Annotated in this window: 58 protein-coding genes (2 of these 58 only partly in view); 35 read left to right on the plus strand and 23 right to left on the minus strand. The window is 67.0% G+C overall.

All coding sequences use genetic code 11. From position 1 onward, the window contains the following. The 11 genes in view from ACV095_RS00285 to ACV095_RS00335 are tightly spaced (at most 56 nt apart) and all read left to right on the plus strand, a layout consistent with a single transcriptional unit that may run on beyond the window. Positions 1-690 carry the 3' portion of a shikimate dehydrogenase gene (locus ACV095_RS00285; RefSeq protein ID WP_478222657.1) on the plus strand. Its footprint begins 192 nt before the window's first position, so the window shows 690 of its 882 coding nt (coding positions 193-882); its start codon lies beyond the left edge, outside the window; its stop codon occupies positions 688-690. Further along, a complete protein-coding gene (locus ACV095_RS00290; protein ID WP_478222658.1) occupies positions 690-2561 on the plus strand; it encodes a bifunctional sugar phosphate isomerase/epimerase/4-hydroxyphenylpyruvate dioxygenase family protein in 1872 nt (623 codons plus the stop codon). Before ACV095_RS00285 ends, ACV095_RS00290 begins: the two co-directional genes overlap by 1 nt. A gap of 56 nt (positions 2562-2617) precedes the next feature. Further along, the gene (pcaH, locus tag ACV095_RS00295; protein WP_018769802.1) at positions 2618-3490 is read left to right on the plus strand and encodes a protocatechuate 3,4-dioxygenase subunit beta; all 873 of its coding nucleotides are present in this window, start codon (positions 2618-2620) and stop codon (positions 3488-3490) included. 4 nt (positions 3491-3494) lie between these two features. Beyond that, entirely contained in the window at positions 3495-4052 is a 558-nt protein-coding gene (pcaG, locus tag ACV095_RS00300; RefSeq protein WP_018769801.1) for a protocatechuate 3,4-dioxygenase subunit alpha, read from the plus strand. Next, on the plus strand, positions 4049-5524 hold the full coding sequence (locus ACV095_RS00305; RefSeq protein WP_478222659.1) for a lyase family protein: 1476 nt from the start codon (positions 4049-4051) through the stop codon (positions 5522-5524). The genes pcaG and ACV095_RS00305 overlap by 4 nt, the downstream gene beginning before the upstream one ends. Continuing rightward, entirely contained in the window at positions 5517-6335 is an 819-nt protein-coding gene (locus tag ACV095_RS00310) for an alpha/beta fold hydrolase (RefSeq protein ID WP_478222660.1), read from the plus strand. The genes ACV095_RS00305 and ACV095_RS00310 overlap by 8 nt, the downstream gene beginning before the upstream one ends. After that, positions 6332-6772 (plus strand): 4-carboxymuconolactone decarboxylase, encoded by a 441-nt coding sequence (gene pcaC / locus ACV095_RS00315; RefSeq protein WP_018769798.1) that lies wholly within the window; start codon positions 6332-6334, stop codon positions 6770-6772. Before ACV095_RS00310 ends, pcaC begins: the two co-directional genes overlap by 4 nt. Beyond that, the gene (locus tag ACV095_RS00320) at positions 6769-7968 is read left to right on the plus strand and encodes a thiolase family protein (protein WP_056392422.1); all 1200 of its coding nucleotides are present in this window, start codon (positions 6769-6771) and stop codon (positions 7966-7968) included. The genes pcaC and ACV095_RS00320 overlap by 4 nt, the downstream gene beginning before the upstream one ends. After that, entirely contained in the window at positions 7968-8669 is a 702-nt protein-coding gene (locus ACV095_RS00325; RefSeq protein ID WP_018769796.1) for a 3-oxoacid CoA-transferase subunit A, read from the plus strand. The genes ACV095_RS00320 and ACV095_RS00325 overlap by 1 nt, the downstream gene beginning before the upstream one ends. A 2-nt stretch (positions 8670-8671) precedes the next feature. After that, positions 8672-9346, plus strand: coding sequence for a 3-oxoacid CoA-transferase subunit B (locus tag ACV095_RS00330; protein ID WP_056392424.1), 675 nt, complete (start codon positions 8672-8674; stop codon positions 9344-9346). Positions 9347-9369: 23 nt separating this feature from the next. Beyond that, the gene (locus tag ACV095_RS00335) at positions 9370-10182 is read left to right on the plus strand and encodes an IclR family transcriptional regulator domain-containing protein (protein WP_056392426.1); all 813 of its coding nucleotides are present in this window, start codon (positions 9370-9372) and stop codon (positions 10180-10182) included. 162 nt (positions 10183-10344) lie between these two features. Here ACV095_RS00335 and ACV095_RS00340 read toward each other — a convergent pair whose 3' ends face one another. Continuing rightward, positions 10345-11682: an MFS transporter gene (locus tag ACV095_RS00340; protein WP_056392427.1), complete on the minus strand. Its 1338-nt coding sequence runs from the start codon at positions 11680-11682 to the stop codon at positions 10345-10347. 138 nt (positions 11683-11820) lie between these two features. Here ACV095_RS00340 and ACV095_RS00345 point away from each other — a divergent pair, with 138 nt between their 5' ends. The 6 genes from ACV095_RS00345 to ACV095_RS00370 all read left to right on the plus strand — a co-directional run bounded on the left by ACV095_RS00345 (position 11821) and on the right by ACV095_RS00370 (position 17604). Further along, positions 11821-12645: a shikimate dehydrogenase family protein gene (locus tag ACV095_RS00345; protein WP_478222661.1), complete on the plus strand. Its 825-nt coding sequence runs from the start codon at positions 11821-11823 to the stop codon at positions 12643-12645. Between the two features lie 117 nt (positions 12646-12762). Beyond that, the gene (locus ACV095_RS00350; protein WP_018769790.1) at positions 12763-13545 is read left to right on the plus strand and encodes an IclR family transcriptional regulator domain-containing protein; all 783 of its coding nucleotides are present in this window, start codon (positions 12763-12765) and stop codon (positions 13543-13545) included. 161 nt (positions 13546-13706) lie between these two features. Further along, positions 13707-14918: a Re/Si-specific NAD(P)(+) transhydrogenase subunit alpha gene (locus tag ACV095_RS00355; RefSeq protein WP_478222662.1), complete on the plus strand. Its 1212-nt coding sequence runs from the start codon at positions 13707-13709 to the stop codon at positions 14916-14918. Next, positions 14918-15241 (plus strand): NAD(P) transhydrogenase subunit alpha part 2, encoded by a 324-nt coding sequence (locus ACV095_RS00360; RefSeq protein ID WP_223993130.1) that lies wholly within the window; start codon positions 14918-14920, stop codon positions 15239-15241. Before ACV095_RS00355 ends, ACV095_RS00360 begins: the two co-directional genes overlap by 1 nt. After that, positions 15238-16611, plus strand: coding sequence for an NAD(P)(+) transhydrogenase (Re/Si-specific) subunit beta (locus tag ACV095_RS00365; protein WP_018769787.1), 1374 nt, complete (start codon positions 15238-15240; stop codon positions 16609-16611). The genes ACV095_RS00360 and ACV095_RS00365 overlap by 4 nt, the downstream gene beginning before the upstream one ends. A 72-nt stretch (positions 16612-16683) precedes the next feature. Next, positions 16684-17604: a diacylglycerol/lipid kinase family protein gene (locus tag ACV095_RS00370; protein ID WP_056392433.1), complete on the plus strand. Its 921-nt coding sequence runs from the start codon at positions 16684-16686 to the stop codon at positions 17602-17604. Positions 17605-17610: 6 nt separating this feature from the next. Here ACV095_RS00370 and ACV095_RS00375 read toward each other — a convergent pair whose 3' ends face one another. The 6 genes from ACV095_RS00375 to ACV095_RS00400 all read right to left on the minus strand — a co-directional run bounded on the left by ACV095_RS00375 (position 17611) and on the right by ACV095_RS00400 (position 23837). After that, positions 17611-18336 carry a maleate cis-trans isomerase family protein gene (locus ACV095_RS00375; protein WP_134164878.1) on the minus strand — a complete coding sequence of 242 codons (726 nt, stop codon included), beginning with the start codon at positions 18334-18336 and terminating at the stop codon, positions 17611-17613. Between the two features lie 8 nt (positions 18337-18344). Further along, positions 18345-19772 carry an amidohydrolase family protein gene (locus tag ACV095_RS00380; protein ID WP_478222663.1) on the minus strand — a complete coding sequence of 476 codons (1428 nt, stop codon included), beginning with the start codon at positions 19770-19772 and terminating at the stop codon, positions 18345-18347. A gap of 30 nt (positions 19773-19802) precedes the next feature. Then, a complete protein-coding gene (locus tag ACV095_RS00385; RefSeq protein ID WP_056392439.1) occupies positions 19803-20591 on the minus strand; it encodes an aspartate/glutamate racemase family protein in 789 nt (262 codons plus the stop codon). Continuing rightward, on the minus strand, positions 20588-21271 hold the full coding sequence (locus tag ACV095_RS00390) for a GntR family transcriptional regulator (RefSeq protein ID WP_018769782.1): 684 nt from the start codon (positions 21269-21271) through the stop codon (positions 20588-20590). The genes ACV095_RS00385 and ACV095_RS00390 overlap by 4 nt, the downstream gene beginning before the upstream one ends. A gap of 78 nt (positions 21272-21349) precedes the next feature. Continuing rightward, entirely contained in the window at positions 21350-22708 is a 1359-nt protein-coding gene (locus ACV095_RS00395; protein ID WP_018769781.1) for an MFS transporter, read from the minus strand. A gap of 286 nt (positions 22709-22994) precedes the next feature. Next, on the minus strand, positions 22995-23837 hold the full coding sequence (locus tag ACV095_RS00400) for an ACT domain-containing protein (RefSeq protein ID WP_478222664.1): 843 nt from the start codon (positions 23835-23837) through the stop codon (positions 22995-22997). A 153-nt stretch (positions 23838-23990) separates the two neighbouring features. Between ACV095_RS00400 and ACV095_RS00405 the strand changes: the two genes are divergently transcribed. Beyond that, positions 23991-25055 (plus strand): FUSC family protein, encoded by a 1065-nt coding sequence (locus tag ACV095_RS00405; protein ID WP_478222665.1) that lies wholly within the window; start codon positions 23991-23993, stop codon positions 25053-25055. 52 nt (positions 25056-25107) lie between these two features. Here ACV095_RS00405 and ACV095_RS00410 read toward each other — a convergent pair whose 3' ends face one another. After that, positions 25108-26292, minus strand: coding sequence for an MFS transporter (locus ACV095_RS00410; RefSeq protein WP_478222666.1), 1185 nt, complete (start codon positions 26290-26292; stop codon positions 25108-25110). A 215-nt stretch (positions 26293-26507) separates the two neighbouring features. On the opposite strand from ACV095_RS00410, the gene ACV095_RS00415 reads away from it, so the two are divergent. Continuing rightward, entirely contained in the window at positions 26508-27251 is a 744-nt protein-coding gene (locus ACV095_RS00415; RefSeq protein WP_026265847.1) for an IclR family transcriptional regulator, read from the plus strand. A gap of 113 nt (positions 27252-27364) precedes the next feature. Beyond that, complete coding sequence (locus ACV095_RS00420) at positions 27365-28552, plus strand: 4-hydroxybenzoate 3-monooxygenase (RefSeq protein WP_478222667.1); 1188 nt, start codon at positions 27365-27367, stop codon at positions 28550-28552. A gap of 40 nt (positions 28553-28592) precedes the next feature. Here ACV095_RS00420 and ACV095_RS00425 read toward each other — a convergent pair whose 3' ends face one another. Then, positions 28593-29132, minus strand: coding sequence for a TetR/AcrR family transcriptional regulator (locus tag ACV095_RS00425; RefSeq protein WP_478222668.1), 540 nt, complete (start codon positions 29130-29132; stop codon positions 28593-28595). 57 nt (positions 29133-29189) lie between these two features. On the opposite strand from ACV095_RS00425, the gene ACV095_RS00430 reads away from it, so the two are divergent. Next, positions 29190-30245 carry an FAD-dependent monooxygenase gene (locus tag ACV095_RS00430; RefSeq protein ID WP_018769774.1) on the plus strand — a complete coding sequence of 352 codons (1056 nt, stop codon included), beginning with the start codon at positions 29190-29192 and terminating at the stop codon, positions 30243-30245. 1 nt (position 30246) lies between these two features. Here the strand turns inward: ACV095_RS00430 and ACV095_RS00435 are convergent, their stop codons facing one another. The 5 genes from ACV095_RS00435 to ACV095_RS00455 all read right to left on the minus strand — a co-directional run bounded on the left by ACV095_RS00435 (position 30247) and on the right by ACV095_RS00455 (position 35434). Continuing rightward, the gene (locus ACV095_RS00435) at positions 30247-32067 is read right to left on the minus strand and encodes an ABC transporter permease (RefSeq protein WP_478222669.1); all 1821 of its coding nucleotides are present in this window, start codon (positions 32065-32067) and stop codon (positions 30247-30249) included. Then, complete coding sequence (locus ACV095_RS00440; RefSeq protein WP_144601156.1) at positions 32064-33128, minus strand: ABC transporter ATP-binding protein; 1065 nt, start codon at positions 33126-33128, stop codon at positions 32064-32066. Before ACV095_RS00440 ends, ACV095_RS00435 begins: the two co-directional genes overlap by 4 nt. Before the next feature lie 45 nt (positions 33129-33173). Further along, positions 33174-34250: an extracellular solute-binding protein gene (locus ACV095_RS00445; protein ID WP_478222670.1), complete on the minus strand. Its 1077-nt coding sequence runs from the start codon at positions 34248-34250 to the stop codon at positions 33174-33176. A gap of 168 nt (positions 34251-34418) precedes the next feature. Then, positions 34419-34853, minus strand: a complete 435-nt coding sequence (locus ACV095_RS00450; protein ID WP_018769770.1) for an acyl-CoA thioesterase — start codon at positions 34851-34853, stop codon at positions 34419-34421. Between the two features lie 77 nt (positions 34854-34930). Continuing rightward, the gene (locus ACV095_RS00455; RefSeq protein WP_018769769.1) at positions 34931-35434 is read right to left on the minus strand and encodes a GNAT family N-acetyltransferase; all 504 of its coding nucleotides are present in this window, start codon (positions 35432-35434) and stop codon (positions 34931-34933) included. A 156-nt stretch (positions 35435-35590) separates the two neighbouring features. Between ACV095_RS00455 and ACV095_RS00460 the strand changes: the two genes are divergently transcribed. From ACV095_RS00460 to ACV095_RS00470, 3 genes are all read left to right on the plus strand, one after another. Further along, positions 35591-36106 carry a MarR family winged helix-turn-helix transcriptional regulator gene (locus ACV095_RS00460; RefSeq protein ID WP_043425008.1) on the plus strand — a complete coding sequence of 172 codons (516 nt, stop codon included), beginning with the start codon at positions 35591-35593 and terminating at the stop codon, positions 36104-36106. 76 nt (positions 36107-36182) lie between these two features. Then, complete coding sequence (locus ACV095_RS00465; protein ID WP_223993112.1) at positions 36183-36497, plus strand: hypothetical protein; 315 nt, start codon at positions 36183-36185, stop codon at positions 36495-36497. Further along, the gene (locus tag ACV095_RS00470) at positions 36494-37486 is read left to right on the plus strand and encodes a serine/threonine-protein kinase (RefSeq protein ID WP_478222671.1); all 993 of its coding nucleotides are present in this window, start codon (positions 36494-36496) and stop codon (positions 37484-37486) included. The genes ACV095_RS00465 and ACV095_RS00470 overlap by 4 nt, the downstream gene beginning before the upstream one ends. On the opposite strand, the gene ACV095_RS00475 is transcribed toward ACV095_RS00470, so the two are convergent. After that, positions 37483-38160 carry a histidine phosphatase family protein gene (locus tag ACV095_RS00475; protein WP_018769766.1) on the minus strand — a complete coding sequence of 226 codons (678 nt, stop codon included), beginning with the start codon at positions 38158-38160 and terminating at the stop codon, positions 37483-37485. The two genes, ACV095_RS00470 and ACV095_RS00475, sit on opposite strands and share 4 nt — an antisense overlap. Before the next feature lie 133 nt (positions 38161-38293). After that, the gene (gene purB, locus ACV095_RS00480) at positions 38294-39736 is read right to left on the minus strand and encodes an adenylosuccinate lyase (RefSeq protein WP_223993110.1); all 1443 of its coding nucleotides are present in this window, start codon (positions 39734-39736) and stop codon (positions 38294-38296) included. Positions 39737-39903: 167 nt separating this feature from the next. Here purB and ACV095_RS00485 point away from each other — a divergent pair, with 167 nt between their 5' ends. Together ACV095_RS00485 and ACV095_RS00490 are read left to right on the plus strand one after the other, a co-directional pair. Continuing rightward, entirely contained in the window at positions 39904-40206 is a 303-nt protein-coding gene (locus ACV095_RS00485) for a hypothetical protein (RefSeq protein WP_018769764.1), read from the plus strand. Beyond that, entirely contained in the window at positions 40206-41552 is a 1347-nt protein-coding gene (locus ACV095_RS00490; RefSeq protein ID WP_223993108.1) for an alpha/beta hydrolase, read from the plus strand. The genes ACV095_RS00485 and ACV095_RS00490 overlap by 1 nt, the downstream gene beginning before the upstream one ends. A gap of 31 nt (positions 41553-41583) precedes the next feature. Here the strand turns inward: ACV095_RS00490 and ACV095_RS00495 are convergent, their stop codons facing one another. Together ACV095_RS00495 and ACV095_RS00500 are read right to left on the minus strand one after the other, a co-directional pair. Continuing rightward, positions 41584-42393, minus strand: a complete 810-nt coding sequence (locus ACV095_RS00495) for a hypothetical protein (RefSeq protein ID WP_478222672.1) — start codon at positions 42391-42393, stop codon at positions 41584-41586. 294 nt (positions 42394-42687) lie between these two features. Next, entirely contained in the window at positions 42688-43113 is a 426-nt protein-coding gene (locus tag ACV095_RS00500; RefSeq protein ID WP_018769761.1) for a phage holin family protein, read from the minus strand. Between the two features lie 105 nt (positions 43114-43218). Between ACV095_RS00500 and ACV095_RS00505 the strand changes: the two genes are divergently transcribed. From ACV095_RS00505 to ACV095_RS00525, 5 genes are all read left to right on the plus strand, one after another. Next, positions 43219-44337 carry a histidinol-phosphate transaminase gene (locus tag ACV095_RS00505; protein ID WP_478222673.1) on the plus strand — a complete coding sequence of 373 codons (1119 nt, stop codon included), beginning with the start codon at positions 43219-43221 and terminating at the stop codon, positions 44335-44337. Positions 44338-44487: 150 nt separating this feature from the next. Next, the gene (gene pdhA / locus ACV095_RS00510) at positions 44488-45720 is read left to right on the plus strand and encodes a pyruvate dehydrogenase (acetyl-transferring) E1 component subunit alpha (RefSeq protein ID WP_478222674.1); all 1233 of its coding nucleotides are present in this window, start codon (positions 44488-44490) and stop codon (positions 45718-45720) included. Next, on the plus strand, positions 45720-46700 hold the full coding sequence (locus ACV095_RS00515) for an alpha-ketoacid dehydrogenase subunit beta (protein ID WP_018769758.1): 981 nt from the start codon (positions 45720-45722) through the stop codon (positions 46698-46700). Before pdhA ends, ACV095_RS00515 begins: the two co-directional genes overlap by 1 nt. A 7-nt stretch (positions 46701-46707) precedes the next feature. Next, on the plus strand, positions 46708-48177 hold the full coding sequence (locus tag ACV095_RS00520) for a dihydrolipoamide acetyltransferase family protein (protein WP_056392469.1): 1470 nt from the start codon (positions 46708-46710) through the stop codon (positions 48175-48177). A gap of 15 nt (positions 48178-48192) precedes the next feature. After that, positions 48193-48810 (plus strand): phosphatase PAP2 family protein, encoded by a 618-nt coding sequence (locus ACV095_RS00525; RefSeq protein ID WP_026265843.1) that lies wholly within the window; start codon positions 48193-48195, stop codon positions 48808-48810. A gap of 4 nt (positions 48811-48814) precedes the next feature. Here ACV095_RS00525 and ACV095_RS00530 read toward each other — a convergent pair whose 3' ends face one another. The 5 genes from ACV095_RS00530 to ACV095_RS00550 all read right to left on the minus strand — a co-directional run bounded on the left by ACV095_RS00530 (position 48815) and on the right by ACV095_RS00550 (position 52605). Then, on the minus strand, positions 48815-49150 hold the full coding sequence (locus ACV095_RS00530; protein ID WP_018769754.1) for a hypothetical protein: 336 nt from the start codon (positions 49148-49150) through the stop codon (positions 48815-48817). A 179-nt stretch (positions 49151-49329) separates the two neighbouring features. Then, entirely contained in the window at positions 49330-49758 is a 429-nt protein-coding gene (locus tag ACV095_RS00535) for a universal stress protein (protein WP_018769753.1), read from the minus strand. 43 nt (positions 49759-49801) lie between these two features. Further along, the gene (locus tag ACV095_RS00540; protein WP_478222675.1) at positions 49802-51094 is read right to left on the minus strand and encodes an aminotransferase-like domain-containing protein; all 1293 of its coding nucleotides are present in this window, start codon (positions 51092-51094) and stop codon (positions 49802-49804) included. Positions 51095-51163: 69 nt separating this feature from the next. Beyond that, positions 51164-51730 (minus strand): GerMN domain-containing protein, encoded by a 567-nt coding sequence (locus ACV095_RS00545; protein ID WP_478222676.1) that lies wholly within the window; start codon positions 51728-51730, stop codon positions 51164-51166. Between the two features lie 317 nt (positions 51731-52047). Next, positions 52048-52605, minus strand: coding sequence for an NAD(P)H-dependent oxidoreductase (locus ACV095_RS00550; RefSeq protein WP_018769750.1), 558 nt, complete (start codon positions 52603-52605; stop codon positions 52048-52050). Between the two features lie 119 nt (positions 52606-52724). Between ACV095_RS00550 and ACV095_RS00555 the strand changes: the two genes are divergently transcribed. The 4 genes from ACV095_RS00555 to ACV095_RS00570 all read left to right on the plus strand — a co-directional run. Further along, a complete protein-coding gene (locus tag ACV095_RS00555) occupies positions 52725-53336 on the plus strand; it encodes a TetR/AcrR family transcriptional regulator (protein WP_395858357.1) in 612 nt (203 codons plus the stop codon). Between the two features lie 136 nt (positions 53337-53472). Then, positions 53473-53601, plus strand: a complete 129-nt coding sequence (locus ACV095_RS00560) for a hypothetical protein (protein WP_018769748.1) — start codon at positions 53473-53475, stop codon at positions 53599-53601. 90 nt (positions 53602-53691) lie between these two features. Then, the gene (locus ACV095_RS00565; protein WP_056392475.1) at positions 53692-54675 is read left to right on the plus strand and encodes an ABC transporter permease; all 984 of its coding nucleotides are present in this window, start codon (positions 53692-53694) and stop codon (positions 54673-54675) included. A gap of 2 nt (positions 54676-54677) precedes the next feature. Then, positions 54678-55102, plus strand: the 5' portion of a protein-coding gene (locus ACV095_RS00570; protein ID WP_018769746.1) for an ABC transporter permease. Its footprint extends 565 nt past the window's final position; 425 of the gene's 990 nt are visible here — the first part of the coding sequence; it begins with the start codon at positions 54678-54680; its stop codon lies beyond the right edge, outside the window.

Raw genomic sequence — 55102 nt, forward strand, 5'->3', positions numbered from 1 at the left:
GGCTTCAATGGGTTGAACATCACCCATCCCTGCAAGCAGCTGGTCCTGGAGCACCTTGACGAAATCTCCCCGGACGCCCGCCGCCTGGGCGCCGTCAACACCGTGGTGATCCGGGACGGCCGCTTCATCGGCTACAACACCGACTTCTCCGGCTTCGCCGCGGCACTGGCTTCCGGCCTCCCCGGGGCGTCGCTGGACCGCGTGGTCCAGCTCGGTGCCGGCGGTGCCGGATCTGCCGTCGCCTACGCCCTGCTGACCGCCGGCGTCAGGACCCTGCACCTGGTGGACGTGGACCCGGGACGCTCGGCAGCCCGGGCCGCCGAGCTCCAGGGCTTCTTCCCGGACAGCACCGTCACGGCAGGTACGACGGCGGAGCTGCCGCAGCTGATGCGCGTGGCCGACGGCCTGGTGCACTGCACCCCCGTGGGGATGGCCGCCCACCCCGGCGTGCCGCTGGACCTGGACCTGCTGGAGTCCCGGCACTGGGTGGCGGATATCGTCTACCGCCCCATCGACACGGAACTGGTCCGCGGCGCCCGGGCCAAGGGCTGCGACGTCCTGGACGGCGGCCGGATGGCCGTGGGCCAGGCCGCGGACGCGTTCCGGATCTTCACCGGCCTGGACGCGGACCCGGACCGCATGCGCGCCCACTTCCTGGAGCTCGTGGCAGCGGAAGAGGTGGCTGCCTGATGCGCACCGGAATCGCCACTGTCTGCCTGTCCGGAACCCTCAAAGAGAAGATGCAGGCCTGCGCCATCGCAGGCTTCGACGGCATCGAGATCTTCGAGCAGGACCTGGTGACGTCCCCGCTGAGTCCCGAGGACGTCCGCAAGCTGGCCGCCGACCTGGGCCTTGGCCTGGATCTTTACCAGCCCTTCCGGGATTTCGACGGCGTCAGCCCGGACCTGCTGAAGGCCAACCTCCGCCGGGCCGAGGCCAAGTTCCGGCTCATGGCCCGCCTGGGCATGGACACCATCCTGGTCTGCTCCAACGTTGCCACCGCCACCATCGACGACGACGGCCTCCGCGCCGAGCAGCTGGCACAGCTTGCCAACCTGGCCGGCGACCACGGCGTCAAGGTGGCCTATGAAGCGCTTGCGTGGGGCAAGTACGTCAACGACTACGAGCATGCCTACCGGCTGGTGGAGATGGTTGACCATCCCAATCTGGGCACCTGCCTGGACTCCTTCCACATCCTGTCGCGGGACTGGGAAACCGCCCACATTGAGGCATTCAACCCGGAGAAGATCTTCTTCGTCCAGGTTGCGGACGCCCCCAAGCTCTCCATGGATGTGCTGTCCTGGAGCCGGCACTACCGGGTGTTCCCGGGCGAGGGCCAGTTTGAGCTGGCCAAGTTCATGGGCCACGTGGTCCGGGCCGGGTACACCGGACCCGTCTCGCTGGAAGTCTTCAATGACGTTTTCCGCCAGTCGGACGTGGAGCGGACGGCCGTGGATGCCATGCGGTCGCTCATCTGGCTTGAAGAACAGAGCGCCAAATGGCTGGCCGGTACCGAAGCCGCACCAGGCAACGGAGCAGCGCTCCGCCGTCGTTACCCCATGGAACTTGCCACCCTGCCCAAGGTGAACGAACCCGCGGGCTTCAACTTTGCCGAGGTCAAGGCGGACGACACCGCGCAGCTGGAGAAACTCCTGGGCCAGCTGGGCTTCGCCTTCGAGGGCAGGCACCGCACCAAGGACGTCCAGCTGTGGACCATGGGCCAGGCCCGGGTGATCATCAACGAACAGGCGGCCCGGCATGCCGAGCCGGCCATTGCCGCACTGGGGTTCGACGTCGATTCCCCCGTGATTGCCTCGGCGCGCGCCCAGCAGCTCAAGGCCCCCGTGGTGGCCCGCAAGGTGCAGGCCGACGAGGAAGTCTTCCAGGGCATCTCCGCGCCCGATTCCACCGAGATCTTTCTCTGCCAGGGCAGCCCGGACGGCACGGCGGCGTGGACCCACGAGTTCGGGGAGGGGCTGGAGCACCCGTCCACCGGAGCCAGTGCCGTGATCGACCACGTCAACCTTGCCCAGCCGTGGCAGCACTTCGACGAAGCTGTCCTCTTCTACACCAGCGCCCTGGCCCTGGAGCCGCAGCCGTTCGCGGAGGTGCCAAGCCCCAGCGGGCTGGTGCGCTCGCAGGTCATGCAGACCTCCGACGGCGCGGTGCGGCTGGTGCTCAACCTCGCCCCCATCCAGCAGGCACGGAGCGAGGTCCGCAAGACCTACCAGGAGCACATCGCCTTTGCCGTGGACGACCTCGTGGCCACAGCCCGGGCAGCCCGGGAACGGGGCCTGGAATTCCTGCAGATCCCGGCCAACTACTACGAGGACCTGGACGCCCGGTTCGACCTGGAGCCTGGGTTCCTGGCCACCCTGCAGGAGCTGAACCTGCTGTTCGACCGCGACGCCGACGGCGAATTCCTGCACTTCTACACCGCCACCGTGGGCAGCGTGTTCTTCGAAATGGTGGAACGCCGCGGCGGTTACGACGGCTACGGCGCCCCCAATGCTCCGGTGCGCCACGCCGTCCAGTACGACTCGCTGCACCGCACGCCTTAGACCGCACCACACAACCCCGGACGCAAGAAACCGAACAGATCAGAAAGGAGCCAGCCATGCCGGAAGACATCACCGCCGAGCTGGAGTCGGAGGAACTCGTGCCCCCGGCCGAACCGAAGGCTGCCCACCAGCCCCTGGACAAGGCCATCGAGTCACAGGCGGACCTCAGCGCAGAGATCAACGCCATCGGCGAGGCCTACCAGCGGGCATTGAAGGACGGCGCCCAGCCGGAAACCCAGCCGCGGCTGGACTACCCGCCGTACCGCAGCAGCATCCTGCGCCACCCCACCAAGAGCCTGCACCACGCGGATCCGGAGACCATCGAGCTGTACTCGCCGGCGTTCGGGCACCAGGACGTGCACGCCCTGGAGTCCGACCTGACCATCCAGCACAACGGCGAACCGCTGGGCGAGCGGATTATCGTCGCCGGCAAGGTCCTGGACGGCGACGGCCGCCCGGTGGCCGGCCAGCTGGTGGAAATCTGGCAGGCGAACTCGTCCGGCCGCTACATCCACAAGCGCGACCAGCACCCCGCCCCGATCGACCCCAACTTCACCGGCATCGGCCGCTGCATCACCGGCCCGGACGGCTCCTACCGGTTCATCACCATCAAGCCCGGCGCCTACCCCTGGAAGAACCACCTGAACGCGTGGCGACCCGCCCACATCCACTTTTCGCTGTTCGGCACGGAGTTCACCCAGCGCATCATCACCCAGATGTACTTCCCGGGCGACCAGCTCTTCCCGCTGGACCCCATCTACCAGACCATCGTGGACCAGGACGCCCGCGACCGCCTGGTGGCCACCTACGACCACAGCCTCACCGAGCCCGAGTGGGCCCTGGGCTACAACTGGGACATCGTCCTGACCGGGCCCAAGCGGACCTGGACCGAAAACGAGGCGCTCGGCGCAGAAGGTGACGAGGAGTAGGAAAATGAGCACCAAACTTGTTCCCACCCCGGGCCAGACCGTTGGCCCCTTCTATGGCTATGCGCTTCCGTTCGAGAAGGACAACGAGCTGCTGCCTCCCGGCTTCCCGGGCTCCATCCGCCTGCAGGGCACCGTCTACGACGGCGCCGGCCACACGATCCCGGACGCCATCCTGGAAATCTGGCAGCCGGACGCCGACGGCAGGGTTGTCCAGCGCACCGGCTCCCTGGTCCGCGACGGCTACACCTTCACCGGGTGGGGCCGCGGCGCCGTGGGCAACTCCGGCGTTTTCACGTTCACCACGGTCAACCCCGGCCCCACCAAACCGGGCGCGGCGCCGTTCATCTCCGTGGCGCTCTTTGCCCGCGGCCTGACCAACCGGCTGTTCACCCGCATCTACCTGCCTGAGGACGCCGAGGCGCTGGCCAACGACCCCCTGCTCAGCTCGCTGGATCCGGAGCGCCGCAAGACGCTCATCGCCCGCCGCGACCCTGACGGCGGCCTCACCTGGGACATCCGCCTCCAGGGTGAGGGCGAGACGGTCTTCCTGGACTTCCAGTGACCAACGCCGCCCCGGGAGATCTGCGCGCCTTCGCGGAAGAGGCCGACGCCGGCCTGCTCAGTCCCGTATCAGCGTCACCGTTGGTGGCGGCGCTGACGGGGGACCGGGCAGTGCTGGCGGCGATCCTCGCCGTCGAATCGGGCTGGGCAGCCGTGCTGCAACGGGCCGGCCTGGCACCTGCCGGTTCTGCCGCCGTCGTGGCTTCCGCTGCCGAGGCAGGGCGATACGACCTCGCCGACATCGCGCTGCGTGCCCAGGGCGGCGGCAACCCGGTCATTCCGCTGCTGGCGGACCTCCGGAAGAAGGTGGCCGCGCTGGACAGCGCCGGGATCGGTGCCGGGAAGGCCGTGCATACCTCCCTGACCAGCCAGGACGTGCTGGACACCGCCCTCATGCTGGTGGCCCGCAACACCGTCCACGCCGTGCTGGCCGACCTCAAAGGCACCGCCGCGGCGCTGGCCGCCCTGGCGGGGCAACATGCGCAGACACTGTGCGTGGGCCGGAGCCTGACGCAGCATTCGCTTCCCTATACCTTCGGGCTCCGGGCCGCGCAGTGGTTCCAGGGCGTGGCCGCCGCGGGCCGGCAGCTGCAAGGCCTGGAGTTCCCGGTCCAGTTCGGCGGGGCTGCGGGAACGCTCGCCGCCGGAACCGTGCTGACCGACGGATCCACTGCCACCCCGTTTACCCTGGCCGATGCCCTGGCCGCCCAGCTGGGCCTGGCCCCCGCGGCGGCTCCCTGGCACACCAACCGGCTGGCCATCACGTCCCTTGGGCATGGGCTGGCTGCGGTTTTGGATGCGTTCGGAAAGATCGCCGCGGACGTCCTGTTCCTGAGCAGGCCCGAGGTGGCCGAGCTTGCCGAGCCACGCGCTCCCGGGCGCGGGGTTTCCTCTGCCATGCCGCAAAAGCAGAACCCGGTCCTGTCCGTCCTGGTCCGCAGCGCCGCACTGCAGGCGCCCGGCCTGGCTGCCCAGCTGCACCTGGCCGCCGCCACCTTCAACGACGAACGCCCGGACGGCGCCTGGCACATCGAATGGCCGGCACTCCGCCAGCTCCTGGCGCTCACGCTCGGCGCTGCCGGACATATCCGTGAGCTCGCCGAAGGACTCCAGGTGTTCCCCGATGCCATGCGCCGCAACCTGGACCTGTCCGGGCCGCTGCTGCTGGCAGAAGGCGTCAGCGCGGCCGTGGCGCCCCTCCTGGACGGGAAGGACGGCCGCACCGGCAAGCAGCAGCTGCAGGACGTGGTGGACCAGACCCTTCAAGCACCGCCTTCCGACCAGGCCGCCACCTACCGGAAGCTGCTCCGCGAGGCCGTCCCTGCCGCCGTCGTTCCCGACCAGCGGCTGGAGGAGCTCCTGGACCCCGGCAGCTACCTGGGCCAGGCGGCCCAGATCTCCCGCCGCATCCTGGCGGCGTTCCCCGACTTTGATTCCCAGACCACCGACGCGAACGGAGCTTCCCGTGGCTAAGCCAACCCTGAAGGCAGCGCTGCTGTCCCCCCAGCGACCCCTTGGCGACCACCCCCTGCTGGTGGCGGGCCCATCCCTGGGCACCTCCTCCATCCTGTGGAACAGGGTGGCCACCCTGCTCGGCAATGACTACGACGTGGTCGCCTGGGACCTGCCCGGCCACGGCGTCTCTCCGGCAGCCACCGAAACCTTCGACGTCGCAGCCCTCGCGGACGCCGTGGTGGACCTGGTGGATTCCATCGCCCCCGGTGAAACATTCCACTACGCCGGCGTTTCACTGGGCGGCGCCGTGGGCCTGCAGCTGGGCATCAAGCACGGCGAGCGGCTCAAGAGCCTCTCCATCCAGAACAGCGGGGCGAAGATCGGCACCCCGGAGGGCTGGCTGGAACGGGCCGAAACGGTCCGCACCCAGGGCACACCCGTGATGATCCAGGGCTCGGCGCAGCGCTGGTTCGCGCCGGGCTACATGGACCGGGAACCCGAGTTCAGCAGCCGGCTCCTGCACGCCCTGCGCGACGCCGACCGTTTCAGCTACGCCTTCTGCTGCGAGGCCCTGGCCTCCTTCGACGTCCGCAGCCAGCTGGGCAGCATCCGCGTCCCCACCCAGGTCATCGCCGGCGCGGTGGACGGCGTGGCCACGCCGGCCATGGCTGACGAGGTGGCAGCCGGCATCACCGCCGGGGGCGGCACCGCCACTGCCGTCACGCTGGAAGGCGTGGCGCACCTGGCACCGGCCGAGGCTCCCGCGCATGTTGCCGATCTCATGCGCAGCCTGATCAGCTGGACCGAATCCCAAGGAGCAGCCAAGTGAGCGGAAATGAGCGGCACGGCGTGGTCCAGCCCGGCGCCACCAGCCAGGAGATTTACGACGGCGGCATGGTGGTCCGGCGCGAAGTCCTGGGGGACGCGCACGTGGACCGGGCCAACGCCAACAAGGATGAGTTCACCGAGGACTTCCAGGACATGATCACCCGGATCGCCTGGGGTGGTATCTGGACCCGCCCGGGGCTCCCGCGCCAGATGCGCTCCGCCGTCACCATCACTGCCATGGTGGCGCACGGGCACTGGGAAGAGCTGGCCATGCATATCCGCGCCGCCCTCCGGAACGGCCTGAGCAGGGACGAGATCAAGGAGATCCTGCTCCAGACCGCCATCTACTGCGGCGTCCCCTCCGCCAACACCGCCTTCAAGACAGCACAGCAGGTGTTCCACGACATGGACAACACCGGAACGGATAAAACCCCATGAACCAGGCATTTGTGTACGACGCCGTGCGCACCCCCTTTGGCAAGTTCGGTTCCGGCCTCGCCGGCGTCCGGCCGGATGACCTTGCCGCGCACGTTATCAGCGAGTCCGTGAAGCGGGCACCCGGGCTTGATCCCGAGCGGATCGATGAGGTGGTGTTCGGCAACGCCAACGGCGCGGGCGAGGAAAACCGCAACATCGCGCGGATGGGAACCCTTCTGGCCGGGCTGCCGGTGTCCATCCCGGGCACCACGGTCAACCGGCTCTGCGGCTCGTCCCTGGACGCGGCGATCATCGCGTCGCGGCAGGTCAACGCCGGCGACGCCGACCTGGTGCTGGTGGGCGGGGCCGAGTCGATGTCCCGTGCCCCGTGGGTGCTGCCCAAGACGGAGAAGCCCTACCCGGCCGGGGACATGACCCTGGCCTCCACCACCCTGGGCTGGCGGCTGGTGAACAAGGCCATGCCCAAGGATTGGACCATCTCCCTGGGCGAGGCCACCGAGCGGCTGCGCGAGAAGTACAACGTGACCCGCGAGGCGCAGGACGAGTTCGCCGCGGCCTCCCACAACCTCTCCGCCGCCGCCTGGGATGAAGGGTTCTACGACAACCTGGTCGCCCCGGTGCCCGGGACGGACCTGGTCCGCGACGAAGGCATCCGTGCCGGATCGTCGGCGGAGAAGCTGGCCGGGCTGAAGACCGTGTTCCGGACCGAGAACGGCACGGTGACCGCCGGGAACGCATCCCCGCTGTCCGACGGCGCCTCCGCGGCGTGGATCGGATCCGAGGCGGCCGCCGGGCTGCTGGGGCTGGATCCGCTGGCCCGGATCGCCGGCCGCGGCGCGCACGCGAATGATCCGCAGTACTTCGGGTACGCACCGGTGGAGGCGGCGAACAAGGCCCTCGCGAAGGCGGGCATCGGCTGGGACCAGGTGGGCGCCGTCGAACTTAACGAAGCGTTCGCCGCGCAGTCCCTGGCCTGCATCAACGCCTGGGGCATCGATCCCTCGATCGTGAACCGGCATGGCGGGGCCATCGCGATGGGCCATCCGCTGGGTGCCTCCGGCACCCGGATCCTGGGCACCCTGGCCCGGTCCCTGCAGGCCTCCGGCGAACGCTGGGGCGTCGCGGCCATCTGCATCGGCGTGGGCCAGGGCCTGGCCGTGGTACTCGAGAACGTCACCGCTGGAAAGGACCAGTAATGCTGACTTTTGTTGACACCGTCCAGGAGGCCGTGGCCGGCATCAAGGACGGCTCCACCGTGATGATCGGCGGATTCGGCAACGCCGGCCAGCCGTTCGAACTGATCGACGCGCTGCTGGACTGCGGCGCCACGGACCTGACCGTGGTGAACAACAACGCCGGGCAGGGCGACCAGGGCCTGGCCCTGCTCATCAAGGAAGGCCGGGTGCGGAAGATGATCTGCTCCTTCCCGCGGCAGTCCGATTCCTGGCACTTCGACGCCAAGTACAAGGCCGGCGAGATCGAGCTGGAACTGGTGCCGCAGGGCAACCTGGCCGAACGGATCCGTGCCGCCGGGGCAGGCATCGGCGGGTTCTTCACCCCCACCGGATACGGCACCATGCTGGCCGAGGGCAAGGAAACGCGGATCATTGACGGCCGCGGCCAGGTCTTTGAAACCCCCATCCACGCCGACGTCGCCCTGATCAAGGCACTGAAGGCGGACGGCAAGGGCAACCTGGTCTACCGCAAGACGGCCCGGAACTTCGGCCCCATCATGGCTGCCGCCGCGAAGCAGAGCATCGTGCAGGTCTCCGAGATCGTGCCCACGGGGGCGCTGGACCCGGAAAACGTGGTCACCCCCGGCATTTACGTCAACACGGTTGTCCGCGTCCCGGCCTCAGACCGCAGCGCAACCGGCACCAGCGGAAAGGTGGCCTGACCTTGACCACTGCAACATCACTCCAGACCTCCGCCACGCCCCTGGGCCGGGATGACCTCGCCCGGCTCGTGGCCCGCGACATCGCCCCGGGCTCGTTCGTGAACCTCGGGATCGGCCAGCCCACCCTGGTGTCCAACTACCTCACCGAGGACCAGAACATCACCCTCCACACCGAGAACGGCATGCTGGGCATGGGCCCCGAAGCCAAGGGCGACGAGATCGATGAGGACCTGATCAATGCCGGCAAGATTCCCGTGACCGAACTCCCGGGCGCTTCCTACTTCCACCACGCCGACTCCTTCGCCATCATGCGCGGCGGGCACCTGGACATCTGCGTACTGGGCGCCTTCCAGGTCTCGGCCACCGGTGACCTGGCCAACTGGCACACCGGCGCACCCGGGGCGATTCCCGCCGTCGGAGGTGCCATGGACCTGGCCACCGGCGCCAAGGACGTCTTCGTCATGATGACCCTCCTGACCCGCGACGGCGCCTCCAAGATCGTCGAGGCCTGCACCTACCCGGTCACCGGCGTCAACTGCGTCACCCGCGTCTACACGGACAAGGCCGTCTTCCTCACCGGTCCCAACGGTGTCACCGTCCGCGAGACTTTTGGCTGCACCCTCGAGGAACTCCAGGAACTCATCCCCGTCCCGCTCAAGGCCGCCTCGGCCGGCTAAGGACGGCCCTAGGATTGGTTACCATGACCGACGCCGCAGGTACCGATATCCAGCCAACCCCGCAGGCCGGCGACCAGTACGTCCAGTCGCTGGCCCGCGGGCTGGCGGTGATCCGCGCCTTCGACGCCGACCGGCCGGTCATGACGCTCACCGAGGTGGCGGGCCGCACGGGCCTGACCCGTGCCACGGCACGCCGGTTCCTGCATACCCTGGTGGAGCTGGGGTACGTGCGCACCGACGGCAAGACCTTCGCGCTGACGGCCAAAGTCCTCCAGCTGGGCTACGCCTACCTCTCCGGGCTGTCGCTGCCCCAACTGGCCCAGCCGCACCTGGAGGAACTGTCCCTCAAACTCGGCGAATCGACGTCGGCCGCCGTGCTGGACGGCACCGACATCGCCTACATTGCCCGCGTCACCACGCGCCGCATCATGACCATCGGGATCACCGTGGGCACCCGGTTCCCCGCCTACGCCACCTCCATGGGCCGGGTCCTGCTGGCCCACCTGCCGGCGTCGGACCTCAAGGCCTATCTCGCCGCGGCCGACATCAAGCCCCTGACCCCCCGCGCCCTCGGGTCCGTCCAGGAACTGTTGGCCGTCCTGGAAACGGTCCGTGCACAGGGCTGGTGCCTGCTGGACCAGGAACTGGAGCTGGGCCTGATGTCCGTTGCCGCTCCTGTGTACGACGGACCCAAGGTGGTGGCCGCGGTGAACGTCTCCCTGCAGGCCCAGTCCGTGGAGGCCAAACCGGACCGGGAAGCCTACCTGGCCTCGGTGGCGCAGGAGATCATGGCCACCGCGAAACTCATCTCCGCGGACCTGACCGCCCGCGGTTAGCAATACCACCCCAGCCGTGCGTCCACTCCTGGCCTGAGTGCGCCGGGACTGTTCCTGCGCACTCAACCAGGGCCTCGCCGCGCCGCCAGGTTAAGCAAGAGGACGACGGCGGGTGCTTCCCGCCGTCGTCCTCTTCTGTTCGTTATGGGGCTGTGAATGCCCCTACCGGACGGGGTTGCCCAGCTCCCGCAGCGGCGTCTTGGCGGTCTCGCGCGCCCACCAGGCGCCGGCCACGGCGAGGATCGACGAGCCCGCCACGATCCAGGCTGCCGGTCCCCAGTTCGCCTTGTCGGCGCCCACCAGGGCGGTGCCGAGCAGCGGGGTGAAACCGGCGCACAGGATGCCGATCTGGAGCCCGATGGCCATGCCGGAGTAGCGGACCTTGACGTTGAAGAGCTCGGAGAACCAGGCCGGGTAGATCGCGTTGGACATGGCATAGGTGCCGGCGGTGATCAGCGTGCTGGTCAGGAAGATCATGGGGATGTTGCCGGTGGCGATCACCGAGAAATACACGAAGATCATGATGCCGGAGCCCAGGACGCCGATGATGAAGATGGGCCGGCGGCCGAACGTGTCCGACAGGCGCGCGGTCAGGGGCTGGGTGAAGACGGCAAGGATGTTGCCCACGATGCTGACCCACAGCATGGTGGAAGCGGGAACGCCGACGGACACGGCGTAGGCCAGGCCGAATGACTGCATGAACGTGTTGGTGACCGTTTCGAAGGACATGAGCGCCACCTGGAAGAACTGCGCCGGGTGGGTCTGGAACATCTTGGCGAACGGAAGCTTCACCAGTTCACCGTGCTCCTGCTTTTCCTCGAAGACCTCAGGTTCGGCCAGTGACCGGCGGACCAGGTAGGCGACGATGAGCACGATCAGGGAGAGCCAGAACGGGATCCGCCAGCCCCAGGCGAGGCGGTCGGCCTCGCTCATGGCAGCCACGGGCAGGAAGGCCAGGGATGCCATGACGATGCCCGCGGAAATGCCGCTCATGGCAAAGCTGGCGAAGAAGCCGCGCCGGCCCTCGGGAGCCTCTTCCGTGGAGAGGGCGGAGGCGCCGGCCGTCTCGGCGCCGGCGGAGAGGCCCTGCATCAGGCGGAGCAGGACCAGCAGCGCGGGTGCCCAGTAGCCGGCGGTGTTGAAGTCCGGCAGGGCGCCGATGAGGAACGTTGCGCTGCCCATGAGCACCAGGGTGAGCACGAGCGTATTCTTCCGGCCGATCTTGTCACCAAGGTGGCCGAACACCACGGCGCCGAAGGGCCGGGCCACGTATGCCACGCCGAACGTGGCGAAGGAGGCCAGCAAGGCAACCGTGGGGTCGCCCGCCGGGAAGAAGATCTTCGAGAAGACGAGGGAAGCGGCAGTGGCGTAGATGAAGAAGTCGTAGTACTCCAGGGCGCCGCCGAGGAATGCGGCCAGCGCTGCCTTCTTGGCGCGCTTTAGCCGGCGTTGTGCCTCAGGCGTCGGCTTGGCCTGGGCTCCTGCTGCGATGTCGGTCATGTCCGGGTTTTCCTTCCACGCTGAAGGCGGGGGATCTGTTCTACTTGTACGCATTGCGAACATATGTGCGTAATGCGCCTAGAAAGAGGATACTAGTCGGTGACGCCAATCACAACGCCGACGGAAAGGTGCTTCACGATGGAACCCTCCCGCTTAGTCCTGATCGGATCAGCAGCTTCCAAGGCCATGTCCCCGCACCTCTGGAATCCTGTTTTCCAGGAACTCGGCCTTGGATGGACCTACGATGCCTGGGATGTGCCGGCCGGCGGCGACCTCGACGAGGTCCGCAGGCGGCTCCTGGCGCCCGGCATCGTGGCGGCCAACGTGACCATGCCGCACAAGCACTGGGCGGCGGAAACAGCGGACGAGGCAACAGACCCGGTCCTGTTGAGCGGTGCCTGCAACCTCCTGGTTCGAAAGGGCACACGGCTGGTGGGGCACAACACCGATATATCCGCCGTGACCGCGCTGCTGGGCGGCCAGTACCAACGGCACGCCCTCCTCCTGGGCGCCGGTGGAGCGGCAAGGGCCGCGATGATCGCCCTGGAGGGGCATCTGGGGACCGTTTCCATCACTGACCGCGACCCGCACGCCGCGGCGGAATTGCTGGATCTTGCCCGGGAACGCGGCATGGACGCCCGGACGGTCTCCTGGCAGCAGGGGCAGGAGCTGTCCGCCGATGCCTCCCTGATCGTGAATGCCACTCCCATCGGCAAAAGCATGTCTGACGGTCCGGCATGGGGCGACGGCCCACTCGCCCCTGACGCCGTCCTCTATGACTTCGTGTATGCCCGCCACACCACTGCAAGCGTGGCCCGGGCGCGTGGCCTGGGAGTCCGGTGCATCGATGGCTGGGAGCACCTGCGGGAACAGGCGGTGGCCATGGTGCCGCTCCTGGGGCTCGACGGGCAGTCCGGGAGGCTGCTCAAGGAAACGCTGGAACGCATCCGGGCCGCCTCCTGACCAGCGGGCCGCCCCCCGCACTCCAGTGCCCACCGGGCCGATATGATCGGACAGGCGCTGAAGCCCGGCGGACCCTATGCCGGGGCGCCGACCGTCGGGAGAGGAACCGCAACGTTCATGGAGGAGCAGCCAGCCTACTTTGTGAAGTCGGTTGAGAAGGCCTTCGACGTGCTGCTCGCCTTTTCCCCCGACCAGCCACGGCTCACTGTTTCCCAGGTTGCTGCCCGGACCGACATGACCCGCGCCTCCGCGCGCCGGTTCCTCCTGACCCTGGCAGATCTTGGCTACCTCCGCGCCGAGGGCCAGGCCTTTGAACTGACCGCCCGTTCCCTGGACATCGGTCGGGCCTACCTGGCCGGCCTTACGCTGCCCGGGGTGGCCCAGCCGCACCTCAAGGAACTGGCGGAGGACCTGAACGAGACCACGGCCTTGTGCATCCTCGACGGCGGCGACGTGGTTTACGTTGCCTGCGTGCCGTCGCCGCGGCTGTTGAGCGTCTCCATTACCGTGGGGACCCGGTTTCCGGCCTGGGCGACGTCAATGGGCCGGGTGCTCCTCGCCGGAATGCCCCCGGCGCAGCTCGAGGAGTATCTCCGCACGGTCCAGCTGCACCGCTACACCGACCGCTCCATCAGCAGCATTGACGACCTGCGTTCCGAAGTGGAGCTGGCGCGTAAAAGGGGCTGGTCCATGGTTTCCCAGGAGCTCGAGGAAGGCCTGCGCGGCGTGGCCGTGCCGGTGCGGCGGGGGAACGAGGTGGTGGCTGCGGCGAATGTTTCACTGCAGACGCATCGGGCGGCCGCCCAGGACATTGAAGCGTCAGTCCTTCCCCCGTTGATGGAGACCGCGCGGCGGATCGCACTCGATTACGGCGGCCCTGGCCCAACCACCCGCGGCTGACCCTCCCTCCCGCGGTGGACCGCGCTCAAGGCCGCTTGCCATGTAACTGTTTCCACACAAGCACAGCGCACCACTCCCGCCGCAGCTGAACGGGCCATAGACTCTAGCCAACTGCGTGCAGCAGAGCCGCTGCATCGCTTGTCAGGAGGAGGGGTCGGCGGGTGAAACTGGGCATACCGCGGGAACGCCGGGAGGGCGAGCGTCGTGTGGCCGCCACGCCGGATACCGTCAGGCAGCTGGCCGGGATGGGGCTGGAGGTCCTGGTGGAGACCGGGGCGGGGGACGGCGCCGGGCACGCTGACCAGGCATACCAAAACGCCGGCGCCGCCGTCGTCCCGGAACTCAACACCACGGCCCTCGACATCCTGGCGCATGTCCGCCCCCTTGACCCGCACACCGCCGCGTCCCTGAAAAGGGGAGCCGTCACCGTGGGGCTCGCGTCGCCGTCGTCCGAGCTGCCGGCAGTGCAGGCGCTCGCGGACAACGGGGTGACCTCCTTCGCCCTTGAACTGGTGCCCCGCATTTCCCGTGCCCAGTCCATGGACGCCCTCAGCTCGCAGGCGCTGGTGGCCGGCTACCGCTGCGTGCTGGAGGCTGCCATCCGGCTGCCCCGCTTCTTCCCGCTCTACATGACGGCCGCGGGAACCATTCCGCCCGCCAGGGTCCTGGTCCTCGGAGCCGGGGTGGCGGGGCTGCAGGCCATCGGCACGGCCAAGCGCCTGGGCGCCCGGGTTTTCGCCAACGACATCCGTCCGGCTTCCGCGGACGAGGTTGCCTCCATGGGCGGCACCTTCATCCGGCTGGACCTGGAGACGGCGGAGGCGGCCGGCGGCTACGCCCGGCAGCTGAGCTCCGATGCCGGCACACGGCAGCGGCAGCTGCTGGCGCCGCACGTGGCTCAGTCGGACGTGCTGATTACGACGGCGGCAGTCCCCGGGCGCCCCGCACCCCTCCTGGTGACGCGCGGGATGGTGCAGGGCATGCGGCCCGGGTCGGTGGTGATTGATCTCGCCGCGGAGTCCGGCGGCAACGTGGAGGGTTCGGTACCGGGCCAGGACATCCCCATCCCCACCGCCGATGGAATGGGGCACGTCACCCTGGTGGGCCTGAAGGACCCGGCCTCGGCGATGGCGTCGGACGCCTCCCGTCTTTACGCCAAGAACGTGGCCAACCTGCTGGCCCTGCTGGTGCGCCCGGATGACGCCGGTGCCGGCGGGCTCACCCTGGATTTCGACGACGAAGTGGTGGCCGGTGCCTGCCTCACCCACGACGGCGTGGTGCGGCACCAGCCCACGGCGGAGCTGCTGGCCGCCCGCGCACGTGCTGCCGCAGAGCCGGCCACGGCCGCGGCCCGGCAGGAAGGAACGCTCTGATGGACGGAACAGCCCTGCTGACCATTACGGTACTGGCGGTGTTCGTCGGCTTCGAAGTGGTGTCCAAGGTCTCCAGCACCCTGCACACGCCGCTGATGTCCGGTGCCAACGCCATCCACGGCATCATCCTTGTCGGTGCCATCATTGTGGCCGGCCAGGCAGCAGACCCATGGGTCCTGGCGGTGGCGCTGCTCGCCGTTGTCCTTGCCACCGCCAACCTGGTGGGCGGGTTCGTGGTGACGGACCGGATGCTGCACATGTTCCATGCCAGGAAGGACGCAGCCCCAAAAGGTGCCGTGCAGCCTGAAACGGGCAGCAAATGAGCCTCCTCGACCCCATCGGGACCTCCCTGCTCTACCTCGTCGCGGCGGTCTGCTTCATCCTGGCCCTGCGCGGGCTCAGTTCCCCGCGGACCGCGCGCCGCGGAAACCTGGTGGGCGCACTCGGTGCGCTGATCGCCGTCGTCACGGTGTTCCTGTCCGCCCGGCTGGAGAACATCCCCTGGATCCTGGCCGCCATCGCGGTGGGCAGCGTGGTGGCGGCACCCGTGGCCCGGCGCGTGAAGATGACGCAGATGCCCCAGCTGGTGGCGCTGTTCAACGGCGTGGGCGGCGGCGCGGCTGCCTTGGTGGCCCTCCTGGAACTGGGCCATGCCGGCAATCCCTGGGTTCGCGTGGCCATCGTGTTCACGCTCCTGGTGGGTGCCGTTTCCTTCGCCGGTTCCGGCGTCACCTTCGCCAAGCTGCAGGAACTGATGACCACCCGGCCCGTGGTGTTCCCGGGCCTCCCGGTGGTGATGGCCGTGGTCCTGCTCGCCGCAGTGGCCGCCGGCGTGGCCGTGGTGCTCACCGCCTCGCTGCCCCTTGCGGTCCTGCTGTTGCTGCTGGGCCTTGCCGCCGGCGTCCTGCTGGTGCTGCCAGTAGGCGGCGCCGACGTGCCAATCGTCATCTCGCTGCTGAACGCCTTCACCGGCCTGGCCGTCGCGGCGTCCGGCCTGGTGCTGGGCAACGTCCTGCTGGTGGTGGCCGGGACCTTGGTGGGGGCTTCGGGCACCATCCTCACCCGGGCCATGGCCGCCGCCATGGGCCGGAGCGTGGCGGGCATCCTGTTCGGGGCTTTCAGGGGAGGTTCGACGGCGGGGTCCACCGCCGTGAGCGAGCGTCCGGTCCGTTCGTCCTCGGCCGAGGACGTGGCGGTCCTTTTGGGGTACGCCCAGCGGGTGATCATCGTCCCCGGCTACGGCCTGGCCGTGGCGCAGGGCCAACATACGGCCGCCGAGCTGGCCCTGGCCCTGGAGGCCCGAGGCATCGAAGTGGATTTTGCCATCCATCCCGTGGCCGGCCGGATGCCCGGACACATGAACGTGCTCCTGGCCGAGGCCAACGTCCCGTACGAGTCGCTCAAGGAGATGGGCGAGATCAACCCGCAGTTCAAGACGACGGACGTGGCCCTGGTGGTGGGCGCCAACGACGTGGTGAACCCCGCCGCCAAGACTTCGTCCGGCTCACCGATCTACGGCATGCCCATCCTTGAAGTGGCGGAGGCGCGGCAGGTGGTGTTCCTCAAGCGGTCCATGCGCCCGGGATTCGCCGGCATCGAGAACGACCTGCTGTATGAACCCCAGACATCGCTGCTGTTCGGCGACGCCAAGGACTCCCTGGCCCAGGTGCTGGGCGCGGTCAAGGCCCTGTAGGCGCGGAACGGCGCACCGGGCGGGTTACCCTTCTCTCAGAAGCTTGCTTTCCATCCGCCATCAGAGGACGCCATGACTGACAACAGCTCCACTTCGCCCAAACGTGCCGCCATCATCGTCAATCCTGCCAAGCCGGTGGATATCGACGTGCGCGGCCTGGTGGCCAAGCACTGCGTGGAAAACGGGTGGGGGGAAGCCATTTGGCTGGAAACCACCAAGGAGGATCCGGGCGTCGGCCAGGCGAAGGAAGCGCTGGCCCAGGGTGCGGACATCGTGATCGCGGCCGGCGGCGACGGCACCGTGAGGTGCGTTGCCGAGGTCCTGGCCGGCAGCGACACCCCCATGGGCCTGCTGCCGCTGGGGACGGGCAACCTGCTGGCGCGCAACCTGGGCATGGACGTCACCGACTACGACGGCGCCATGGCCGGGGCCCTCATCGGCACGGAGCGGAAGATCGACGTGGTCCGGGCCCGGCGCAGCGACCCGGACAAGGACCAGCTCTTCCTGGTCATGGCCGGCCTGGGCTATGACGCCACCATCATGGCGGACACCAACGAGGACCTGAAGGACAAGGTGGGCTGGCTGGCCTACGTGGACGCCGGCATCCGGAACCTGCCCGGCAAACCGGTCAAGGCTACCGTGGTGATCGACGGCAAGCCCGTGGTGCACCGGGGCGTCCGCAGCGTGATGGTGGGCAACTGCGGCAAGGTCCAGGGCGGTCTTGAAATCTTCCCTGATGCCAAGGTGGACGACGGCCTGCTGGACATCGCCATCCTGGCTCCCCACCACGGAAAGCTGGGGTGGCTCTCCGTGGTGGCGGGAATGATCGGCAAGGGCCGCGGCAAGGACACCGCCGTGGAGTACTTCCAGGGCAAGACCGTTGAGATCACGCTGGAACACAAGGACGACTACCAGTTGGACGGGGACCACGAAGGCGAGAGCAAGCACGTGCTCATGACCATGGAGCCCGGCGCCCTGACCTTGCGGATGTAGGGCGGTTTAGCCCAGCAGCCGTCCCCAGCGTGGTTCCAGCAACGGCGCGCCTGCCAGTTTCAGAGCGTGCCAGAGGGTGACGGCAACGGAGTCCAACACCGGCACTCCGGTGCTGTCCTCGATTTCGGCGGTGATGTTGGCCCCGTAGAGGTTGGTGCACAGGTACACCAGTGCGTCCGGTGCCGCGGCAGCCAGTTCCAGGGAACCCGGGCGCATCTCGTCGTCGGTGACCCGGGCAAAGGACTCGTTGTCGCTCAAACCCAGCGCCCGGTGGTCCACGGTCTTGATGCCTTCGCGCTCGTAGCAGGCGATGACCCGGTGGTTCACGTCCGCGGTGTAGGGGGTGAACAGGCCGATCCGCTCCGTGCCGAAGGTCCGGAAGGCTTCCAGGTAGGCAAGCGTGGAGGTGGTGGCGGGGATGCCCGTGGCGCCGCTGATCCCGGCCGCCAACTCCTGGTCGTGCGCCGGGCCCAGCCACGAGCCTGACGTGCCGTTCCAGGCAATCACGTCCACGTCCGCCGTCGCCAGCAGCGCTGCTGCCTCCTGCATGACTGTGGGATCGAACTGGCGGTCGGAGGAGTCATCGAGCGCGATGCGGGTGACTGGGATCCGGGTGAAGTGCACCGTGACGTCGGTGCGGCCGCCCAGGATGCGGTAGGTCTGCGGTTCCAGGCAGGTGTTGGAGGACGGCACGATCATGCCGATCCGGCGGGGGCGTGTGCTTGCAGGCATGGGGGCTCCTAGAGGGCGGCGGCGAGTCGGGAAGCTTCGGGGGCAGCAGACTGGTGCTGCCGGAAGCCGGTGCGGTTGATGAAGCGGCCCACGGCGCCCGGGTCATGGAAGCCGTCCGCGTCCAGGACCACGCGTCCCTTGGAAACAACGACGGCGGGCCAGCCCGTGAGTGCCCTCCCGTCAAAAGGCGAGAAGTCCGTTCCCATGTGCAGGGCCGCGCCGTTTACGGTGCGTTCCTCTGCGGGGTCGAAAACCACCAGGTCGGCGTCGAACCCCTCGGCGATGCAGCCTTTGCCGGGCACGGCGTTGATCCGTGCCGGCGCGGCAGCGAAAGCCTCCACGAACTGCTCCACGGTTGCCCCGGCGGAGGTCATCGCGGTGAACGTCACCGGCATCCGCGTCTCCACGCCGGGCAGTCCGTGCGGCATGGCGCGCACGTCGTCGGTGCGCTCGCGCTTCTGGGACAGGTCGTAGCAGGAGTGGTCGGAGGACATGGTGTGGATGGCTCCGGACACCAGCCGCTCCTTGAGGGCGGCCACGGTTTCCGGGCTGCGCATGGGCGGGCAGCAGGCGAACCACTCGGGGAAGGTGGATCCGTAGACGGAATCGTCCAGCGTGACGTAATGCGGGCAGGTCTCGGAGTAGGCCTCCAGTCCCCGGGAGCGGGCTTCGCTCACCAGGTCCACTGCCCCGGGCGTGGACTGGTGGACGAAGTACACCGGGGCGCCGGTGTATTCGGCCATGGCCAGGGTTTCCTTGACCGAGATCTCCTCGGCCAGTTCCGGCCGGGTCCGGTGCAGGTGTTCGATGCCGATCCGCCCGTCCTCAGCGTGCTGGGCGGTGCAGTCGGCGATGATGGGATCGTGTTCGGCGTGGATGTACGTCAACCCGTCCAGCCGGACCATTTCCCGCATGACCTTCAGGATGGTGTCGCCGTCGGCCATGGTGGTGCCCCGGTTGGTGGTGTACATCTTCACCGACCGGACGCCTTCCGCTGCGAGCTGCTCAAGCTGCCACGGGACGGTTTCGTCCCAGGTGACCACGGCGCCGTGAAGGGCAACGTCGCAGCGGGACTCCGTGGCGAGTTCCTTCTTGTGCAGGGCGGCGGCGAGCGGGGTTTCCTGGGCGTCGCGGGGAATTCCGAAATCGATGATGGTGGTGGTTCCGCCCCACAGCGCTGCCGTGGAGGTGGTCCGGTAGTCGTCCAGGGTGCGGAATCGCCCCGTGACCTGGGCCACGTGGCAGTGTCCGTCCACGCCGCCGGGGATCACGAGTTTGCCCGCCGCATCGATGGTGCGGTCCGCCGCGGGGACGGGCCCGGCGGCGTCGACGAGCCGGGCAATGCGGCCGTCGTGGACCACGACGTGCGCCTCCCGGCGGCCGTGGCTGTTCACCACGGTGGCGTTGGCAATGACGAGTTGTGGCTGGTGGGACATCGGTGTCCTCCTAAAGTTGTTGGGCTCTGGCTAGGCGGCGGGCTGGGGGGTGCCGGCGTGCTCCTGGCGGGCGGCAAGGGCCGCGTCCAGATTTGGCGACAGGCCCTTGCGGTCCTTGGCCGGCGGCGGGGCGAAGGCTCCGGCGCGGTGCGGCCCGGATTGCAGCGCGGCAACGGCCTCGGCCATGCGGATGCCTGCGGAGATGCCATCCACCACAGGGACGGGAATCTGCCCCGTGAGGTCGCGGGCCAGGCCGGCCAGCGGGGCGCCGGCAAGGATCACGACGTCGGCGCCGTCCTCCGCCACGGCCTGCCGGCTGAGTGCCAGCAGGGTTTCCCTGAAGTCCTGCTGGACGGAGGCGATGCTGGTCAGGGAGTCATTGATGGAACGGATGGAGGCCAGCCGTCCGGCAAGTCCGAACTGCTCCACGCACTCGCGGTACCAGGGCTTGATCCGGTCCGAGATGGCGATGATGGAGAACCGGTGGCCCTGCAGTGCTGCTGCGCACAGGGCGGCCTCGGTGATCCCGATGACGGGCACCTCGGCCAGTTCCTTGAGGGCCGGCATTCCCGGGTCCCCGAAGGCAGCCACCACCACGGCGTCCACCGGGTCTGCGCCGGGACGGGTGTGTTCGGCAATGATCTCTGCCACGGCACCCGCGGCGATGAGGGCTTCGAAGCGGGTCTCGATGTACTCCACGCCGTGCCCGGCAGTCCTGACCAGCAGTTCGGTGCCGGCGGAGGCGGAACGGAGCGCCTCTGATTCAATCAGCGCGGTGACATCGGCGCTGATGTTGGGGTTGATGACCAGGAGTTTCATTTTCTCTTCCGGTGGAATTCTGGTTCGGTCTTCTGGAAGTCCTCGGGAAACTGGTCCCGGTACTTTCCAATGTGTGATGCGGACTGGGCGGCTGCCTTGTCCGGATCGCCGCTGGCAATGGCGGTGTACAGGTCGCGGTGTTCGCGGATGAGTTCGGGCAGGTCGCTGACATGCCGGAACAGCCAGTGCATGCGGCCCTGGAGGGGTTCCAGGGCGGACTTGAGGAAGTTGTTGTCCGCGATGCGGGTGATGGCGTCGTGGAATTCGCTGTTGGAGCGGTGCGCCTCCATCACTGAGCCCTTGGCCAGGAAGGTTTCCGCATCGTCCAGCAGCCCCTTCAAATGGGCGAGGTCCTCCTTGGTGGCCCGTTTGGCGGCGAGCCGGCAGGCCAGAACTTCCAGGGACTGCCGGACATCGAAGAGGTCCTCCACGTCCTTGGGGCTGAGGCTGCTCACCTCAGCCCCGCGGGCGCCCCGGTCGCTGATCAGGCCTTCCTGGCGAAGCATGCGCAGGGCCTCGCGGACCGGCAGCCGGGAGACGGAGAATTCGGCTGCCAGGTCGCGTTCCACCAGCCGCGTGCCGGGAGCGTAGTGTCCTTCGAAAATCCTGGTGCGGAGGGTGTCCCGGACAGTCTCGCGGAGGGGGCGGTCCTTGTCCTGGGTCTCTTCTGCGGTCAGCATGATGCTCCATTCGGATTTTGTACGGCACTGCTCCCGGCTGCGGGGGCGTTGGTTGCAAGTTTCCCTGCGAGGGTCAGCTTAGACAGGAAGCCGCTTGTTGTAGTTCAGCGTCAGGACTGAGGCGCCCATGATCACCGCGGAACCCACGAAGTACAGCAGCGCCCAGGTGTAGGAACCTGTGGCTCCGACGATCAGGCCGACGGCGATCGGCGTGACGAAGCCGGAGATGTTGCCGCTGAAGTTCATGGCACCGCCCAGGACGCCTGCGTTGGTGCGGCCGCCCAGGATGGAGGGGATGCTCCAGAACAGGCCCACCCAGCGCAGGAAGAACATGACGAGGGACAGCAGGACCACAGCGGTGGTGGGGTCAGGGACCACGGTGACGCCCACCAGGCCGCCGATCACCACGACACTCGAGATGCCCAGGAGGGTGCGCATCACCCGGTTGGCTGACGCGCCGGACGCACGCCACTTGTCCGCAATGGTGCCGCCCAGGATTTCACCGACGAAGCCGGCACCGAAGATGACAAAGGTGGACCAGCCGATGGTCTTCAAGTCGAAGCCCTTGGCCTGGGCGAGATAGAGCGGGCCCCAGGTCAGCAGGCCATAGAACACTCCATTGAAGCCGAGCCAGCCGAAGCACATCGCCCAGAAGGAGCGGAACTTGAGGTAGGGGAGCAGTGCGCGTTTGCCCTGGCTGCCGTCGAGCTCAGCTTCGGCATCCTCGGCAGCGTGCGACGCTTCGATGTACTCGGCTTCGGCGGCATTGACACCGCGGTGCTGCCGCGGGTTATCGCGGACGTACCACCAGACGGCCAGGCCCATCAGGACTGTTGCGGCGCCGGCGATGACGAACGAACTGCGCCAACTGCCCGTCGCTGCGATGAGGCCGGCGATGAGGATGCCGCCAAGGCCTGCACCCAGCGGGGCGCCGGCGTCCAGGATGGTGGCACCGCGGCCGCGCTCCGACTTGTGCATCCAGATGGCGTTGAGCTTGCCGCCGGCGGGCATGACACCTGCTTCGGTCACGCCGATGCCGAGGCGGGCGATAAACATGCTCAGGAAGCCGCCGGCCATGCCGGATGCGGCCGTTGCCGCGCCCCAGCCCACGCAGGAGGCGGTCATCACCTTGCGGGGACCGAACTTGTCGATGAGCAGGCCCACAGGGATCTGCATCAGGGCGTAGGTCCAGAAGAAGGCGGAGAGCAGCAGGCCCACCAGTTCCGGGGCGAGGTCGAACTCCTTTTGGATGATGGGCAGGGCCACCGAGATGGAGCCGCGGTCGATGTAGTTGACGGACACCAGGACCAGGAGCAGCAGGAACAGCCGCCAGCGGACGGAGGTGCGCCGTTGCGTTCCGTCCTTTCCGCGCGTTTCGGTAGTGCCGGGGGTGGCCTCGTCGGACGTGGCCGTTGTTTCAGTGTTTGGGATGGACACAGCTTCTCCTTCACGGGGAAGTTTACGGATGGGGAGGATGCGAATGGTGCGTTGTACGTACGTGCCGGGCAGGGTTGTTGCGCCTGCCGGCAGGGGGCCGCTGGACGATCCGGAGCGTTGAGCGGGAAATGCACTTTTGGGATCCCAATTCGGGATCCCAAAATCAAACGTAGAAGTGACTCCGGCCACTGTCAAGGGTTTCTGCCGGCCGGGCGCTGCAGGGGCCCTGCTGACGGATTGTGACTGCCGCGCACGGGTAAGGCCGGGCGGCAGCAGCGCGGAAAGCTCAACGCGCCGTGGGGGATCCGTCCGGCCGGTGGGACAGGATCTCGGCCAGTTCCGCCAGCCGGTGGGCCCGCGCGGACTCAGCCGGCGTAAACGGCTCATCCGGCCGGGAGAAGGTGATGGGGCCATGCCAGGCCGTGGGGATCTTAAGGTGCGTCCCGTCGTCGGACGCTTTGAAGCCGGCGTCCGACGGCGGCACAATCCGTGCGTGCAGCAGCTCGGCCACCGCCAGGGGGAGTTCGTCCGGGGCGGCAGCGATCCTCGCTGCCAGGCTGAGCGCCCGGGTTTGCCCGTCAGCCATGGCCAGGGCGGTGGTGGGCCAGGCGTGCGGACTGCTGCCGCCGCCGTCGTGAAGTGCCGCCAGCAGTTCCCGTTCGCCCACGTCCCCGGGCACCGAGAGGACAAACTCATCCAGGACCCCAGCCGGTACCGGGTGGACGTGGATGCTCAGGATGTTGGTGTCCAGCCGGGCCAGCGCCGCCGTGATCCGCTGCAGCGAACCGGGCCGGTCCTGGAGAAGCGTCCGCGCCCGCCACAGGGACGGCGCCGACGCCAGTTGCCGCCGGTGCCGGAGGGCCGGGGCGTGCAGCCAGCGCAGCAGGATCCGGGCAGCCGAGGGCTCGGCCACCCAGATCACCAGGACTGTGGCCGTCAGGGTCAGCACCAGGACCTTGGCCACATAGGGAAGGTGGGTCTCCACCACCAGGGCGTGGACCAGCAGCTCGATGGGCAGCATCACGGCGACGTTCGCCAAGGTCAGCCGCGCCTTGGGCGGCTCAGGCATCAGGCCGCAGACCTCGCAGCGCAGTTCGGCAGCGGGTGTGTTGTGGGCAGGGCGCTTCATGACACAAGCATGGTGCGGTGCTGTTTCCACCGCATTGCCTCCCGATTCCATTCATGGGAACGCGCCGGGGGCCTTCCGGGTCCCGCACCGTAGGATTTATCAGGAACGTCAGCGCGGCCGCCCGTCAGAATCCACCCCAGGAAGGCGCTGCCCGTGAAGTTGTTTGCTGAAATGTTCAGCATTGCCCCCGGCAACAAGGACCACCACCCCGCGTTCAGGTGCGCCGTGGGCGTCTTCGTTCCGCTGAGCACGCTGGTGCTGCTCGGCAGGCTGGACCTGGCAATTTTCGCGTCCTTCGGCGCCTTCACCGGAATCTACGGCCGCGGCGAACCCCACGCCGTCCGGTTTATCCTGCAGCTGCGCGCCGGTCTGCTGATGCTGCTCGTCATGCTCCTGGCAGCGCTGGCGGCGCGCATGGGTCCCGCTTGGGGCCTGGACGCCCCCACCCACACGTGGCTGCTGGTCCTGGCCACCACGCTGGTGGCCGGCGCCTGTTCGGTTGCCATTTCCTGGCTCAGGCTGCGCCCCGGCGGCTCGCTCTTCCATATCTTCGCCTTCGCCGCCATCGCATCCATTCCCAACCAGCCGCCGCTCTGGCAAGGCATGCTGGTGGCCGTCCTGACCACGGTGTTCGCCCTGCTGGTCGGCTTCTCGTCCCGCATACTTCCCAGCCACAGGACTCCCTGGGCCAGGCCGCCCCGCATCCGCCGCACTCCCGCGGAGAAGCGCGCGGCCTGGGTTGAAGGGCTCGGCTACCTGGTGGCCGCAGGCCTTGCCGGCACGCTGGCCACGTGGGCGGGGGAGCGCCTGGGGTTCGGGCACAACTACTGGGCCATGGTTGCTGCCGTGGTGCCGCTGGTGGGCCACACCACCAGGCACCGGGTGCGCCGCGGCATACAAAGGATCATCGGCACGGTCCTGGGCCTGCTGGTCCTCGCGGCCGTGCTGCTGGTGGGCCTGCAGCCGTGGCAAACCGTGCTGGTGATGGCGCTGTGCCAGTTCGGGGCCGAGATGTTCATCATCCGCCAGTACCTTCTGGCCCAGGTTTTCGTGACACCCCTCGCGCTGGTCTCAACACTGCTGGTGGTCCCGGCGTCACCCTCCATCCTGCTGCGCGACCGCATCATCGAGACCGTGATCGGCGCCGCCGTCGGCATTGCCGTGGTGCTGGCGCCCGGCGCATGGCGCCGGATCAGGCAAAGGACGACGGCGGCCTGACCGCCTTGTGCCCGCCCCTGCAACACCAGGGGCAGGGACGGGTGGTGACCCGTTACGGACGTTCCGCGGCTGATGCTTCCCGGACCGCTTCTTCCCGGACCGCAGCGATGGTGTGCGGCACCGTCACCAGCGCCACCACGGCAATCGCGGCAGCGGCCGCAAAGACGTAGAAGCCCCAGGGGTAGGCGATGTTGGCAGCGACCAGCGTGCCGGTGACGGCGGGGCCCATGATCGCGCCGAGCCGGCCCACCCCGGCGGCGAAGCCGAGGGCCGTAGCACGGAGGGTTGCCGGGAACAGCTGGCTGACCCATGCGTAAACCAGGACCTGTGCGCTGAAGACGAACACGCCGGTGACAAAGACTGCCGCGTTGAGCAGCAGTTCATTCTGGATCTTGACGCTCAGGACAGCCAGGAAAACCGCGGAGAGTCCGAACCACAGCAGCACCACACGCTTGGTGCCGTGTTTGTCGGCCAGGATCCCTGCGATCACCAGGCCCACCACGGCCCCTACGTTGAGGACCAGCAGGAGAACCAGGCCGGTGCTGACGGTGTACCCGGCGCCGGCCATCAGCTGCGGAAGCCAGGTGTTCAGGCCGTAGACCAGGAGCAACCCCATGAAGGACGCGGCCGCGATGGCCAGCGCCACCAAGGGGTAAGGCTTCCGTGCCAGGTCCCGGAAGCCCGTGCGGGCTGCGGCAGGTTCTGTTCCTGCCGCCGCCGGGGGAAGGGTTTCGGGGAGCTTGAACCACAGGAAGGGTGCCAGGGCGAAGCCTGCCAGCCCGCCCACGATGAACATCATCCGCCAGTCCGGGATCAGCAGCAGGGCAAGGAAGGCCGTGGCCACAGCGCCGGCGTGGTAGCCGGTCATGGTCCGGGTAGTCGACTTTCCGGCGTTACCTGCCGGAGCGTAGTCGTTCATGTAGGCCAGGGCGGCCGGGAGGCAGGCGCCCAGTCCCAGCCCGGCAAGAAGCCGGAAGGCGCAGAACACCGCCACGTTGGGTGCGAACACCACGGCGATGGTGAAGATCGAAAACCACAGGACGCAGGCCACCAGGAGGCGGCGCCGGCCAAGGCGGTCGGACAGCGGGGCGATGAACAGGGCACCGGCGCCAACGCCCACCAGTGAGATTGTGGCGGCCAAGGTGGCGCCCACCGCGTCGAAGCCAAGCTCATGGGTCTTGATCAGTGTGGGAATGACGGTGCCCAAAACCACCAGGTCAAAACCGTCAAGAACCATAGCCAGCCAGCAAAGCCAGACTGGCCACTTGGAACGGTGCTGGGATGGCGCAAATGACATAGAAATACCTCGGTGTATCTTCCAGGAGTTTTGAGCGGCAGTCTGCTTTGCCGGTAGTGGGTGGGCAGCATTGCCCACATCCCCAGTGAGGTTTGTATCACTATCGGGTGTAATCTGGGACAACTTTTCCCATTCAATGGAAGCAGGTGTTCACGCTGGCCAACTCCCCGTCCGGCGACTCCGTGGTGGACCGGATCGTGCGGCTGATCTCCGCGTTTCCCCAGGATGTCAATGCCCTCCAGTTGTCTGACCTTGCCGGGCGGGCAGGCCTTCCGCTGACCACAACCCACCGGCTGGTGGGCCAGCTGGCAGGTCACGGACTGCTGGAGACTGCTCCCGGCGGGATGGTGCGGCCTGGACTCAGGCTGTGGGAACTGGTGAACCGTGCCTCGCCGGCGCTGGCGCTCCGGCAGGCAGCCATGCCCTTTATGGAGGACATCCAGCAGGTCCTGAACCAAAACGTGAACCTCGCGGTGCTGGATGGCTGGGAGGCGCTCTTTGTGGAACGGCTGTCCCGCCGGGGCTCGGTGGCCAACCGGGCGCAGGTAGCGGGCAGGATGCCCATCCATATCTCGTCCGCCGGACTGGCGCTGATGGCCCACCAGGACAAGGCCATGCAGCAGGAGTACCTGGGCCAGTTCACCGATCCCGAAGGAAGGCTGGCTGCGGCCGACGTCCGGGCGCTGCTGGCAGAGACCGCCCATCAGGGCTTTGCGCAACTGAAAGGCGTGGTGGATGCGGGCACCTGGGGGATCGCGGTGCCCGTGCTGGACCGCCGGCAGCGGGCCGTAGCCTCACTGGGCGTCGTGGTGCCCCTGCAGGAGATGCGCCTGCAGGCACTGGTTCCGGCACTGCAAACGGCCGCCCGGGGCATTGCCCGGCAACTTGCGGACGCCTGAACCATTCAACGGAATTTCTGTAAGGCCCGTCACCCGGCTTCCCCCACACTGATGGCAGACAAACCGATCCGGTGCCGCCCGTGGCGGGACCCGCAACGAAGCGAGACGCAGTCATGGCACGAAAAACCATCACCACCCAGGTGGCCATCATGGGAGGCGGCCCGGCAGGGCTGATGCTGTCCCACCTCCTGGCGAAGGCAGGCATCGAGTCAACGGTCATCGAGGTCCGCAGCCACGAGGAGATTGCCCACACCGTCCGCGCCGGCATCCTGGAGCACGGGACGGTCAACCTGCTGGTGGACAGCGGTGTCTCGGACCGTGTGCTTCGCGAGGGCGACCGGCACGATGGCATCGAACTGCGGTTCAACGGCGAGAGCCACCGCATCGACTTCAAGGACCTCGTGGGCGAGTCCGTCTGGCTGTACCCGCAGACGGACGTCTTCCTGGACCTCGCCGCGCGGAGGAAGGACGACGGCGGCGACGTCCGCTACAGCGTCACCGACACCACTGTCCACGACCTGGAAGGCAGCCCGAAAGTCCGGTTTACCGACTCCGAAGGCGTTGAGTTCGAGATCCAGGCGGATTTCCTGGTGGGTGCCGACGGCTCCCGCAGCCACTGCCGGTTCCAGATCCCGGATGCCCACCGCAAGTGGTACTTCCACGAGTACCCCTTCGCCTGGTTCGGCATCCTGGCCGAGGCCCCGCGCAGCTCCGATGAACTGATCTACGCCAACTCGGCCAACGGATTCGCCCTGATCAGCCAGCGTACGGAGACAGTCCAGCGGATGTATTTCCAGTGCGACCCCAAGGAGAACGTGGCCGACTGGGACGACGAGAGGATCTGGGCCGAATTCCGGAGCCGTGTCAACGGCAACGGCTTCGAGCTCAAGGAAGGGCCCGTCCTGGAAAAGATGGTGCTGCCGTTCCGCAGCTTCGTCCACACCCCCATGCGCCACGGCAACCTCTTCCTCGCCGGCGACGCCGCGCACACCGTGCCGCCCACCGGTGCCAAGGGCCTGAACCTTGCCATCAACGACGTCAAGGTCCTCTTCGAGGGGCTGGACAGCCACTACAACTCCGGTTCCGGCCGCCTGCTGGAAACCTACAGCGACCGGGCCCTGGAGCGTGTCTGGAAGGCGCAGCAGTTCTCGTACTGGATGACCACCATGCTGCACACCCCCGCCGACGCGGACGATTTCTCCCGCGCGCGCCAGCTAGGCGAGCTGAACTCGGTGGTCTCCTCCCGCCACGGCATGGCCTACCTGGCCGAGGCCTACACGGGCTGGCCCGGCGGCGCCTAAAGCCGCGGGAGAAGGACGACGGCGGTCGGCCGGGGTGGGTTCAGGGGCCTGCCAGTCGCCGGACGGCCGCCGCGATGGCGGCAGCGTCAGGCTGCTCGTCGCGCCTGACGGTAAGCAGGTGCAACAGCACCCCGTCGCCGTAGTCCGCGATATCCCGGGCGCGTGCTGCTGCGTCAGCCACCCCCAGGGCTGCAAGAGCCTGTTCCAGCCCGCCCACCAGCAGGTGGTGCCCGCCGGTCACCGCCTCCGGATGGTCCAGGGACAGGGCCAGCCGGGCCCTGGTGAGGCCGGCATGCTGCCGGGCCAGCGCGAGAACCATCGCGGCCAGTTGCCCGGCCAGCTGGTCGACGTCCCGTGGGGGACCGGCCGGGCCAACGTGCTGCAGGAGCTCTGCGTCCAGCTGCAGCAAACGGTCCAGGACGCCTTCCACCAGTGCTGACCGGTTGCGGTAATAGTTTGACGTCGTGCCTTCGGACACGTCGGCGGCGGCATCCACGGCCCGGTGCGTGAGGCCTTTCAGCCCCTTGCTTGCCACCACGGACAGCGCGGCATCAAGGAGCTGGGTACGTCTGTCGCGCATGGCCACAGTCTAGTGGGACTCCTTTCAATTCACTACAAAAGTAGTAGAATCCTCCGTATGGAGACGATCACCATCGTGGGCGGCGGCATCTCCGGGCTTGCCCTCGCGGCGGCGTTGGACCCCAACCGCTTCCACGTGACGGTGTACGAGAAGCGTCCGGAACTGCCCGCCGTCGGCAACGCTCTCGGGATGTGGCCCAACGCCCAACGCGCCCTGGCCCGGCTGGGGATACTGGACCAGGCGCGGGCGGTGAGCCCGGTGCTCGGGAGCGGGTCGGTACGTAACGCCCAGGGGGAGCCCTGGGTTACGGTCGATGCCGGGGAAATGTTCGGCATTTCCCGGACCGACCTGCTGCGGCTCCTGGACACGGCCGTCCCGGGGAGCGTCCGCCGGGCCACCAGCCAGATACGGGGGCTGCCCGCGGACGGGGGACTGGTGGTTGGCGCCGATGGCGTCCACAGCGTTGTCCGCAGCACGGCCTGGGGTCCCGGCGCGGACGCACGTCTGACGCCCTACCTCGCCCTCCGCGGGACCCTGCCTACTCCAGTTGCCCCGGACGAGGTGGGCGAGTACTGGGGCCGCGGGGACCTGTTCGGCATGGCCGCCGCCCGGGGCGGGTCCTTCTGGTACGCCAGTTACCGGTCCGGACTTGGCCCCTACGGGATCGACGTTCCGTCAGCGCTGGAACAGGCCAGGGAGCGCTATGCGGGCCACGCACCTGCCATCCGGCGCGCCCTTGCTGCAGCCACGCCGGAGGAATGCCTGGTCCAGCGCCTGTGGACGGTTCCGCGCCTGGGCTCCTACGTCAGTGGCAGGATTGCGCTCATCGGTGATGCGGCCCATGCCATGATGCCCACACTTGGCCGCGGCGCCTGCGAGTCGCTGGTTGACGCGGTGACACTTGCAGACCTGCTTAACACGCTGCCCGAAGACCAGGCACTGCGCGCCTACGACCGGCAGCGGAGGTTCCGGACCCGCGCGGTGAGCCTGGCGTCCTCGGCGCTGGGCCGCGTCGCGCTCACCGAACGCGGCCAGCCGCTGCGTGATGGCCTGCTCAACCTGGCCCGGCGGCGCAACAAACGCGCCGCCGTCGGCAGCAGTGCCGGCAGGTGATTCAGCGCACGGCCGCGGCAGGCCGTGTTGCGTCGTCCCCGCCCGGGGCCTGGGCGCCGGGGAGTCCTCCAGGAGCCTGCTGGACGGGCGGTACCGCGGGCAGTCGTTTCCTGGTCCGCCTGCGCCCCGACCTGCCGTAGACCAGGTACATCGTCACGCCGGTGATGATCATGAGGAGCACCGTGTAGACGAACGTGTTGGCAATACCCTCGGTGCCTTCTGCGCCATCGGTGTTGGCCTTGATCACCAGGCCCAGCGGCTGTACCAGCGGGTGGGCCAGGAAGATGGCTGTGTCATAGTCGTCCAACAGGCTGTTGAAGTTCAGGGCGGTTATGGCTGCTGCCGCCGGGAGTACCAACGGCAGGAGGATGCGCCGAAAGACGTACAGCGTCTTGGCGCCCATGATGGATGCAGCCTCCTCCAGCGATGAATTCACGGAGGCAAAGGATGCTTTGAGCATCCGGAGGGTGAACGGAATCTTCACCGTGACGAATGCGATGAGCAGGATCACCGTTGTTCCGGTGAGCACGGCACCGCCCACCAGCGGGCTGGGGTGGTCGTAGCTGACGATCAGGCCCAAAGCCAGCAGCGCAGACGGCAGGATCCAGGGAATGTGCAGCAGGTACTCGAAGGCCGAGGCCACCCAGTTTTTGTATTTCTGCAGCAGCCGGGCCACGAAGAGCAGTCCGCCGACGGCAATAACGGCCGCCGAGGCGCTGTACACAACACTGACGACAAATGGACGGAGCCCGGACTGCTGGGTGAGGACGCGCACGTAGTTGTCCAGCGTGAGGTTGGCCGGCGACAGCTGCCCCGTCTGGATGGCCACGCCGTCGGCAAACGAGTAGAGCACGATCAGGGCCACCGGGAGCGTGTAGATGGCAAAGAGGAGATATGCCACGGCGTGGACGGCCATGTTGGCTGCGGGGTTGGTGATGTCCTGCTTCTGCAGCTCGGAGGACACCTTGGACACCGAGAAGTAGGTGCCGCCCTTCTCAAGCCGGGACATGACGGCGAGCATCAGCATGGTGGCCAGGCCCAGGATCACTGCCAGCAGCGCTGCCAGGTCCCTGGACGTGGGGCTGTTGGTGAAGGTCAGGATCATCGGGGTAATGGTCTGGAATTCGCGGCCGCCCAGCACCTGCGGTGCGCTCAAAGCCCCCAGCCCGGTCAGGAACGACAGGATGGTGACGGCGAACAGCGTGGGCTTGAGCATTGGCAGGACGATGCGCCGAAGAATCGTCCAGGGGGATGCGCCAAGGTTCCGGGCGGCCTCGATGGTTTGGTAGTCGATCCCCTTGAGTGCGTTGGCCACGAAGAGCATGTGGTTGGTGGTGGTGGCAAAGGTCATGACCACCAGTACGGCGAAAAACCCGGAGAACCATCCCGGGTCCATTCCGGGGATCACCTTGACCAGCAGCGAGGTGACGATGCCCTTGTCCCCATAAATGAATTTGTATCCCGCAGCCAGCACGATGCCGCCATAGATGAAGGTGGAGGCGTAGCCAAGGAAGAGGATGCGCGAGCCGCGGATCCGGAAATAGTGCGTCACCAGGACGATGAAGACCCCCACCAGGTTGACGGTGACGGAAAGGGCCACGGCCAGGAGGAAGCTGTTGCCGAGTGCCTTCATGGCCCGCTGCGACGAAAACAGCTTCTCCGCGGCGCGCCCCGAGAAGCTGCCGTCAGGAAAGAAGGTGGCAATCAGGATATTGACGTTGGGCCAGACCAAAAACGCGGTGATGAACCAGGTGAGGACGACGCCCACCACCAGGACGAAGGGTGAACGGCCCATGCTGCGCACAGTGGCGTTGGCGCTCATGGCAGGGCAACTGCCCGGTCCCGGCGCAGCGACACACCGGTTTCCGGATGGTACTGGAGGATGTGTTCAGGCTGTACATAGACGGTGGTGTTCGTGCCGGCCTCCGGGTGCGTGCCTCCGTTCTCCCTGACAAGGAGGCGGATGTCCGCGCCGTGGCTGCGCACAACGTAGCGGCTGTGGAGGCCATGATAGGTGCGGGAGACCACAGTGGCCGGAAGCCCGACGGCGGTGCCTCCGCCGGAGGGCCGGTCCAGTGAAGCCTTTTCCACGCGGAGGTAGGATCTGGCGTCGGTGCTGAGGCCGGCCCCCGAAAGTTGGTTCACCTCGGAGACAAAGTCCGGAGTCAGGGTTGAGCTGTCGCCGATGAAGTTACAGACGAACTCCGTGGCGGCATGGTCATAGATGTCCTGGGGTGTCCCCACTTGCTCGATGACGCCCTTGTTGAACACCGCGACGCGGTCACTCATGGCGAGTGCCTCATCCTGGTCGTGAGTGACATAGACGGTGGTGATACCAAATTCACTCTGCAGGTCCTTGAGCTGCTGGCGCAGCTGGTGGCGCAGCTTGGCGTCCAGGTTTGACAGGGGCTCGTCCAGCAGCAGGATCTTGGGCCGCAGCACCAGGGCCCGTGCAACGGCCACCCGCTGCTGCTGGCCACCGGAGAGCTCCGCCACATTCTTCGCCAGCTGCTCATCGCTGAGCTCAACGCGCCGCGCGATATCCCGCACAAGTCGGTCGCTCTCGGCAGGTTTTTCTTTCCGGACACGGAGCCCGAAGGCGATGTTTTCCCACACGCTCATGCTGGGGAACAGGGCGTAATTCTGGAACACCATGCCCACCTGCCGCTTGTCGCTGGGAAGCCGGGTCACGTCCTTTCCATCCACCCGGACCGTACCCTTGGCCGGTTGGATGAAGCCGGCCAAGGTGCGCAGCGCCGTCGTCTTTCCACAGCCCGAGGGCCCCAGGAGGGTGAAGAACTCGCCGGGGCGCACATGCAGGTCCAGCTGCGGAATGGCGGTGAAATCGCCAAAGGTAACTTCGATGTTTTCCAAGCGGATCATGGCATACCTGTCTGATGGAAAGCGGAACGGTGACTGGCAGGACGGTTACGTCATGTACTCGAGCTCGATCTTCTCCACCCAGGCACCCATGTTCTTCTGGACGAAGTCCCAGTCGATGTCCTGCTGCTTAAGATCCGCGAAGAAGCCCACCACCTCGGGATTGGCCTTTGCCTGGGCGCCCTTGTTGACCGGCATGGAGTTGAACTTCTGGGCGAACTCGCCTTGGACCTCGGCGCTGCCAAACCAGTCGATGAACTTCTGCGCCTGGTCCTTTTTCTTGGTCCCCTTCACCAGCGCGATCTGCTCTACCGCCAGCGGGACGCCAACCGCAGGGATCACCGTGTCGACGTTCACCTTGAAGGACTTTTCGCGATCGGCAATGATCGAGGACGGCATCTGCCCCATGTCCACTTCACCGGATGCGATGCGGGCGAACAGGTCGGTTTTCGCCACGGCGGGACTTCCGTTCTTGAAGTACTGCTCAACCTGCTTCCAACCGTCATCGGAGATTCCCAAATCCCCTGAGTCGTCCCGGTAGCGCGAGAGGATGCCGGCAAAGACCAGCTGGGCTGTGGCGGTGCCCAGGCCGGTGACCCTTTCATAGCGGCTCTTGAACTCATCCTTGGCCCACAGGTCAGTCCAGTCCTTCGGTGCTGCATCCTTGGCGAACTTGTCAGAGTTGTAGCCAAGGAGGATCGCCTGCTTCACGAGGGGCCAGTACGTCTCGCCGTCACCGAGTCCCTTGTCCACGTCACCTGCCCACGCCGGCTGATAGGCCTCCAATGCGCCCTCGTTCTTGATCTGCGAGAAGTACATGTTGTTCAAGCCGAATGCGACGTCCGCGATCGGGTTGTTCTTCTCGGCAATGAGTTTATTGGTGGCATCAGCGCCGCCGGCCCCCACGATCTCAATCTTGAATCCGGCCTCGGCCGCCTTGGCGGCCAGCCAGTCACCCCGGCCTTCACCGTTGGAGTTGGTGTAGACAACCAGGGTGTCCCCGGACTCACCTTGCGGAGCTTTGGAAGCTTCCCCCGTTGAAGTTGGTGGGTTCGATCCACCACCGCATCCGGCGAGGAGGGTGACGGCGACGGCGGCGGCAACCAAAGTCTGCAATTTACGCACGATCAGGACTCATTTCTGGACTGGAATCGGAGCATGTCCGCACAGCCTATAGCCGCGCATGACAAAAACCGGGCTGTTATACCTATCGATTCGATAAACAGCCCGGCTGTCCACTTTGGACCAGATGGGGAAACTCTGGGGGCCCGCGGCGTGAACCGGGGGCGAACGTTAGTCCTTGACCGTGGTACCGCTGAGGTGGTGCGTGGGAATCCGGTCCCGGTCGTAGGTGATCTCCGTGTAGCCGTGCGGCTCGGGCTTGCCGTCCTGGTTCAGGTTCACGAACACGATCTCCTCGATGGTGAGGATGCTTTGCCGCGTGATCATGTTGCGGACCTCGGCGCGCATGGTGAGGGAGGTCCGGCCAAACCGGGTGGCCGTGAGGCCCATCTCGATGAGGTCGCCCTGGACGGCCGAGCTGACGAAGTTGATCTCCGAAATGTACTTGGTGACGGCGCGGCCGTTTCCCAGCTGGAGGATGGCATAGATGGCGGCCTCTTCGTCAATCCATTTCAGCAGGCTGCCGCCGAAGAGCGTCCCGTTGGCGTTGAGGTCCTCGGGCCGCACCCACTTGCGGGTCCGGAAGGTGATGTCCGCTGTTTCCATAGGCTGAGATTAGCCGACGGGGCGGTGCGCCCTTACAGTGTGACGGCGCGCCGGCACCGGCGCCATAGGCTCTACAGCTAGGCCATGGCGGTTTGCGCCGCGCTGCGGGCATTGATGCTCTTGGCGTAGCAGTACGAGTGTTCCACCCCGACGTAGGGCCCGAAGTTCGGGATGGCCTCGAATCCCGAATTCTCGTAGAAGTTCCGGCCGTCCGGCTGCGCGGACCCCGCCTCTGCCTTGATGCGGGTAATGCCCTGCCTGAAGGCCTCCGCTTCCAGGGCCGCCAGGATGGAGCTGGCCACCCCGGATCCCCGCGTGTACGGCAGTACGTAGAGGCGCTTGATTTCCGCCGTCGATCCGTCCAGGAGCCGCAGCCCCCCGCAGCCCACAGGCTGCCCCGAACCCTTGTCGTACGCCACCAGGAACACCGCACAGTCGGCGCCCGACGGCGGCGGGCCGGGTTCGTGGTCAGGCCGGCCAAAGCGGGCGTCAAGTTCGGCCTGCTGGGCGCGGCGGAGGTCGGCGCCCACGGGGTTGGACCAGGGGACCTGCCGGATGTTCAGCCTGGGGTTGGTCTGCATATCTGCCTCGATTCGCCGGAGGGGTATGCCTGATAAGGCTAGGCGCGGGGAGTTACACAGGTGTTTCCTGGCGGTAAGCACCTGGATAACGCGGATGTTGACGCGGCTGGGCAGGTTACTTGGCAGCCTAGTTACCAGCTGGTCTAAAATAAATCCATGGCTTCTATGGGCAACGAGGGATCCGGCTACTGGTACGGGCCCGACGGGCAGCTGGACTACAGTGCTGCGGTGCTGAAGTCGCTCCGCGACTACCGCGCGGCCGAAACCGAAATCCGCCGCACCACCAGGGACTCCATGGGCATGGGGGAAACCGACATTCTCGCGCTGCGGTATCTGCTGCGTGTGCAGGCCTCAGGCAAGCAGGTTGTCCCCAAGGACCTGAGCCAGTTCCTCAATATTACTAGCGCTTCCACAACCTCGCTGATCGACCGGCTGGTGGCCAGCGGCCACGTTCGCCGCGAGGCGCATCCCTCGGACCGCCGGTCCGTGGTGGTCATCCCCACCGTTGAATCGGACAAGGAGGTCCGCGAGACGCTCGGCGCCATGCACCGGCGCATGATGCAGGTGGCGGAAGGCCTGACCGCGGAGGAGGCCCGGGTCGTGGTCGATTTCCTCCAGCGGATGACGGACGCGCTCCAGGCGCCCGAAGGCAAGGACCAGAAAATTCACTAGGTGGACTAGCTAGATCAACTAGTTATATGTAAGCTTACGATTGTTCCCAAAGTTGCTTCCCAACGGAGTCGTGAGTGTGTTGGTTACTTTCACCGAAGTTTCACCGCCTGAACCCCGCTTGGCCGGGGCGGTCCTGACAAGCCACCTGCTGGAATCCACCTTGGACGGCACCACTGCGCCGCAGGGAGATCCGGCAGTCCACTGTGGTGCCGCCATGCAGCTCGTGACGCCGGCTGTGGGATGGCACCGCGCCAGCTACACCTTCACGCCGGCCGACGCAGGGGGTACGGAGCTTCCGCCCGTGTGGCGCTGCGCCTGCGGATTCCAGCTGGATGCCTGGCAGCCGGCCGATGTCCGCGCCACGCACACCTCCGCTGCCTTTTCAGCATGAGCATCGCCGGGACGGCAGCGCCTGTACTGCCGCTCAGCCCGCAGAAACCTGGCCCGGACGGTCTCATTGCCGGGCGCTACCAGCTCAGGGAACGCCTGGGCCGCGGGTCCGCTGCCGAAGTCTTCCGTGCGGTTGACCTGGAGGGCGGTCCTGATGCCGCAGTCAAGATCGCGGCAGTCAACGGCCGGAAGCAGCACCAGCGCATCCGCAATGAAGCAAGCGTGCTGGCGGGGCTCAACCACCCGTCCATCGTGCGGCTGCTGGCCCAGGGCGTCATGCCCGACGGCGGGCGCCATTCCGGGCGCCCCTTCCTGGTGGAGGAACTTGCGTTGGGCGCGAGCCTGGCCGAAACCATCCGGCTGCAGAATCCGGGGCCCGGGGATGTTGCACTCTGGGCACAGGGTTTCTTCCGTGCACTGGCGCACCTTCACTCCAGCGGGCTTGTGCACCGGGACATCAAGCCTGCCAACCTGATGCTGAGCGGGCTGCGCAGGAGTCCGGTCCGGATCATCGATTTTGGAATCGCCGCCGCGGCGGGGTCGGCTCCCGAGCCCGGAATTTCCTCCGGCACCGTGCATTACATGAGCCCCGAGCAGGCCTCCGGCGGCACGGCTGACCCCTCCTGGGATGTGTACGCCATGGGCCTGGTCCTGCTGGAGCTTCTCACCGGCTCCAAGGCGTTTCCGGGCACCGCCATCGAATCCCTTGTGGCCAGGACCCTGCGGTCACCGGATGTTCCGGACCACCTCGGTGAATGGGCCATCCTGCTGCGGTCCCTGACAGCCATGGATCCCGTCGAACGGCCGACGGCGGCAAGCGCCGCGGCGATGGCAGCACGGCTGATCCCCGCGGCCCCGGTGCAGGCCCAAGACAGCCGGCCCGGCGGGGACGACCAGCGCAGCCGTGTAAGTCAGCGCGTGGAGCCGGGTGCCGTCCCGTGCAAGGCAATGCGCATCTTCTCTCCCCGGCGCCACCGGCAGCAGGTCTAGGGGGCGCCCGCGTCCCGCCCTGTCGGGTCCTCGGCGGTCGGGTCCGCCAGGGCGAGGCCGCCCACCGGGCTGCCGTCCCAATGGATCAGGTTCCAGCCGGCACGCAGGTCGCCCTCCAACGCCACGATCCCGGTATTGGCAAGGACATGGCGGGCGGCGAACTCGTGGTCAACGCCGTCGGCCCGCAACCCGGCCCACGTGCGGATGGCTGCACCATGGCTGACGACCGCAACGGTGCCGTGCTGGTGATGTTCGGCCCGCTCCACCACCCGGGCGATGGCACCGTCAAACCGTTCGAAGAAGGCGTGGCCGTCCGGACCCGCCGGCATGCGGAGATCCAGGTCCCCGGCGGCCCAGGAGATGACCGTCCCCATGTAGCGCTTGTGGGATTCGTGGTCGGTGAGCTTCTCCAGCGATCCGGCCTCGATTTCGTGCAGCCCTTCCAGCACTTCGACATCGAGGGTCTGCAGCCGCGCCAGCGGGGCGGCGGTGATCTGGGTCCTGATCAGCGTTGAGGCGTAGAGGGCCCCGATGCGTTCGTTGGCCAGGGCCCGCGCCATGGCCTCCGCCTGGCGCTCGCCCAGTTCGGTCAGCCCAGGGCCGGGATGGTCGGTATCAAGCTGGCCCAGCACGTTGCCGGGGGTTTCGCCGTGGCGGATCAGGAGCAACTTCATGATCCCAGTTTCGCACTCCGGAATGCTGCCGGCGTACGGCCGGAACGGGCGTCACATCGCCGGGGTCGCAGAAAGGCGCCGGGCCCTGGGGAGCCCGGCGCCGCCGTCGTAATCTTCTGCGTTGGTGCGGAGCCTACTTCAGGTGGTCCACCAGCTGGTCAGCGATGCCCGTGTACTTGCCCGGGGTAAGGGCAAGGAGGCGTGCCTCGGCATCTGGGGAAAGGCCCAGTCCCTGAACGAACTCGCGCATGCGCGCTGCGTCGACGCGCTGGCCGCGGGTGAGGTCCTTGAGGCGCTCGTACGGGTTCTCCATGCCTTCGACGCCGGCAATCGCCTCCGCGCGCATGACCATCTGGATGGCTTCACCCAGCACTTCCCAGTTGGTGTCCAGGTCCGCCGCCAGCACGTCCCCGGCAACGTCCAGGCGCTCCAGGCCCTTGGCCACGTTGGAGATGGCGAGAAGGGAATGGCCGAATGCCACGCCGATGTTGCGCTGGCTGGAGGAGTCGGTCAGGTCGCGCTGCCAGCGGGAGGTGACCAGCGTCGCGCCCAGGGTGTCCAGCAGGCCGTTGGAGATCTCCAGGTTGGCCTCGGCGTTCTCGAAGCGGATGGGGTTCACCTTGTGCGGCATGGTGGACGAACCCGTCGCGCCGGCCACCGGAATCTGGGCGAAGTAGCCGATGGAGATGTAGCTCCAGATATCCGTGCAGACGTTGTGCAGGATGCGGTTGAAGCGTGCCACGTCGGCGTAGAGCTCTGCCTGCCAGTCGTGGCTCTCGATCTGCGTGGTCAGCGGGTTCCAGGTCAGGCCCAGCCCCTCCACGAAGGTCTGGGACACCTGCTGCCAGTCAGCGCCCGGGACGGAGGCCACGTGCGCGGCGTAGGTGCCCGTGGCACCGTTGATCTTGCCCAGGTACTGCGTCTTTTCGATCCGGTCCAGCTGGCGGGTCAGGCGGTGCGCGATGACAGCCAGCTCCTTGCCCAGGGTGGTGGGCGTGGCCGGCTGGCCGTGGGTCCGGGACAGCATGGGGACGGCGCGGTTGTCTTCCGCCATCCTGCTGAGCTGTTCCACCAGGGCGCGGGCGGCGGGCAGCCACACATCCTCCACGGCGCCCTTGATGCCCAGCGCGTAGGAAAGGTTGTTGATGTCCTCGGAAGTGCAGCCAAAGTGGACCATGGCGGTCAGGTTTTCGATGCCGACAGCGGGCAGCCGGCGGCCGATGTAGTACTCCACGGCCTTCACGTCATGGACGGTGACGGCCTCGATCTCTGCGAGTTCGGCTACCGAGGCGGCGTCGAATTCGGTGACGATGGCGCGGAGCTGGTCCTGCTGCTCCTTGCTGAGGGGACCGGCTCCCGGCAGGACGTTGTTGCTGGTCAGGTGGATGAGCCATTCAACTTCCACAGCCACCCGGTCGCGGTTCAGGGCGGCCTCGGACAGGTAGTCCACGAGGGGGGCGACGGCGGACTGGTAACGGCCGTCCAGGGGTCCGAGCGCGATTTTTTCCGATGACGCGGCGAGGGCCAGGCGTCCTGAGGGCGTACGGGTATCAGCTGTGGCGGCAGTTTCAGGCATGTGCTGATTCTTTCATGAAGTCCGGCACCGCCTTAAGCCGGGCGGCCACGTTACTTGTCCACATAGCCGACGGCGGTGCTTACCCCGCGGGGGCTGCCTGCCTAGCGTTGGACACAGCAGGGAGATGGCGAAACATCTGGCCGGGAAGGCCGTGACGGGGAGCTGGCATGGGGAACGATCTGACGGACGGGATATGGGGCAACGGGCTGGGCGTCAGCCTTGAAGTCCAGGAACTGGGGCGAAGGGTGGCGCAGTGCTGTCACACGGCGGAAGAGGTGCTCGCAGGATTCCACGAGATCCAGTTGGCGAACTGGGAATCACCTGCCGGGCAGGCATACCGCGATTCGGTCAGCCTGCAGGCGGTGGCGGTCCGCAGGGCGCTTGACCGGGTGCGGGAGGCGTCTGCCGCGGTGGCCGCGCACGCCAGCGCAGCATTGACGGCCGAGTGCTCGCCGGGCAGCCGGTTCTGATGGCCGATGTGACGCCCTCCGGTTCAGGAGGTCCCATCCACGTTTCACCACCGCCCCCGGACGGCATCCTGACCATTTCCGGTGGCGTGGGTGGAATCACCGTCCAGCTGGAGGAACTGGATGCGGGGGCCGCGAAGCTCGATGGACTCGCTGGCCGTCTCGCCGCCATCGAGGCGGAGCTTTTCACGGTCTGGCGGGAGCTTGGTGAGTACCAGAACCAGCCGCGAACCACGGGGACTGCAGCGCTTATTGCGGTGGGGGAGTCAAGGGAGGCGGTCCTCAGGGTCCGGCTGGAGCTCCAGCGGATCAGCGGCCAGGTACGGAGCTGCAGGTGGGATTACCAGATGGCCGAATCCATTGCCCACACGCAGTGGATGCTGGGCCTGTCGAATCCGGACGTTGAACTCCGGAAGCATGTGGACTTCTGGCGGACGGGATTCCTCAATGGGGATGCCATGGAGATGCTGGTGGCCAATGCCGTCACCACCCTTCCCTTGATCAAGTCTCTGGTCGAAGGCGTCAACCCCGCGCTGCGTCCGGGCCCGGTGACGGCCAGGCAGGAAGAGCGCGTGCCCATCGACCTCGACGCCACCCCCGCCGGGCTGCTTGAACGGGTCAGGCTGGTGGAGGAGCGCGGCAGTGGCTATATCGAAGTCATCGAGGTGGACAACGGAGGTGGAAAGGCATACGTGGTGGTGGTTCCGGGAACCCAGGTCCATGACGAAGACGAAGGCACCAACCCGTTCGATCTTGCCGGAATCGTCGACGGCCTGGGCAGCAATTCCCGGCAGGTGAATGCCGCAGTCCTGCAGGCACTCCGGGAGGCCGGCGCCGAGCCGGGGGCGGACGTCGTTGCGGTGGGGTACAGCCAGGGCGGAATCCATGCCATGAACCTGGCGGCGGACAAGGAGTTCCTCAAGGAGTACGACATGAAATACGTCCTGACTGCGGGATCGCCCATTTCGCGCATAACGCCTCCCCCCGATGTCAGCACTCTTCACCTGGAACACCGCACGGACTGGGTGCCCGGCAGCGATGGCCTGGACAACCGGGATGCCAGGAACCAGGTCACGGTGACCGTGAACAACGACCTCTACGTGCGCGGGGGAGAAGACGCCGGCTTGGGGCCGGGCCACCGCCTCACCGGCTATGAGGAGGCAGCCCGCCTGGTGGGCGCCAGCAAGGACCCGTCCCTGGCCCAGTCCACGGCGGTGCTGGGCGGGGTCCTGGGTGCCGGCGGTGCTGCCACTGCCACCAGGTTTTCCCTGTCCAAGCCGCCACCGCCTCCTCTTCCCAGGGAACGCAGGGACCCCTTTTCGGGGCGGCCGCAGCCGGGTGCCAGGTAAAACCTGCATCCAGCCAAAGCAGGGCAGGGCCTCAGGAGATCTGGGCGGCGTGCATTTCCGCGAACCTCTTGGTGCGCGTCTTTCCCTGCGGGTCCGGCTGCGGGGCGGGCTTCGGGGCCGGCGCCGGCACGGCGGCTGTGCACCGGTAGTTGTAGTCCAGGTCGCCTTCGGTGAACTGGGTCAGCGTGACGGTCCCGCCCGGCGCCAGGGGGGAAGCCGAGCAGTATTCGCGGGCAGACTCCGTGGATTCCGCACCCGCCAGCCAGTTCCTCAGCCGGTAGAGGTTGCTGCCGGGGCCCACTTCCCCCACAATTTCACCGAATTGATAACCGGTGGAATAGATCCCCACGTCCAAGCCAGTGCCCTCCAGGAACGCGGTCATGCCCTCCAGCTCCGCAGCATTGGCGGTCTTGTCCCACAGCCAGCTGTTTCCGGTTTCAACATCCAGCCACCACATGCGCCGCAGCTCCCCGGCGCCCGAATCCTTCAGGATGGCAACGTCATTGGCGGCCATGGCGTACCCGTGCACGTAGGCGCAGGCAGGTGCCCCCGTGCCGTCACACACTCCGTAGGGGTTGCTGACGTCCATGCCACGGTAGCTGTTGCTCGCAGGCCACCACACCGACTCCACCGGTCCTGTTGCGGCGGTGTTCACGTACACCGCCGCCGGAGTTCCCCCGGCGGCATCCGACGTCTGGTCCGCCCACGCCAGTTGGGCAGCCAGGCATGGGTTGACGGTGTCCGGCCGTCCCCCGTTGACGCCCACGATTGCGAATGACGGGGGTGCGGGGAGGTCTGCCCCGCACTGGGGCCAGGAGATGTCGTTGCCAAGCGCGGTCATGCTCCGCGGTGCCGGCCCTGTTTCTGCGTCTGCGTGTGCAGGGCCTGCCTGCCACGCCAAAAGCAGGCAGGCGGAAAGCAGGAATCTCATGGGCTTCATGCGTGGGCCCCCCGTGGTCCGGAACTGACAGCAACAGGGCCTCTGGAGGCCCCGGTTCGCAGCCTAAGCGGCCCGTCCGGCAGGGGTCATGGGTGGCGGGTACTGCTGTTTTGGGAGCTGGGTGGCGAAACGGCACCTGCCGGGTACCTGTTTCCGCCCGCCTTCCTACTTAGAGGCTGGATCCCAAACCGGGGGTCAGCGCCTGCCGCCCGGGAGCAAACCTGCCACCAGTGAGACCAGGGAGATGATGATCGCCGCCAGGACGGCGGTCCAGAAGAAGGAATCGATAGTGAGGTGCACCGGTGTGTAGCCGCTGATCCAGGCTGTCAGGTACAGCATGGCGGCGTTGATGACGATCGCGAACAGGCCCAGGGTCAGGATGGTGATGGGAAGCGCCAGGAGTCTGACCAGCGGCCGCACGAAGGCGTTCACCACCCCGAAGATGAGGCCGATGAAGAGGTAGGCCAGGACGATCCCGATGGCATCGGTGTCCTGTGAAATACCGCTGCGGGCCACGGCATCCGATGCCGCCGTGCTGGAGATGTCCATGCCCGGCAGGATCCAGCTGGCCACCCAAAGAGCTGCGGCATTGACGATGACCCGGAGGATGAATGAACCCATGGCACCATGCTTCCACAAGGTGCTGATGTGCGGCCGGCAGCGTGCCCTGAATTTCGGTGCATGGTCCCCCGATTCCCGTGGGGGCTTGGAAGTAGGCTAGAAGCCATGACCTCATCTGAGACCAGGGCAGGCGGCATTGCACCCCGCCCGGTGCTGGAGCGGCTGCCCCGCTACGCTGCAGGAAAGCCACCGGCCGCCGTCAGCGGGCTGGCCAGCTACAAGCTGTCGTCCAACGAGAACCCGCTGCCGCCGATTCCGGCCGTCCTCGAGGCGATAGCCCGGCAGCGGGACTTCAACCGGTACCCGGATCCGCTAAGCAGCAGGCTCCGCGCGGCGCTGGCGGAATTCCTTGGCGTGCCCGCCGAGGACATCGTCACCGGCGCCGGGAGCCTGGGCGCACTGAACCAGATTCTGGCTGCCTTTGCGGGCCAGAACGAGGACGGCAAGGCGGACGAGGTCATCTATGCGTGGCGTTCCTTTGAGGCGTACCCCATCAGCGTGGGCCTGGCAGGTGCGGAAAGCGTGCGCATCCCCGTGACCGCGGACGGACGGCATGACCTGGAAGCGATGGCGGCTGCAGTAACGGCCCGCACCAAAGTCATCCTTCTCTGCACGCCCAACAATCCCACGGGCCCGGCACTCGGCGCTGCTGAAACCGAAGCCTTTATCCGTTCCGTGCCGGCGGACGTGGTGGTGGTCATCGACGAGGCCTACCAGGAGTTCGTCAGGGCCCAGGACGCCGTTGAGGGGATCGACCTCTACCGCAAATACCCCAACGTGGCGGTTTTGCGGACCTTCTCCAAAGCCCACGGACTGGCCGGCCTTCGGGTGGGCTACAGCGTCTCCCAACCGGAACTGACGCAGTACCTCCGCGTTGCCGCCACCCCGTTCGCCGTGTCCCAAATTGCCGAGGACGCAGCAATTGTTTCCCTTGGGAATTACGCCCAGGTTGTGGAAAGGGTACAAAAGCTCGTGGACGAGCGGGCGCGGGTAACCGCCGGCCTGAAGGAGCTCGGATGGGCCGTCCCGGATGCCCAGGGCAACTTCGTATGGCTGGCACTCGGTCCTGAAAGTTCAGCCTTTGCGGAGCTGGCGGGGACGCGTGCCCTTTCCGTGCGGGCCTTCCCCGGGGAGGGCGTCCGGGTCAGTATCGGGGAACCCGAGGCCAACACCCGGTTCCTCCAGTTGTGTGCCGACTATACAAAGGCACCGGCAACTTCCTAGCACTTAACAAGTAGCCCTCCCGCTACTTACCGAAGATAAAGTTAGGATCAGTAAGCCAATGTATATGCCGCAAAGGGAATGTATTCCTTTTGAGGCATATATCCCAGCGACATTTGCATTGCATCCGGATGCGGCAAGCAAGGAGACGGTATGGGCACTCATCTGCCTTCCACCGAGTTCGACGGAACAGCGGTAGACGATCAGCGGGAAGCCGATGCTGAAGCCGTCATGGGCGAGCCCGCGGCCCGGATGGTGCAGCTGCTCGGCCCCGACGGGAAGCTCGGCAGCGATCCGGTCTTCAGCGGCTACGCGGACAAACTGACCCCGGAGGACCTGCGTGGGCTGTATGGGGACATGGCCGCAATCCGCCGGTTCGATATTGAAGCCACCGCCCTCCAGCGCCAGGGCCAACTGGCACTGTGGGTACCGTTGACCGGCCAGGAGGCAGCGCAGATTGGCTCGGGCCGTGCCAGCCAGCCGCAGGACTACATTTTCCCCACGTACCGGGAGCACGGCGTCGCGCTGACCCGCAACGTGGACCTGGCCGAACTCCTGCGCCAGTTCCGCGGAGTTTCCAACGGCGGCTGGAACCCCAAGGACACCAACTTCCACCTGTACACCCTGGTCCTGGCTGCCCAGACCCTCCACGCCGTGGGCTACGCGATGGGGATCCAGCGCGACCAGAAGCTCGCCGCCGCCACGGATGCGGCCAACGAGCAGCCGAACGCCGCCGTCATCGCCTACTTCGGTGACGGCGCCAGCTCGGAAGGTGACGTGCACGAGTCCATGGTGTTCGCCTCCTCCTACAAGGCGCCGGTGGTGTTCTTCTGCCAGAACAACCACTGGGCCATCTCCGTACCCACCAACGTCCAGACCCGGGTTCCGCTGTCCAACCGCGCCAAGGGCTATGGTTTCCCGGGGATCCGGGTGGACGGCAACGACGTGATCGCCGTGCATGCAGTCACCGAATGGGCCCTGGAGCATGCCCGCCAGGGCAACGGACCTGTCCTGATCGAGGCCTTCACCTACCGGGTGGGCGCGCACACCACCGCCGACGACCCCACGAAGTACCGCCCGTCGACGGAAGAAGACGCCTGGCGGGCCAAGGATCCGCTGACACGGCTCGAGAAGTACCTGCGTGCCGAAGGCCTGGCGGACGGCGACTTCTTCGCCAAGGTCAAGGCCGACGGCGACGAGCTGGCCGCGTATGTCCGGCGCACCGCCCATGATCTTGAAAACCCGGACATCCGGCAGGCCTTCGCCAACGTCTATGCCCAGGCGCATCCGCTGGTGGCCGAGGAACTGGCATGGTTCGAGGAGTACAGCGCAGGATTCGCCGGCGAGGAAGAAGCCGCCGCGCAGGAAGCAAAGGCAGGCCACTGATGACCACCATGACCATTGCCAAGGCCATCAACGAGGGCCTCCGGGCCACCCTGGCGGCAAACCCCAAGTCGCTGCTGATGGGCGAGGACATTGGTCCCCTGGGTGGTGTGTACCGGGTGACCGACGGGCTGATCGGCGAGTTCGGCCCGGACCGCGTGGTGGACACCCCGCTGGCCGAATCCGGCATCATCGGCACCGCCATCGGCCTGGCCCTGCGCGGCTACAGCCCCGTCTGCGAGATCCAGTTCGACGGCTTCGTCTTCCCCGGCTTCAACCAGATCACCACCCAGCTGGCCAAGATGCACGCCCGCAGCCACGGCAACCTCACGGTTCCCGTCGTCATTCGCATCCCGTACGGCGGCGGCATCGGCTCCGTGGAGCACCACTCCGAGTCCCCCGAGGCGCTGTTCGCGCACACGGCAGGCCTGCGCATCATCACCCCTTCCAACCCGCACGACGCCTACTGGATGATCCAGCAGGCCGTGGAATGCCAGGACCCGGTGATCATCTTCGAACCCAAGCGGCGCTACTGGCTCAAGGGCGACGTCGACGTTGACGCTCCGGGCCCCTCGGAGGACCCCTTCAAGGCCCACGTGCTGCGTGAGGGTACTGATGCCACCATTGTTGCCTACGGCCCCCTGGTTCCCGTGGCGCTTGCGGCCGCCAACGCCGCGGCGGAGGACGGCAGGAGCGTTGAGGTCATCGACCTCCGGTCCATCTCGCCGATCGATTTCGACACCGTCACCGCCTCCGTCCAGAAGACCGGACGGCTGATCGTGGCGCACGAGGCGCCCACCTTCGGTGGAATCGGCGGCGAAATCGCCGCCCGCATCAGTGAACGTGCCTTCCATTCGCTCGAGGCCCCGGTGATCCGCGTTGGCGGATTCCACATGCCCTATCCCGTTGCCAAGGTGGAGGAAGACTACCTTCCGGACATCGACCGCATCCTGGAGGCGCTGGACCGCGCCCTCTCCTACTGAGGACACCATGACCCTGAACAAGTTCAACCTGCCCGATGTCGGCGAGGGCCTCACCGAAGCGGAAATCGTCTCCTGGAAGGTCAAGCCGGGCGACGCCGTCGCCATCAATGACGTCCTCTGCGAGATCGAAACCGCCAAGTCCATCGTGGAACTGCCGTCCCCGTTCGCCGGGACGGTCACCGAACTGCTGGTGGGGGAAGGGGTGACCGTGGACGTCGGCACGGCCATCATCAGCGTCAGCGACCACGTGTCCGGCGATCCCACACCCGCTGACGTCCGTGCACCGGAAGCACCAGTGCAGCCGCTCTACGGCAAGCTCCCGCAGGATGCGGCAGTGGACACAACGGCCGACGGCGGCGCTGGCGGAAGTGCCCCGGCCGCCGGCCCGCTGGTGGGGTCCGGCCCCAAGGCCGACGCGGTCAAGCGGCGCCCGCGGAAAACGGCGCCGGCCGCTGCCGTGACGGTCAATGCCCCGCAGGTTGAACCTGTCCAGCCGGGCACGCCGGCTGCAGTGTCCGCCACCGAACCCGCCGCCGTCGACAACCGTCCTACCCTTGGCGGCACCATCACGGGCCTGGTCAACCGGGTCCTGGCCAAGCCGCCCGTCCGGAAAATTGCCCGTGACCTGGGCATCGACCTGGCAGATGTTGTTGCCACCGGTTCACGGGGTGAAGTAACGCGCGAGGACCTGGTCAGCTACCAGTCTCAGCGCGATGCCGAGCTGGACAAGGCGGACGGCTTCTGGGGCAAGGCCGGAAAGCCGCAGGACCAGCGCGTGGAGCGGATTCCGGTCAAGGGCGTCCGCAAGGCCACCGCAAAGGCGATGGTGGAATCCGCCTTCGCAGCGCCGCACGTCAGCATCTTCGTGGACGTGGATGCCAGCCGCACCATGGAATTCGTCAAGCGGCTCAAGGCCTCCCGGGACTTCGAGGGCATCAAGGTCTCGCCGCTGCTCATCCTGGCCAAGGCCGTCATCTGGGCCGCGGCCCGGAACCCCAGCGTGAACGCGTCGTGGGTGGACAACGAAGACTCCGACACCGCTGAAATCCATGTCAAGCACTTCATGAACCTGGGGATTGCCGCCGCAACCCCGCGCGGCCTGATGGTCCCGAACATCAAGAATGCCCAGGACCTGTCCCTGAAGGAGCTGGCGCTGGCGCTGAACAACCTGGCCACCACCGCCAGGGCCGGGAAGACCCAGCCGGCCGAGATGCAGGGCGGCACGCTCACCATCACCAACATCGGTGCCCTGGGCATCGACACCGGCACGCCCATCATCAACCCGGGCGAGGTGGCCATCGTTGCTTTCGGAACCATCAAGCAAAAGCCCTGGGTCCTGGACGGTGAGGTGATTCCCCGCTGGATCACCACCTTGGGAGGATCCTTCGACCACCGCGTGGTGGATGGTGACCTGTCCGCACGCTTCATGGCCGACGTCGCAGCCATCCTGGAAGAGCCCGCGCTCCTGCTGGACTAGGGCCCGGACCAGGACGTGACGGTAAGCAGCGGCTCAATCCGGGCCAGGAACCACACCGCCAGGTGGCTGACTGAGGTCTTCCAGCCGCCGGTGGTGGTGAGCATCCAGCTGTTGATCAGCCCCCTGACGGAGGCAGGATTCCCCGGGACCATGGGTTACGGGGCGCTGGCGGCCCTCTTTGTGTGCGTGCTTCCGCTTGTGGTGCTGCTGGTGCTGGTCAGGCTGGGGAAGGTGACGGACCATCATGTGAGCGACCGCCGGCAGCGCGCCCCGGTGCTGCTGATGGCGCTGGCCTGCATTGCCGTGGGGCTGCTGGTGCTGGACACCGTGAACGCCCCGCAGAGCGTGACCGCCATGGTCCTGGCGGTGGTGGGCGGCGTGGCCGTGCTGGCAGTCGTCAGCCCGTTCTGGAAAATGAGCGGCCATGCCGCTGCAGTGTCCTGTGCCGCCGTCGTATTGGTGCTGATGCTTGGCGCGGCCTGGGCCCCGCTGCTGCTCCTGGTTCCGGCGGTGGGCTGGTCACGCGTTGTCCTGCGGGCGCATACCCCGGGGCAGGTGGTGGCAGGTTCGCTCTTTGGCGGAGTGGTGATGGCCGGGATCTGGTGGCTGCTCCAGGGCTGGCTGGTGGGCTGAACGCCTAGTACGCGGAGTAGGCCGTGAGGGCCTCAAGCAGGGCAGGATCAGCTGTGGTTCCCAGAACCACAGCGGCTGCGGTCATCAGGCCGCCCATCAGGGCCGCCATCCCGGCCCAGGCGCCCAGCAGCTTCCAGTCCTCGCGCAGGACGCTCCGCACGGTCTGGGGAAGCTCGAGTCCCGGCGCGATCAGGTTGGGGGCGCTGTCCAGGCTGCCGTCGTCAAGCAGCGCAACTACCCTGCCGTTGCTCCGGTCCACGCGCATGGAGGAGATGTGGTTTCCGTGGCGGGCCAGGAGGATGTCGTGGCCAACGAGCTGCCGGCGCTGCAAGGTGATCAAGGGGAAGCCCTTCGATGGGGGTGGATTTGTCAATGTCCACGCCTTTGGGGCCTTTTCCAATTTTATCGTTGGAGAACGCAGCGAAACCGGTTTCAGCCGGTGAGAACGGACACCCCCCGCAGCGACATGCACCACCACGGGGAGTGTCCGGCGTTACGCCGGCGGCCGGTCCTGACGGTTCAGTCGGCGTCGTAGGTGTTGGCGATGTACACGTCGCAGGGTGCGTTGTGGGCAACGCTGTTGGCCACGCTGCCAAGGACGCGCCCGATGCCGTGCATGCGCCGGTTGCCCACCACGATGATCCTGGCGTCCATGCGGATGGCTTCCTTGATGAGGGCGTCGGCCGGGCGGCCGCGCGCTGCCGAATACGTCACCGTGATGTCGCGGCCCAGCGATTCCGCCACCGTCCGGGCCACCTGCTCCGCGGCGTCCGCGTCGGAGACGATCCAGCGGTCGCTGCCGCTGCCGAACACCTCGGTCCGGTCGCTGTCGAAGGCGGACACGACGTGCAGGGAAGCGCCCAGGGCCGCAGCCAGGTCCCTGGCTGACTGCGCCGCCTTCTTCGCCGTCTCGCTGCCGTCAACCCCTACAACGATGATTCCAGCCATATGCATGCTCCTTTGCTAGGTTTCGGCACTCGTGTGGCTTACGCTACAGCGCGGCGATGGCTTCCTGCAGCACCGGCGCCAACCGGCGCACTCCCTCGGCGATGGCATCGGGTGGTACGGCGCTGAAGGCGAGCCTGAGCTTGTTGGACGGTTCGTCCGACGGCGTGAAGGCGGCGCCGGGGATAAACACGACGCCGGCATCGATCGCCTTGTGCAGCAATGGGTAGGTATCAACACCCTCCGGCAGCGTCACCCAGACGAAGAAGCCGCCCTGCGGGTTGGTCCAGGTGGTTCCCGCGGGCATGTATTCCCTGAGGGCGGCCAGCATGGCGCGGCAGCGCTCGGCGTACAGCCGGCGGTAGGTCTCGATCTGTCCCTTCCAGTCGTAGTCGCGCAGGTAGGCCGAGACAAGCATCTGGTTCAGGGCGGGCGGGCAGAGCGTCACGGCTTCGGCGGCCAAGTAGTAGCGGCGCTGCAGGTGCTCCGGCGCGAGGGCCCAGCCAATGCGCAGGCCGGGCGCGAAGATCTTGGAGAATGATCCCAAATAGATGACATCGTCTGGGTTTGCGGCCCGTAAGGGAGCCAAGGGCTCCCCCTCGAAGCGGAGCAGGCCATAAGGGTTGTCCTCGAGGACAAGGATATTCGCCCTGCGGCATATATCGACCACCTGCTGCCGGCGTTCCCTGGCCAGGGTGATGCCGGATGGATTGTTGAAGTTGGGGATGGTGTAGAGGAACTTGATGCTCCTGCCCGCCAGCTGCAGGGCGGCGATCCGCGCCTCCAGCAGTTCCGGAACCAGGCCGTACTGGTCCATCTCCACGGTCTCCACCTGGACCTGGTATGCCTCGAACGTGTTCAGTGCGCCCACGTAGGTGGGGTCCTCCACCAGCACCACGTCGCCCGGATTGCAGAACAGCTTGGTGGCAACGTCCTGGGCGGACTGGGAACCTGCGGTGATCACCACGTTCTGCGGACGGGCATCCAGGATTCCTTCTGCAGCCATGACATCGCAGATCTGTGCCCGGAGTTCCGCTGTGCCCTGCCCGGCCCCGTACTGGAGGGCGGTAAGGCCGTCCTCCGCGATGATTTTCGCCGCCGTGGCTGCGAGCCGGTCCAGGGGGAGCGACTGCAGGTACGGGCTTCCCCCCGCCAGCGACACCAAGCCGGGCCGCATGGAGATGTCGAAGACATCCCTCACCGCCGACTGCCGGATGTTCGCCGCGCGCTCGGAGAACAGTTCCTCGTGCCGGTGTGCCGACGTTGCCGCCCGCTCGATTGCATCAATGGCTTCCGCCGGCAGCGTGCCTGCCGCGGTGTCAAGTGTCTCGTGGGTCACAGAGTCAGGATACAGCCAGTTGTTGCTCTAAAAGCAACATATGTTTATTACTGATTTACCGGCGGCCGGCTACTTCAGTTTCAGGGAGTCCGCCAGGGTCTTTCCGTTGATGTAGATATCAGCCCGGACTGCACCCACTGCCTCAAGGGCGGTCTGGGTGAGCTGGGCGTCAATGCGCGGAAGGTCGCAGGTTCCGCCGGGCTTCAGCGCGCCCGCCAGGTAGACCGTGACCGTGGTGCCGTCAAAGCTGCCGGACAGGAACTTCAGCCTGGAGCCGCCCAGCGCGTTGTACAGTCCATCCGCCTGCTGTCCGCCGTCAAGGAGGGCAGCGATTGCAGCCTTCAGCCGGCCATCCCCGGCGCCGGCCAGTGGGGCGGAGGCGACCAGGCTGTCATTGCAGCCAAAGCGGATACCGTGCCTCCCGCCGTCGTCCACCATCACGAAGTAGGCCGTTACCGGCGGGGCCGTGGCGGCGGCGCTGGCCCGGGGACCTGCGGGTGCCGCTGCCTGGGGCGTACTTTTCGGCCTTCCGGGCGGTCTTCCTTGCTCCGCCCCCGGAGGGCTGCTTTCCATCGTCGCCGGAAGGAGGGCCAGCGGCGCTGCGCTGGTTCCGGCATTTCCGCCGGTGGCAGGCACGGATGGCCCTTCCGGTTGGGGGAGAGGGGCGCTGCAAGCGCTGAGCAGCAGCGCAAGGCACCCTGCTGCCGCTGCCAGGCTGCCGCTGCCACTGCCGCCCCAACTCCGTCTCTTTGCCATGCGGCACGCAATCCCATCCGGTAGGTCCAGTGGATTAACGCTACGGCGGCCCTGGTCCGCGCAGATGTCCGGAAGGTACCGGTTGGGACAAGAGTTGGTCACGGCTGGGAAGTGCCCCTTGAGCCGGCAGCGCCCGGCATGCAAAGCTGCATGCCGGGCGCTGCCGGGCTCCCTAAGCTGCCAAGTGGCGCGGGAGGTTAGGCTGCCGGTGCTGCGGCGGCCAGGGTGTCGAAGATGCCCTTGATCTGCTCCACGATTTCGGCGTCGTCCTTCGGGTGGACCTCGGCGAAGCGGACCATGGAGCCCGGGACGGCCAGCTTGACGTCGTCGAGGATCTGCGCGCCGGCGATGCCGGCGGCCTTGCGTGCCTCATCCTGGGCCCACACGCCGCCGTACTGGCCAAATGCTGTACCGACGACGGCGGTCGGCTTGCCCGCCAGGGCGCCGGCACCGAAGGGGCGGGACAGCCAGTCAATGGCGTTTTTCAGGGCGGCGGGAACGGTGCCGTTGTGTTCGGGGGTGACCAGCAGGAGGGTGTCGGCCTCTTCGGCGGCGGCGCGCAGTGCCGCGGCGGCAGCCGGGACCTGGCCTTCCACGTCCAGGTCCTCGTTGTAAAAGGGGATGTTGCCCAGGCTCTCGTGGATCACCACGTCCACCTGCTCGGGCGCGTTGAGCTGGATGGCTTCCGCCAGCTTCTGGTTGGTGGACTCGGCGCGGAGGCTGCCGACAAGGGTAAGGACTGTGCTCTTGGTCATGGAATCTCCTGGCTAGGGTCGCGGCGGGGACCGCGTTCGGGTGAACAGAGGCTCATGGAGCCTTCACCGTACTAAACGGACCGCAGTCCGCTTATATTCCCGGTGGCTACACTGTCTGTGTGAGTTCCATCCCAGTGCGGCCGGGAATGACCCCGGTAACGGCCGCGGAACGCAGCGACGCTGCCCGGAACCGGGAACGTCTCCTGCTGGCTGCCCGGGAGCTGATTGCGCAGGGCGGAGCGGCGGCGCTCACCATGGACCGCCTGGCCGGGCACGCCGGGGTGGGCAAGGGCACGGTCTTCCGCCGCTTCGGCAGCCGCGCCGGACTGATGCTGACATTGCTGAACGATTCGGAGGCCGCCTTCCAGGCCCGCGTCCTGTTCGGCCCGCCGCCCCTGGGTCCAGGGGCTGCGCCGCTGGACCGGCTCATCGCCTTTGGCACCGAGCGGATCGCTTACGTACTGGAATACGGCGACCTGGTCCTCGCTGCCGGACACGCCTCCCGCAGCAGGTTTGACGTCCCGGCCGCCGCCCTCTGGAACCGGCACGTGGAGATGCTCCTGCGCGAAGGCGGCTTCGAGTCCCCCGAACCGTGGCTGATGGCCGGATCCCTTAATGCCAGCCTGGACCCCGAGCGGCTCCTGCACCTTGTCCGCGAACATGGGGTCACCAGTGAACGGCTGGCAACTTCCTGGCGCGATCTTGTCACACGCGTGGCGGGCGGCGCGTAGATTACGCGGTGGAACGCCCTTGCGTCCAGTCAAACCAACTTCACAGAACTATTCATAACGATCTGATACGGCCCGCCTGATTTCGGGGGATTGCGGCGCTTTTCCGGTGAATGCTTGTGATAGTTTCCTCTGGAATGTGACCCGCGACATAGTCCACCAGGACCTGCCCATGGGGCTGCGGGAGGCCAGCTACCCGCTGGTGCAGAACCCGGTGAGGCGGCACAACCCGTGCTTGTCCGGGGACGACGGAAGGATCCAGCAGTGATGGTTGACTTGGCCAGCGGCACGGCACGACATCGGACATTGGAGTGTTCCTCCGTCCAGCATCCGGCGGCGCGGCCAAAGAAATAGCCCCATGCTCAAGTACCTCGCCAAACGCGGCCTCACGTACGTGGTGATGATCTTCCTCACCACATCCGCCGGATACTTCCTGGCTGTCAGCTCGCTCAAGCCGGCGCTGCTCGAGCAGGAACGCATCCCCCGGCCCACCCCGGAGCAGGTGGCCAACTCCATGCGCCTGAAGGGCTTGGACCCGGGCCTCAGCCCGTGGGAGCGCTACGTTGACTGGCTCACCGGGATCGTCACCCGCTGGGACTGGGGCCGGAGCCCCAACGGCGCCTACATCAACGCCGAGTTTGGGGACCGCGTCTGGATCTCCACCCGGCTCTTCCTGGCGTCCATCATCCTTACCCTGGTTATCGGCGTCGCGCTCGGCGTCTATTCGGCCGCACGGCAGTACAAGTTCCAGGACCGCGTCATCACGTCCTACAGCTACCTCGCATACATCGTGCCCGCGCCCATCGCGTACTTCCTGGTTCAGCTGGGAGCCATCAACATCAATGAGTCCGTGGGGGACCGGATCTTCTTCGTCACCGGCATCTCCACACCGGGCGTAGCGGCCGGCTGGCCCCAGGCCATGGACCTGGCCGCGCATTACGTGGTGCCTACGGTGGCCATCACACTCGTGGGCTGGGGCGCCTACCAGATTGCGCAGCGGCAGTACCTGCTGGACAACGTGAACGCCGACTTTGTCCGCACCGCCCGGGCCAAGGGGCTCAGCCGGAACCAGGCAATCGCCCGGCACGCCCTCCGCGTCTCCTTCATTCCGGTGGCCCAGAGCATCGCGTTCACCATCCCGGCCATCTTCGCCGGCGGCTTCTTCGCCGAAAAGATCTTTGCCTGGCCGGGTGTTGGCTCCTGGAGCATTGACGCCATCTCGCTGCAGGACGTCAACGCCGCCACGGCCACCCTGGCCTACGGCTCCGTGATCTTCGCCCTGGGCGCCATCCTGGCGGACTTCGCCACCACGCTTGTCGACCCGAGAGTGCGGGTGCAGTAGCCATGACCAACCTGAACGCCGTTGACCCGGCAGCCGTGGCGCAGGACGCGCACCTGGAGAGCGCCGACGTCGTCATCGGCAAAAACACCATTATCTTCCGCCGCTTCCTGCGGAACAGGACCGCAGTGGCGGGCCTGGCCATCTTCCTGGCCCTGACGGTTTTCTCGTTCATCGGGGGATTCTTCACCCCGTGGGACAAGGAAACCATCGACCCCTTCAACATCGGAATGCCGCCATCGGCCGACCACTTCCTCGGTACGTCCCAGGCCGGAATCGATCTCTACGCCATGACCGTCGAGGGCACCAGGATCTCCATCCTGATTGGCCTGGTGGTAGGCCTCGTGTCGGTCCTGATCGCCGCCGTCTACGGCTGCAGCATGGCCTACTTCGGCGGCAAGGTGGACAAGGTGATGCTGTTCATCCTGGA

It is taken from the genome of Arthrobacter sp. JDC6 (genome assembly GCF_056484025.1).

Excerpts from the sequence above, each read along its gene's own strand:
- ACV095_RS00290 (WP_478222658.1), top strand. The coding sequence starts at position 690 with ATGCGCACCGGAATCGCCACTGTCTGCCTGTCCGGAACCCTCAAAGAG.
- pcaH (WP_018769802.1), top strand. The coding sequence starts at position 2,618 with ATGCCGGAAGACATCACCGCCGAGCTGGAGTCGGAGGAACTCGTGCCC.
- pcaG (WP_018769801.1), top strand. The coding sequence starts at position 3,495 with ATGAGCACCAAACTTGTTCCCACCCCGGGCCAGACCGTTGGCCCCTTC.
- ACV095_RS00320 (WP_056392422.1), top strand. The coding sequence starts at position 6,769 with ATGAACCAGGCATTTGTGTACGACGCCGTGCGCACCCCCTTTGGCAAG.
- ACV095_RS00325 (WP_018769796.1), top strand. The coding sequence starts at position 7,968 with ATGCTGACTTTTGTTGACACCGTCCAGGAGGCCGTGGCCGGCATCAAG.
- ACV095_RS00335 (WP_056392426.1), top strand. The coding sequence starts at position 9,370 with ATGACCGACGCCGCAGGTACCGATATCCAGCCAACCCCGCAGGCCGGC.
- ACV095_RS00340 (WP_056392427.1), bottom strand. The coding sequence starts at position 11,682 with ATGACCGACATCGCAGCAGGAGCCCAGGCCAAGCCGACGCCTGAGGCA.
- ACV095_RS00345 (WP_478222661.1), top strand. The coding sequence starts at position 11,821 with ATGGAACCCTCCCGCTTAGTCCTGATCGGATCAGCAGCTTCCAAGGCC.
- ACV095_RS00350 (WP_018769790.1), top strand. The coding sequence starts at position 12,763 with ATGGAGGAGCAGCCAGCCTACTTTGTGAAGTCGGTTGAGAAGGCCTTC.
- ACV095_RS00360 (WP_223993130.1), top strand. The coding sequence starts at position 14,918 with ATGGACGGAACAGCCCTGCTGACCATTACGGTACTGGCGGTGTTCGTC.
- ACV095_RS00365 (WP_018769787.1), top strand. The coding sequence starts at position 15,238 with ATGAGCCTCCTCGACCCCATCGGGACCTCCCTGCTCTACCTCGTCGCG.
- ACV095_RS00370 (WP_056392433.1), top strand. The coding sequence starts at position 16,684 with ATGACTGACAACAGCTCCACTTCGCCCAAACGTGCCGCCATCATCGTC.
- ACV095_RS00375 (WP_134164878.1), bottom strand. The coding sequence starts at position 18,336 with ATGCCTGCAAGCACACGCCCCCGCCGGATCGGCATGATCGTGCCGTCC.
- ACV095_RS00380 (WP_478222663.1), bottom strand. The coding sequence starts at position 19,772 with ATGTCCCACCAGCCACAACTCGTCATTGCCAACGCCACCGTGGTGAAC.
- ACV095_RS00385 (WP_056392439.1), bottom strand. The coding sequence starts at position 20,591 with ATGAAACTCCTGGTCATCAACCCCAACATCAGCGCCGATGTCACCGCG.
- ACV095_RS00390 (WP_018769782.1), bottom strand. The coding sequence starts at position 21,271 with ATGCTGACCGCAGAAGAGACCCAGGACAAGGACCGCCCCCTCCGCGAG.
- ACV095_RS00400 (WP_478222664.1), bottom strand. The coding sequence starts at position 23,837 with ATGAAGCGCCCTGCCCACAACACACCCGCTGCCGAACTGCGCTGCGAG.
- ACV095_RS00410 (WP_478222666.1), bottom strand. The coding sequence starts at position 26,292 with ATGGTTCTTGACGGTTTTGACCTGGTGGTTTTGGGCACCGTCATTCCC.
- ACV095_RS00420 (WP_478222667.1), top strand. The coding sequence starts at position 27,365 with ATGGCACGAAAAACCATCACCACCCAGGTGGCCATCATGGGAGGCGGC.
- ACV095_RS00425 (WP_478222668.1), bottom strand. The coding sequence starts at position 29,132 with ATGCGCGACAGACGTACCCAGCTCCTTGATGCCGCGCTGTCCGTGGTG.
- ACV095_RS00430 (WP_018769774.1), top strand. The coding sequence starts at position 29,190 with ATGGAGACGATCACCATCGTGGGCGGCGGCATCTCCGGGCTTGCCCTC.
- ACV095_RS00435 (WP_478222669.1), bottom strand. The coding sequence starts at position 32,067 with ATGAGCGCCAACGCCACTGTGCGCAGCATGGGCCGTTCACCCTTCGTC.
- ACV095_RS00440 (WP_144601156.1), bottom strand. The coding sequence starts at position 33,128 with ATGATCCGCTTGGAAAACATCGAAGTTACCTTTGGCGATTTCACCGCC.
- ACV095_RS00450 (WP_018769770.1), bottom strand. The coding sequence starts at position 34,853 with ATGGAAACAGCGGACATCACCTTCCGGACCCGCAAGTGGGTGCGGCCC.
- ACV095_RS00455 (WP_018769769.1), bottom strand. The coding sequence starts at position 35,434 with ATGCAGACCAACCCCAGGCTGAACATCCGGCAGGTCCCCTGGTCCAAC.
- ACV095_RS00460 (WP_043425008.1), top strand. The coding sequence starts at position 35,591 with ATGGCTTCTATGGGCAACGAGGGATCCGGCTACTGGTACGGGCCCGAC.
- ACV095_RS00470 (WP_478222671.1), top strand. The coding sequence starts at position 36,494 with ATGAGCATCGCCGGGACGGCAGCGCCTGTACTGCCGCTCAGCCCGCAG.
- ACV095_RS00475 (WP_018769766.1), bottom strand. The coding sequence starts at position 38,160 with ATGAAGTTGCTCCTGATCCGCCACGGCGAAACCCCCGGCAACGTGCTG.
- purB (WP_223993110.1), bottom strand. The coding sequence starts at position 39,736 with ATGCCTGAAACTGCCGCCACAGCTGATACCCGTACGCCCTCAGGACGC.
- ACV095_RS00485 (WP_018769764.1), top strand. The coding sequence starts at position 39,904 with ATGGGGAACGATCTGACGGACGGGATATGGGGCAACGGGCTGGGCGTC.
- ACV095_RS00490 (WP_223993108.1), top strand. The coding sequence starts at position 40,206 with ATGGCCGATGTGACGCCCTCCGGTTCAGGAGGTCCCATCCACGTTTCA.
- ACV095_RS00495 (WP_478222672.1), bottom strand. The coding sequence starts at position 42,393 with ATGACCGCGCTTGGCAACGACATCTCCTGGCCCCAGTGCGGGGCAGAC.
- ACV095_RS00500 (WP_018769761.1), bottom strand. The coding sequence starts at position 43,113 with ATGGGTTCATTCATCCTCCGGGTCATCGTCAATGCCGCAGCTCTTTGG.
- ACV095_RS00505 (WP_478222673.1), top strand. The coding sequence starts at position 43,219 with ATGACCTCATCTGAGACCAGGGCAGGCGGCATTGCACCCCGCCCGGTG.
- pdhA (WP_478222674.1), top strand. The coding sequence starts at position 44,488 with ATGGGCACTCATCTGCCTTCCACCGAGTTCGACGGAACAGCGGTAGAC.
- ACV095_RS00515 (WP_018769758.1), top strand. The coding sequence starts at position 45,720 with ATGACCACCATGACCATTGCCAAGGCCATCAACGAGGGCCTCCGGGCC.
- ACV095_RS00520 (WP_056392469.1), top strand. The coding sequence starts at position 46,708 with ATGACCCTGAACAAGTTCAACCTGCCCGATGTCGGCGAGGGCCTCACC.
- ACV095_RS00535 (WP_018769753.1), bottom strand. The coding sequence starts at position 49,758 with ATGGCTGGAATCATCGTTGTAGGGGTTGACGGCAGCGAGACGGCGAAG.
- ACV095_RS00550 (WP_018769750.1), bottom strand. The coding sequence starts at position 52,605 with ATGACCAAGAGCACAGTCCTTACCCTTGTCGGCAGCCTCCGCGCCGAG.
- ACV095_RS00565 (WP_056392475.1), top strand. The coding sequence starts at position 53,692 with ATGCTCAAGTACCTCGCCAAACGCGGCCTCACGTACGTGGTGATGATC.